Origin of the sequence: Heterorhizobium halophytocola, from assembly GCF_017873095.1 — a bacterium.
Taxonomy (GTDB): Bacteria; Pseudomonadota; Alphaproteobacteria; order Rhizobiales; family Rhizobiaceae; genus Allorhizobium; species Allorhizobium halophytocola.
In genome coordinates this window covers 1-55,164 of the sequence record NZ_JAGGJU010000019.1, presented here as the reverse complement: position 1 = coordinate 55,164, position 55,164 = coordinate 1, and the positions used below count along the sequence as shown (strand labels likewise).

The window sequence follows — 55,164 nt, the reverse complement described above, 5'->3', positions numbered from 1 at the left end:
CGATTCAACCCTTCGTTAACTCTGTTGCCTTTAACTCGGAGATGAAACGTAAGGGTGCTTTGAATGTCATTTCGAGAAAGTGTGGCCACGGCCACTGTATCGCGTTCCGTCCACTTCTTTCCGCTGCATCTGCGTCGTGATCTCGTGCGGCAGGCTGCCGAGGATCTCGACCGTTACCATGGCAAGGCCGCTGCCGATTACTGGCGTTCGACCTGCCGCGGCCTGGCTGCCGACCTGACGGCCAAAGGATGTTCCGACGACGAAATGCGTGAGCAGATCATGGACTTCCAGGCGGCCGTTCAAGTGGCGCTTCTGGAAATGCACCGCGAACAGCTGGCGCAGGGCTGACGGCGCCGCAGCGCCCGTCATTCGATCAAACCGTCCGGGATCCGGTCTCCGCTTGAGACCGGTCATGCCCCAACCGTCGCGGGACTGTTGCTGTGAGCCTCATCGAGAACGAACGCACGAAGCTTCTGGCCAATGCGCTGGACCGGGCGTCGACCGCCTGCCTGGTGGCCGGGCTGATCGCGCCGCTTGCCGCCTTCGCCAACCCCCTCGACGGCGCCTACCGCTTCGGCTTCGGCAGCGTGCTTGGAACCGTGATTTGGATTTCGGCCGCACTTGCACTACATTTGATGGCAAGACGAATTCTTGGAGAATTGCGGCCATGAATGGCATGGAAATCTTCTACTATATCGTGCTGCCGGTGACCGTCGTCGGCATCGGCTGGACGGCCGTGAAGCTGCATGAACGCCAATTGCGGCTGGAACACGCGCAGGCGAGGGCGCACAAGCGTCGCAAATAGACGACGATGTTCCATCGAGAGCTTGGTTGACTGGCGGGAGGCGCAGGCTTTCCGCTTTTTGCGTCCTGGAGTGGCATGCCCCGCTCGACCGCAGGCCAAGCCACCATGAAACAGGTTCCGCCGAGCGGTCGCCACCGTCAAGAGGCTGCGGCGGCTGACCCGACCTGCGGGCCCGCCGGCAGGGCATCGGATGGAGTGTCGGGACCGACCGCCGGATCAGCATCGGGTCGGCCCGCGCGCCTCAGGCTGACGGTCAGCACGTCCCAGCCCATCTGCTGCACCCGCTCGCGGATCTCGGTTTCATAATTCGGATTCATCACGATCAGCGTACGTACGCCGCGCTCCATGGCCGCTTCGGGGGCCAGGATCGGGATGGCACTCACCGGCATAAAGCCGCCCTGCTTGGCAGCATTGAGATCGACCGCGCAGTCGATCCCCTCCATCAGCAGCGCAAATGTGACACCTTTCGATGCTGCTCCCCAGACGGCAACGGGGCCGTCGGCGGCGCGCCGGCGAATGAAATCCTGCCAGTCGCCGAGGGTGCGGGCTATGCCTTCCTCAAAGGCGCAGGCTGCGGACATGTCGGCTGTGCGGCGGTCCGGCTCCGCTGCCATTCCGGCGGTGCCGGTGCGGGCCTCGATCCACATATACTGATCGCCATAGACGGCGGCGACCTCACAGACGAGGCCGAATTCGGCCAGCAGGTAGCGCATGGATTGGGGCGAAAACAGCGAACAATGCTCGTAGAAGAAATCCTCGAATGCGAGATTTTCGAGGATCCACGATACGTCCGGGGTTTCCAGAAAAAGGCGAAGGTCTCGCGCCCGCACCAGTTCTGCGATGTCGGTGATGAAGGCGCGGGGATCGGGAACGTGTTCGATGGTATGGCGCGAGCAGACGATGTTCATCCCCGCCGGGATTTTGGCCGCGCTGCCCGCGCTGAAATATTCGGGATGGATGGTAATATGCGGACCGAAAGCCCTCTGCCCATGAAAGGCGGGGTCGAAGCCGGTGGCCGACGTCAGGCGCCCGGTGCTGTCCAGATGTTCGATGAACTCGCCTTCGCCGCAGCCGATCTCCAGATAGTGCAGTTCCCCTGGCTGAGACAGAACGCGCCGGGCCATCGCATTCTGATGGGCGAGATAGGTCTCGGAGGCCTGAACGGAATTGTTGTAGTCGTTGCTATAGTCGATCCGAGCGGGATCGAAGGCGGCGTTCCAGACGAAACCGCATGTCCGGCAGGCCCGTATGGAGAGGCGCCCGGTGGGGAAAGCGCGGGCCTGGGATGGGGTGGGTACGAGAACGTTCTGCAGCACGGGAACCCGCGTCCGTTCCAGGAGAAGCATATGATCTGCGCCGAGGCAGACCGGGCATGGGGTCATGGGAGCGTCCTATCCATCCGACGCGCAAGCCGCCAGCATGAGCGGCAGCGCAAGATCGCGACATGGTCGGGCATCCGCATTGCGCGAGGCTTGTCGGAATGCCCTGCGTCCAGGTCGAATGGAACTTGGGATCCTTGCCGAAGGCGCCGGATGGCCCGGGCGCAACTGCATTTCACGGACGCGCAGAGGTCGGTCGTGACGTCTGCGGCAGCGCGTGGCCCTTTTTCACAGCGTGCGGTGCGCAGGTTGGATCAGCCGACCTTCTCGACAAATCCGTCCAGCACCCGTTTCTGCCCGGCGCGGTCGAATTCGATGGTGAGCTTGTTGCCCTCGATCCCGGCCACATTGCCGTTGCCGAATTTCAGGTGGAAGACGCGGTCGCCGATGGAAAATTTCGACGGGGTGCTCGAGGTCGACTTGGCCACCAGCTCGCCCTCGATGGTCTTGCCGCGCGGGCCGCTTTCGCCGTAGCCGATGCGTTCGACGGCGTGGCCGGAGCGATTGCCCCAGTTGTCGCGGGTGGCATCGGTCTTGTTGGCCTGGGCGCGCTTCCAGCCCGGCGTCGAATAGCTGTTCTGGAAGGGCTCGGCCTTGTCGAAGCGGGACTGGCCGTAGCCGCCGCGCCCATAGCCGCCATAGGAGGTGTCGCTTTCGGCGACCTCGACATGGGTATTGGGCAATTCGTCGAGGAAGCGCGAGGGCATGGTCGACTGCCAGAGGCCGTGGATGCGCCGGTTGGAGACGAACCAGATGTGGCAGAGATGCTTGGCGCGGGTAAGGCCGACATAGGCCAGCCGGCGTTCTTCCTCCAGCCCGGAGCGGCCGCCTTCATCCAGCGCGCGCTGGTGCGGAAACAGGCCTTCCTCCCAGCCCGGCAGGAAGACGGTGTCGAATTCCAGCCCCTTGGCCGAATGCAGCGTCATGATCGAGACGGCATCCATGCTCTCGTTCTGCTCGGCATCCATGACCAGCGCGATGCGTTCGAGGAAGGCGCGCATGCTCTCCTCTTCCTCCATCGAGCGGACCAGTTCCTTCAGGTTGTCGAGACGACCGGGGGCTTCCGCCGACTTGTCGTTCTTCCACATGTCGGTGTAGCCGGATTCCTCGAGCACCTGTTCGGCAAGCTCGTTGGGCGGCAGCGTTTCAAGCCGTTGGCTCCAGCGGCTGAAGTTCTGCACGACGTCCCACAGCGACTTGCGCGCCTTCGGCTTCAGTTCGTCGGTCTCGCAGATGTCGGCGGCGGCCGCCAGCATCGGAATGTCGCGGGCGCGGGCATAGTCGTGCAGCGTGCGCACCGTGGTGTCGCCGAGGCCGCGCTTGGGCGTGTTGATGATGCGCTCGAAGGCCAGGTCGTCGGCCGGCTGGCAGACGAGGCGGAAATAGGCCATGGCGTCGCGCACCTCGAGCCGCTCGTAGAAGCGCGGGCCGCCGATGACGCGGTAGTTGAGGCCGAGGGTGACGAAGCGGTCTTCGAATTCGCGCATCTGGAACGAGGCGCGCACGAGGATCGCCATGTCGTTCAGATTGTGGTTCTTGCCGTCGGCATCGCCGCGCTGCAGACGCTCGATCTCCTCGCCGACGGCGCGGGCTTCCTCCTCCGAATCCCAGGCGGCATGGACCATCACCTTCTGGTCGTCGGGATTGGTGCGCTCGGTAAACAGCGTCTTGCCGAGCCGGCCCTCGTTATGGGCGATCAGGTGGCCGGCGGCGCCGAGAATGTGTTCGGTCGAGCGGTAATTGCGCTCGAGCTTGATCACCTTGGCGCCGGGAAAATCCTTCTCGAAGCGCAGGATGTTGTCGACCTCGGCCCCACGCCAGCCATAGATCGACTGGTCGTCGTCGCCGACGCAGCAGATGTTGACGGTGGGGCGCCCCTTGCTTTCGCTCGCGGCCGTATCGCGCCTGTCGGCGCTGGCCTGCGCGGGCGCGGACGAAATGTCGTCCGGCCGGCGGTCGCTGGCTTGGGCGCCTGTCTGGTCGCGTGTCATCCGCGACGGCGCCGAGCGCTGCGCCAGCAGCCTGAGCCACATATATTGGGCGGTGTTGGTATCCTGGTACTCGTCGACGAGGATATAGCGGAAGCGGTCGTGGTAGTCGCGCAGGATGTCCGGATTGGCGCGGAACATGCGGATCGGGTGCAGCAGCAGGTCGCCGAAATCGCAGGCGTTCAGGCTTTTCAGCCGGTTCTGGTAGGCGGTGTAGAGTTCGCGGCCGCGACCATTGCCGAAGGCGCGGGCATCGCCCTCGGGGATCTGCGCCGGGTCCAGCCCCTTGTTCTTCCAGCCGTCGATCATGCCGGCGAACTGGCGGGCCGGCCAGCGCTTGTCGTCGAGGCCCTCGGCCTGGATAAGCTGCTTGATCAGCCGGATGATGTCGTCGGTGTCGAGAATGGAGAAGTCCGAGCGCAGGCCGACGAGCTCGGCATGGCGGCGCAGGATCTTCACGCCGATCGAATGGAAGGTGCCGAGCCAGGGCATGCCCTCGACGGCGCCGCCGACCAGCAGGCCGATGCGCTCCTTCATCTCGCGCGCCGCCTTATTGGTGAAGGTGACGGCCAGAATTTGCGAGGGGTAGGCGCGGCCGGTTTCCAGGATATGGGCGATGCGGGTGGTCAGGACCCGGGTCTTGCCGGTGCCGGCACCGGCGAGCACCAGGACCGGCCCCTCCGTCGTCTCGACGGCTTCGCGCTGTTCGGGATTGAGGCCGGAAAGATAGTCCGGGCTGCGCGACTGGCCACGGGCCGCCATGGCGCGGGCGGCGATGCCGAGGCCGCCTGCCGGCTCCGGACTTTCGGCTGCCGGCTTGCCGGGGGGCTGCTTGCGGGGCGCTGGTTCTTCATCGAAGAACGGAATATCATCAAAACCACTGGTCATGGGCCTCAATGTAGTGATTCGGCAGGGAAAGGCCAGTCGCGGCGTTCTCCTTTTATTCCATGCCGGTGATGGACGGTGCAAAACCTCTGCCGATCACGATGATTTGCACGAAGTTTGATCGCCGCGGTCAAAAATTTGCGGTCTCACTAATCTATTGCACGAGCTCTTGCGTGTGCGGCGCGGTAACTGAATAGTGCGTTCGCACTATCCGGCAGATTGAAGGGACGGGCGAGGCAGGCGAAAGCCCGGCCCGACGAGGGGACTGAATGAAGCTCTGGAAACAGATCCTGACCAGCGTGGTCGTCATTTTTGCCGGGCTGGCGCTCTGTGTCTGGCTGGTGCCCGGCACCGCCGGACTGCTGGCACGCGCCGGCGTGCCGCCCAAGGTCCTGGGGATCGCGCAGTCGGGCGAAAAGACCGCCGCCGACGACGCATCCGGCGGCAACCGCCGGGGCGCCGGCCGTCGCGGCGGATCGTCCGATCCGCTGGTGGTGGTGCAGCCGGTAGCGCTCGGTCTGGTCAACGACCGGCTTTCGGCGCTCGGCACCGGGGAGGCGATCCAGTCGGTCAGCGTGACGCCGCAGGTCAGCGGCCTGCTGTCGGAGGTACTGATCAAGTCCGGCGACCGGGTCGAGAAGGGGGATGTGATCGCCAGGCTCGACAACGAGGAGCAGAAGATCGCCCGCGACCAGGCCCAGGTGGCGCTCAACAGCGCGACGGAAAAATCGCAACTCTACACCAATCTGAAATCCGCCGTCTCCCGCATCGATGCCTTCGATGCCGACATCGCGCTGCAGACGGCCAAGCTGGCGCTGCGCAACGCCGAGATGGAGCTGAAGCGCCGTGACGTGGTGGCACCGATTGCCGGCATTGCCGGCATCGTCACCGTCAATGCGGGCGACTATGTCACGACGACGACCAGCATCGCCACCATCGACGACCGCTCCGAACTGCTGGTCGACTTCTGGGTGCCGGAGCGCTTTACCGCGCTGATCGATGTCGGCCAGCCGCTGAATGCGACAGCCGTGGCGCGGCCTGGCGATCTCTACGAGGGCACGGTGGCGGCGATCGACAACCGCATCGACCAGGCAAGCCGGACGCTGCGGGTCCGGGCCAAGATCCCCAATTCCGACGACGACCTGCGGGCCGGCATGGCCTTTACCGTCGGCATGAATTTTGCCGGCGAGCAGCATCCGGCGGTCGATCCGCTGGCGATCCAGTGGGACAGTTCGGGCGCCTATGTCTGGCGGATCGTCGACGGCAAGGCCGAAAAGGTCGCGGTCCGGGTCATCCAGCGCAATCCCGACAGCGTGATGGTCGAAGCCGAACTGGCCGATGGCGACAAGGTGGTGACCGAAGGCGTGCAGCGCGTGCGCGAAGGCCGCGGTGTGCGGATCGACGGCGAGCAACCGGCGGCCACCAAGGGCGATAGCGAAAAACTGGCGGCCGGCTGATGGACACCAATCCGAACGCCGCTCACCCCGAGACGAAACCCGCCGGCAAGACCGCGTCGAAGGCCGAGCATGGCAGCGGCGGGCAGGGCGGCTTCACCGCGCTGTTCATCCGCCGGCCGATCTTTGCGCTGGTCTGCAATGCACTGATGGTGGTGGCGGGACTTGCCGCCTATTACGGCATCGAGGTGCGCGAACTACCGGATGTCGACCGTCCGGTGATCACGGTGCGCACGACGTTCGACGGCGCCTCGCCGCAGACCATCGACCAGCAGGTGACCAATGTCATCGAGGGCGGTGTGGCGCGCGTTTCCGGCCTGAAATCGATCTCCTCGACCTCGTCCTTCGGCTCCAGCCGGGTGACGCTCGAATTTTCCGATGCCACCGATCTGAATGTCGCGGCAAGCGATGTGCGCGATGCGATCTCGCGGGTGACGCGCGATCTGCCTGATGATGCCGACGAGCCGCGCATCGTCAAGGCGGATTCCAATTCCGATCCGGTGATGCGCCTTGCGGTGACGTCCGACCGCCTGAATCTTGACGATCTGACGCAGCTGGTCGACGACGAGATTTCCGACCGTCTGGCTTCGGTCGACGGGGTCGCCGACGTCGATCTCTATGGCGACCAGGAAAAGATCTTCCGCGTTGATATCGACCAGTCGGCGCTGGCAAGCCGCGGGCTGACGGCGGCGTCGCTGGCAACGGCGCTTGCCAATATCGCCTTCGACGTGCCGGCCGGTTCGATCACCAGTTCGACCCAGGACCTGGTGGTGCGGGCGACCGCCGAACTGCGCACGCCCGCCGACTTCGAAAACCTGCTGATCGCCGACCATGTCAGGCTCGGCGACGTTGCGACCGTCACCTTCGGCCCAGACCTGTTTTCGACATCCTTGCGCTCCAACGGCACGTCCGGCATCGGTCTCGGCATCATCCGCCAGGCGCAGTCGAACACCTTGTCGATCTCGAACGGCATCACGGACATGGTGGCGCAGCTGCAGAAGGAGCTGCCCGAGGGCACGAAGCTGACGATCACCAGCGACGATGCCGTGTTCATCCGCGGCTCGATCGAGGAGGTGGTGCGCGCCCTGATCATCGCAGCGGTCATCGTCATCGGGGTCATCTATCTGTTCCTGCGCGACTTCAAGGCGACGATCATCCCGGCAATCACCATGCCGGTGTCGCTGATCGGCACGCTGGCCGCCGTGTATCTCGTCGGCTTTTCGATCAATATCCTGACCCTGCTCGCCATCGTGCTGGCGACGGGGCTCGTCGTCGACGACGCGATCGTGGTGCTGGAAAATATCGTGCGCCGCCGGGGGCAGGGGCTGGGGCCGCGGGCAGCGGCGATCATCGGCACGCAGGAAGTGTTCTTTGCCGTGGTGGCGACGACCGCGACGCTGGCGGCCGTGTTCATCCCGCTCTCCTTCCTGCCCGGACAGGTAGGCGGCCTGTTTCGCGAATTCGGCTTCGTGCTGGCGATTGCCGTCAGCCTGTCGTCGATCGTGGCGCTGACGCTCTGCCCGATGCTCGCCTCCCGGCTGCTGACGGCGCATGCCGTCGAGGATCATCGCGGGCCGATTGCCGCCTTCGGCCGGGGTTTTTCCGCCGTCTATCGCTTTTGCCTGCGGTCCTGCCTCAATGCGCCGCTGGTGGTGGTTGCGGTGTCTGCGGTGTTCATGCTGGCCGCCGTTCTGGTGTTTTCGCAGATCACCAACGAGTTGACGCCGCGCGAGGACCGCTCCTCGGTCTTCCTGCGCGTCTCGGCGCCGCAGGGCGTCAGCCTCGCCTATCTGCGCGACCAGATGCGCCGGGTGGAGGAGGCGGTACAGCCGCTGCGCGATGACGGAGAGATCCGCAATCTCTATTCGATTTCCGGCTTCGGCGGAAACACCAATCGCGGCTTCATGGTCGTCACGCTGGCCCCCTGGGGGGATCGCGAGCGGACGCAGGACCAGATCGTCCAGGACATCAACAAGCTGGCTTCGAACGTGCCCGGCGTCAATGCCTATGCCGGGCAGGCCAACAGTCTCGGCATTCGCGGCGGCGGCAGCGGGCTGCAATTCGCGCTGGTCGGCACGAGCCACGAGAAGCTGACGGAAGCGGCGGTGAAGCTGATCGGCGCCATGGAGCAGGACAGCACGTTTGACGGTCCGCGGCTGTCCAACGACATCAGCCAGGCGCAGCTCGGCGTCTCGATCGACCGGGAACGGGCCGCCGATCTCGGCATCGACATCAGCGGTCTTGCGCAGGCGCTGCAATCGCTGCTCGACGGGCGCTCGATCGGCGACGTCTTCGTCGACGGCGATTCCTATTCGGTCAAGCTCGCCTCGACAACGCGTCCGATCGACGACCCGACGGATCTGGAGAACCTGTTCTTGCGCACCGCCGACGGCAAGACCGTGCCGATGTCGACGATCGCCACCTTGAAGGAGGAGGCCGTCGCGCCCTCGCTGTCGCGCGAGCAGCAGCTGGCCGCCGTGCAGATCACCGCAGGGCTCGGCGACAATGTGACCCTCGGGGCGGCGCTTGACCGCGCCGAGGCACTGGCCGGACCATTCCTGCCGCCGGGCTCGCGGGTGATGCCGCTGTCGGAGGCCGCCACCCTGAGCGAGAACTCCAACAGCATGGGGCTCACCTTCGGCTTCGCCATCGTCATCATCTTCCTGGTGCTGGCCGCCCAGTTCGAAAGCGTCTGGTCGTCGCTGATCATCATGGCGACGGTGCCGCTCGGCCTCGCCTGCGCCGTCTTCGCGCTGTTGCTGACCGGCACCAGCCTCAATGTCTACAGCCAGATCGGCCTTGTCATGCTGGTCGGCATCATGGCGAAGAACGGCATCCTGATCGTCGAATTCGCCAACCAGCTGCGCGACCGCGGCCAGAGCGTGCGCGAGGCGATCGAGAATGCCGCGACGTTGCGGCTGCGCCCGGTGATGATGACGATGATCGCCACCATTCTGGGCGGCGTGCCGCTGGTTCTGGCCGAAGGGGCGGGCGCCGAAGCGCGCATCGCGCTCGGCTGGGTGATCGTCGGCGGTCTTGGTTTCGCCACCATCGTCACCCTTCTGGTGACACCGGTCGCCTATCTGGCGCTGGCCCGGTTCTCGCAGCCGCATGCCAATGAAGAGGCGCGGCTGACGCGGGAAATGCAGGCCGCAGCCGCTCTGGAGGCCGGCGAATAAGCCAACATCGCGCGGGCATCGGGCCTGCGTGCCATTTCTGCGCGGGCGTTCTGTCCGCGCCTGGATATACCCACAGGAGATTGCGATGAGCGTTCAGGATCTTTCCCTCACGACGGCCGACGGCGTGTGTCCGGCAAAGCTGTTTGCGCCCGACAGCGCCGGTGGCGCGCCGGGCAAGGGCATCATCCTCTACATGGATATCTTCGGGCCGCGTCAGGCCCTGTCGGACATGGCGGAGCGCTTCGTCGGCGAAGGCTATACCGTGCTGGTGCCGGACCTGTTCTATCGGGCCGGCGCCTATGGCCCCTTCGATCCGCGCACGGCCTTCCAGGATCCGGACAGCAAGGCGAAGATGATGGAGATGAAGTCCGGCACGACCCAGGCGATGACGATGGCCGACACGGCAACCTTCATTGCAGCGCTCGACGAGGCCGGTTGCGGCAGCAAGCTCGGCACCGTCGGTTACTGCATGGGCGGGTCGCGGGCGCTGAACGCGGCGGTCGCCTATCCCGACCGGATCGGCGCGGCTGCAAGCTTTCATGGCGGCGATCTGGCCAGCGAGGCGGAGGACAGCCCGCATCGCGGCGCCGAACAGATCAAGGCCAAGGTCTATGTCGGCACCGCCAATGCCGACAAGTCCTTCCCGCCGGAGCAGGCGGCGCGCTTTGCCAGCACCTTCATCGAGGAGGGCTGCGACTTCACCCTCGAATCCTATCCCGGCATGAACCACGGCTGGTGCGTCAAGGATCACTCCGTCTACGACGAGAAGGGTTCGGAACGCCACTGGTCGCGCGTGCTCGGCCTGTTCGGGGAATATCTCTGAAAACGGCGCGGCGCGCGGCGGACGCCCGGTCCGGAGCCCTGTCCGACGACGGGCGCCGTGCCGCGATCATCGCGCGCCTGTCGCTGGAAATCGTGCCCGGTCTTGCACCCTTGCGGCTCTACCGGGCCACGCCGACGAGCCGCCTGTCCCGTCTCGTCGGCGATGCGGCTCCTTACTGGGCCCATGCATGGGGCGGCGGACTGGCGCTGGCACGACATTTCGTCGAGCATCCGGACTGCGTTGCCGGCCGCAGCCTGATCGATCTCGGCACCGGCGGCGGCCTCGTGGCCCTGATCGCCAAACGGCTGGGCGCAAGCGATGTCCGCGGCGTCGATCTCGATCCCTGGGCCATTACGGCGGCCCGGTTGAATGCAAAGGCCAACGAGCTCGATGTCGGGTTTTCCGTGGCGCATGCGGCGCAGATCAACGTCGACGCGGAGGTGGTGACCGCCGGCGACCTGTTCTACGAGCAAGCACTCGCCGATGAAATCCTGCCGGCGCTGAAGGCCCTGGCCGCAGCCGGGGCCACGGTGCTGATCGGCGATCCGGGCCGGCGCACCCTGCCGGTGGACGCGCTGGAGGCGGTCGCCCACTATCCGGTCGGCGATTTCGCCCATGCACCGGGCGCTGCGCCTGCGACAGGCACGGTTTACCGCCTGCGCGACGGAGCTTGACCAAGCCTTTTCGAATTAACCAGAGCCCGCCAAGCGCACTGGACAAAGCGGCTGCGCTATCCCATACCTCGGCTGGCCTGTTTTCCGGATTTTCGCAGAGAAAGCAGTGCCGGTCGTTCCAAATCCCGTGTCGCGGCGGGCTTTCTCGCTGCGCCATGCTGCTGCTTTAAGAGACTGTCGCAATGTCGATCAAGGATGTCATCTCCCTGCCACGCAACGAGGACGGGATTGCCGCCGTCATCGGCATTCTCAAGCAGCAGTTCGGTGAGCGCTTCCAGACGGGCGAGGCGTTTCGCGCCCAGCATAGCCACACCACCACCTATCTGACGCCGCAGCTGCCGGACGGGGTGGCCTTTGTCGAGACGGCCGACGAGGTCAAGGCGATCGTGAAGGTCTGCGCCGAGCACAAGGTGCCGATGATCGGCTTTGGCGCGGGCACCTCGCTGGAGGCGCATGTGAACGCCCCGGCGGGTGGCATTTCGGTCGATTTTACCCGGATGAACCGGGTGCTCGAGGTCAATGCCGAGGATCTCGACTGCACGGTCGAGCCGGGCATAACGCGCGAGGATCTCAATACCTATCTGCGCGACACCGGCCTTTTCTTCCCCATCGATCCGGGCGCCAATGCCACGATCGGCGGGATGACCTCGACCCGCGCCTCGGGCACCAATGCGGTGCGCTATGGCACGATGAAGGACAATGTGCTGTCGCTCAAGGTGGTGACGGCGAACGGCGAGGAAATCCGCACTGCAAGCCGTGCGCGCAAGAGCTCGGCCGGCTACGATCTGACACGGCTGTTCGTCGGGGCGGAGGGCACGCTCGGGCTGATCACCTCGGTGACGCTGAAGCTGCAGGGCATTCCAGCCGCCATCTCCGGCGGGGTCTGCACCTTTCCGAGCCTGAAGGCGGCCTGCGACACCGTGATCATGACCATCCAGATGGGCATTCCGGTGGCGCGCATCGAGCTTTTGAACGGGCTACAGATGCGGGCGATCAATGCCTATTCCAACCTGTCCTATCCGGAAGAGCCGACGCTATTCCTCGAATTCCATGGCACCGACGAGACGGTGAAGCTGCAGGCGGACCAGTTCCGCGAGATCGCCGCCGAATTCGGCGCGGGCGCGTTCCACTATACCGCCAATACGGAGGAGCGGAACCGGCTGTGGAAGGCCCGCCACAACGCCTACTGGGCCGGCCGGGCGCTGCTGCCGGAGGTCAATGGCGGGCTTTCGACCGATGTCTGTGTGCCGATCTCCAGGCTGGCCGATTGCGTCGCCGAGACCGAGGAAGACATTGCCGAGACCGGCTTCCTGGCGCCGATCGTCGGGCATGCGGGCGACGGCAATTTCCACGTGCTGCTGCTGTTCGACGAGAAGAAGGAGGGCGAGCTTGCGCGGGCCGAAGCCTTCATGGCGCGTCTCAACGCCCGGGCGCTCGCCATGGGCGGGACCTGCACCGGCGAGCACGGCGTGGGGCAGGGCAAGATGAGCTTCGTCGAGGCGGAGCTGGGCGGCGCGCTCGACCTGATGCGGCAGATCAAGACCGGGCTCGATCCGGACAATATCTTCAACCCGGGCAAGATCTTCCGTCTGTCAAAGGTCGGGGATTAACGGCTTGTCCCCGACGCGGGAACAGGTAGTCTGACGCGATATTTTCAAGGAGTGTAGGGATTGCTCGGACGGATCCTCTTGTTTGTCGGTGGGCTTGTTGTCGTAGCGTTGTTCGCTGCGCTGCTGGCGCCGCTGTTTCTCGACTGGACGAATTTCCGCAGCAATTTCGAAATGCAGGCGAGCCGCATCCTCGGCAAGAAGGTGACGGTCAACGGCGAGGTCGAGGCCCGCATCCTGCCGTTTCCCTCGGTGACCCTGCATGACGTGGTGGTCGGGCCGGACGAGAACGGCGAGACGCTGGTGCATATCGCCCGGTTCTCTATGGATGCGGAGCTGGCGCCTTTCCTGTCGGGCGAGGCGCGCATCTTCAGCATGCATATCGACCAGCCGAAGATCCATGTGCGGCTGCTGGAAAACGGTCAGGTCAACTGGTTGCGCGGCAGCCGGCCGTCGATCCCGGCCCGGCAGGTGGTGCTGGAGAATGTCGAGATCTCCAATGGCTCGATCGCGTTCATCGACGACCAGACGGGTCGCACCCGCGAGATCACCGGGCTTGATGCCGATCTTTCGGCCAAGAGCCTTGCCGGGCCATGGTCGGCAAGCGGCCATGCGGTGCTCGACGGCGAGGCCTCGAAGTTCGGCCTGTCCACGCTCGCACCGGATCCGGCGACCGGCGACATTCCGCTGCATGTGCGGCTGTTTCCCGACGACCGGCCTTTCGATGTCGATCTCGATGGCGACCTGAAATCCGAAGAGGGCCGGCCGAGCTATGTCGGCAAGTTTGCCGGCGAGTGGCGCAGCGAGCCGGCGACCGACAAGACGGTGAAGCCGGCAACCGGCCCCAAGGTGCGCGGCGAATTCGAGCTGACCAATGACCGGGTGCGCATCCCCACCTATCAGCTGGATCTCGGCGATGCCGACAATCCTTATGCCGTCACCGGCGAGGCGACGCTCGACACCGGAGCCAAGCCGGAATTCCTGCTGACCGCCGACGGCCAGCAGATCGACGTCAACCGGATCGGCAATGGCGGCCAGCAGGGCAAGACCGGCCGAAATGGTGGCTCGTCCGCGCGGGAGCGGCTGATGCAGCTTCTGAGCCGTGCAGCGGAAATTCCGATCCCGACCGTTCCCGGCCATGCGACCCTGCGCCTGCCGGCGATCGTGGCCGGCGATACCGTGGTGCGCAACCTGCAACTGGATGTCCGGCCCGACGGCTCCGGCTGGCAGATCGACAAGGCGGTCGCGGTCCTGCCCGGCCGCACCCAGCTGGAGGCAAGCGGCAAGCTGGCGCTCGGCGCGCGCCCATCCTTCCAGGGCAATCTGCTCGTCGCCTCGCGCCAGCCGTCCGGCCTTTCGACCTGGCTTGCCGGAAACGTCGATCCGGCGATCCGGCAGCTCGCCTCGCTCGGCTTTTCGGCCAGGGTCGACCTGCGGCCGGAACTGCAGCGCCTCGACGATCTGGAGCTTGCGATCGGCGATGCGGACCTGAAGGGCCGGATGGAGCGGCAATCGCCGGCGACGGGCCAGCCCAATTTGTCCTTCGACCTGACCGGCAATGCCCTTGATCTCGATGCCCTGCAGGCGGTCTATTCGCTGGTCGCCGGCGAAAACAATGCCGACAGCTTCTTTGCCCACCAGATCGCGGCGCGGCTGAAGGTCGGCAATTTCAAGGCGCTGGGGATAGAGGCGCATGATGTCGACACCGTCTTCAGTCTGGGCGGCGACGGGCTGAACATCGACCGGCTGCAGGTCGGCGATCTCGCCGGCGCGCGGATTTCCGGCAATGGCCAGGTGACGGGCTCGCTGTTCGATTATCGCGGCCGCGGCGATCTCAGCCTGCATGCGGCGGATCCGTCCGCATTCTTCGCCATGCTGAAGGACCACCTGCCGGCGCATCCGGCGCTGACGCGGCTGGCGGAAAACGCCAGCTGGTTCGTCCATGCCGATCTCGATGCGGGGCTCAATTTCGAGGGCGGCAAGGCGGGCAGCCTGACGGTCAATCTGGGCGGTACGGTCAATGGCAGCCGGGTGACGGGACGCTACCGCGCCGACGATCTGCTGGCGCTGACCTCCGATACGCTTTCCAATCTCGACCTGACGCTGCAGAACCCCGACAGCACGGTGCTGCTGGGGCAGCTGGGGCTGCGGCCTTTGCCGCTGCCCGGCGACGGGTCGGGCCGGCTGACGCTCAAGGCGAATGCGGCGGGCAGCGACATCACCGACGGCTCGCTGGATTTCTATACCGATGGCGGCACGCGCTTCGACGTCAAGGGTGCCGTGTCGCTGGCTTCAGACAGTTTCCTGGCCGGCACCGGGGACGTGACGCTCGAAAGCCCCGATCTCGATCCCTATCTGGTGATGAACGGCATCGCCTTGCCGCCGAGCCTCGACGGCTTGCCGGTCAAGGGTCATGCGAAGCTGGCCTTGAAGGACAATGCGCTCAGCATCGACGACCTGCTGGTGACGGCCGACGGCAATTCCGTGTCGGGCAAGCTCGGTGTGGCGCTGGGCGGATTGCTGCCGACGGTGACCGGCAGCCTGAAGGCGAGCGATGTCGATCTGGAATGGCTGGTGCGCAACGCCTTCGGGACCCTGCGCGATCCGAAGAGCGGCACGTTCTCCAAGGCGGCGTTCGGCCAGCCGAGCTTTGCCGGAACGGCCGTGACGGTGCAGTTTACCTCCGACCGGTTTACCCCCGGCCTGCTGGGCGCCATCGGCAATGCCAGCGGAACGCTGACGGCCAAGGACGGGAGCCTGGCGATCGAGGATCTGTCCGGTGACTGGCTGGGCGGCAAGATGAAGGGCAGGGTGAGCCTCACCAATGTCCAGTCCAACGGCTTCCTGCAGTCGAAGATCGACCTGACGAATGGCGCGCTTGCCGATGCACTGCCCCTGCGCGACGGCCGGCCGCCGGCAAGCGGCCGGTTCGACCTGACCCTGATCGGCGAGAGTTCCGGCACCTCGGTCAACGACCTGATCTATGGCATCAACGGGTCCGGCAAGCTCAGCTTCAAGGATCTGGCGGTCAACCGCTTCAATCTCGGCCTGTTGCCCAAGCTGTTGCAGCAGACCGATGCGCGGGGCGGTACCATCAGTGCCGAGACCGTCGAGCCGGATGTCGAGCGGATGCTGGCCAGCGGCGATACCTGGCTTGGCAACGTCACCGTGCCGTTCAACCTGACCGATGGTGTCTTTCGCATGCAGGACGTGGCGGCCAAGACCAAGGGCGCCGGGATCCGGGCCGACGGGCAGCTTGCGTTGCGCGGCGCAAAGCTCGATGCGGCCGTCGATGTCTCGCTCGACCCCGGCGATGATGCGCTGCAGGGGGCCGATCCGAGCTTCCGGCTGTCGCTTGCCGGGCCGGTGACGGATCCGAAACCGACGCTCGACGTGTCCAGCCTGTCCAACTACCTGTCGCTGCGCGCCTATGAACGCGAGCGTCGGCGGGTGGAAACGCTGCAGTCGAACCTGCTCGAAAAGCAGCGGTTGCGGCGCGAGGTGGCGCTCTACAAGTTCAACGATGCGGCAAGAGCCAAGGCCGCCGAGATGCAGAAGGCGCAGGACGAGGAAGAAAAGCGCCTGCGCGCCATCGCTGAACAGCGCAATCAGCAGATGCGCGATGCGGAAAAGGCGCGTCAGATCGACATAGCGCCGCTGCTAGACCTGGAGCGGCCGAGCGGCATGCGCCGGTTCCAGAACCGGCCGAATGGCAGCGCCACGCCGCCTGCGCTGCAGTTCGACGGCCTGCCGGGACTGAACTGAGGGGTTTCGGCGGTGCCGATCGCATTCCGCATCGGCCCGTCCGCAAGGCCTCAGTGGTGATCGTTGCGGCCGTGATAGATCAGCAGGTCGTAAGCCGCCGCCGCCAGCGTGGCGACGAAGAAGATGCCGAGATCGACCCGCGGCACCCGCCAGAACAGCAGGCCCAGAAAGACCGCCAGGACGAGAAAGGCGAGCAGCGCCAGCACACGGTTCATGCTCATGGCTGACACCGCCCCCTGTCGGTGGATGTCCTTCGAACCTGGCCGCGGCTTCGGGAAAAAGACAGGCGCAGATAAGCGACGTTGGAGCGACGAAGCGGTTCTGCCAGCTCGCGACATGCACCGGCCCACCGGTAGGACGGGCCGGCCCGCTGCTGCAAACGGGGTAACGGTTCAGCGGCCATAGACGAGCTCCGGTATGGTGAAGACGGTCTCGGGGAAGAGATAGATGATCGCCATCGAGACGAAGACCATCAGCACGAAGGGCAGGACGCCGGCGAAGATCTGCGTCAGACGCACCTCCGGCGGGGCGATGCCCTTCAGGTAATAGGCCGACATCGCCATTGGCGGGGTGAGGAACGAGGTCTGCAGGTTCAGCGCGACCAGGACGCCGAAGAACAGCGGATCGATGCCGAACATCTTCAATAGCGGCAGAAAGATCGGCACGAAGATGATGATGATTTCGGACCATTCGAGCGGCCAGCCGAGCAGGAAGATGATCAGCTGGGCGAGCAGCAGGAACTGGATCGGCGAGATGTCGAGGCTCTGGACGAATTCGGCGATTACCTGTTCGCCGCCGAGATAGGAAAACACCGAGGAGAAGGTGTAGGAGCCGACGAACAGCCAGCAGACCATCGCGGTGGTGCGGATCGTCAGGTAGACGCTCTGGCGCAACCGCTCCCAGGTGAGCGCCCGGTAGGCGACGGCGAGGACAAGCCCGCCGAGCGCGCCGATGGAGGCTGCCTCCGACGGGGTGGCGAGGCCGAACAGGATCGAGCCGAGCACGGCGAGAATCAGGAAGGCGAGCGGGAAGAAGGAGGTTGCCAGCATGCGCAGCAGCGTCAGCGCCGGCAGGTCGGGCACTTCTTCCTTGGTCGGACGCGGCGCGATGCTCGGCTGCAGCATCGAGCGGCCGACGACATAGACGATATAGAGGCCGACCAGGATGAAGCCCGGGATCAGGGCCGCCGAATAGAGCCGGACGATGGAGACGCCGGAGGCCGCCGCATAGACGATCAGCATGATCGAGGGCGGGATCAGGATGCCGAGCGTGCCGCCGGCGCAGATGATGCCTGCCGCAAAGGAGTGGTCGTAGCGGGCCTTCAGCATGGCCGGCAAGGCGAGCAGGCCCATCAGCGTGACGACGGCACCGACAATGCCGGTCGCCGTGGCAAACAGTGCGCAGGTGATGAGGGCGGCAACGCCCATGGAGCCGGGGATGCGCTTGGCCGCGATGTTGAGCGTGGAAAACAGCCGCTCGACGATATTGGCGCGCTCGACGATATAGCCCATGAACAGGAACAGCGGGATCGCCGTCAGCACGTCGTTCGACATCACCGCATAGGTCTGGTTGATGAACAGGCTGAAGATGCGGTTGTTGAAGAAGCCGTCGATCCACAGCGTCATGCTGTCCCACCAGGAGGCGGTGTCGTCGAGCCGGCCATAGGCGCGCCACATCCGCGAGGGGTCGTAATAGGCGTAGTAGCCGAAACCGATGCCCATCGCCATCAGGGTGAAGGCGATCGGAAATCCGAGGAAGACGATCAGGATGAAACCGCCGAGCATGAGGAGCGCGATCTGCGGATCGGTCATGGACGGTGCTCCCCGGTGGAGACAGGTGTCTGCCCCTGCACCTGGTGCTGGCGCATCAGCAGCGTCTCGGTCTCCTCGACGTCATCCTCGGCGGTCAGCCAGCTGCCACTGCGCAGGCAGAGGAGGCAGCGACAGACCTGGGCGAGGCCCTGGACGAACAGCAGCAGGCCGGCTGCGACGATCACCGTCTTGAACTGGAAGATCGGAATGCCGGCCGGGCTGTTGGCGCTGACTTCCAGATAGCTCCACGAGCGGATGGCATATTTCCAGCCGGTGAAGACCAGCGCCGTGACGCCGGGGAAGAAGAAGATCAGGTAGAGCACCAGGTCGACGGCGGCCTGCACGCGGGCCGGCCAGAGCCTGTAGAGGAAGTCGCCACGCACATGGCCGTCGCGCGACAGGGTGTAGGCGCCGCCCATCATGAACAGCGTGCCATACATGATGAAGGACAGGTCGAGGGCCCAGGGTGTCGGGCTGCCGAGCACATAACGGACGAAGACTTCGTAGCTGGTGCCGAGCGTCATCAGCAGGATGAGCCAGGCGAAACTCTTGCCGAACCAGGCCGACAGGCTGTCGGCAAAACGGATGAATGCCATCATGGACGCGGGGGTTCCTCGAAGAAGCAGAAGGAAGCGGCGACGGGCAGGGATGCCCGCCGCCGGCCGTCATGTGCTGCTGCCGGTTCGGCTCAGAGCTTCACCTTGCCGGGGAAATAATGCTCGTAGGCGAGCGCGTAGTCCGGGGCCGCCATCAGCTCGTAATAGGTGACGCGTTCGACCCATTGCCGCTGGCTGTCGAGGACGCGCTTCATGAACTCGTCCTTTTCCAGTTCGGGGATCAGGTCGTCCCAGGCCTTGATCTCGGCGTCGAGGATATTCTTCGAGGTGCGGTGAATGTTGACCCCGTGCTCGTCCTTCAGCTTGATCAGGTCGGCCGAATAGTTGTCCATGGCCATCGCCGTGTTGGAGGTCGATGCGGCCTCGACGGCATAGCGCACGATTGCCTGCAGGTCGGGATCGAGATCCTCGTAGAAATCCCTGTTGAACAGGAATTCGAAGCATTCCGACGCCTGATGGTAGGACGACAGGTAATAGTGCTTGGCGACATCCTGGGCGCCGAAGCGCAGGTCCGACGAGGGGTTGTTGAACTCGAAGGCGTCGATGACGCTGCGCTCCATCGCCGGCACGATTTCGCCGCCCGGCAATTGGGCGACCGACATACCCATCTGCTGCATCAGGTCGGCGGCAAGGCCGACGGTGCGGTATTTCATCCCCTTGACGTCGTCGACGGTGGCGACTTCCTTCTTGAACCAGCCGAAAGGCTGGGCAAACATCGGAAAGCCGAGCATGCCGACCACGTTGAGGCCGAGAATATCCTGGGTGAGCTCGCGGTAGAATTCCTGTCCGCCGCCGGCATAGTACCAGGAGAGCATGGTCGTCGCCGATCCGCCGAACACCGGGCCGGTGCCGAACAGCGAGGCGCCCTTGTGCTTGCCGTACCAGTAGGCGCAGACGGAATGGGCGGCATCGATGACGCCGTCATGGCAGCCGTCGAGCACCTGGAAGGCGGCGACCACGGCGCCGGCCGGCAGCAGGTCGACCTTCAGCCGTCCCCCCGACATGACCTCGACCCGCTCGGTATACTGGCGGGCAAAATCCATCCAGATGTCCGAGGCCGGCCACGAGGTCTGCATCTTCATCGTCACGGGTGCCTGGGCGAGCACCGCCGGGGCGGCAAGCGCCCCGGCTGCCACAGCGCCCCCCGACGCTGCGCCCAATTTCAGAAATGAACGGCGGCTCGCCGCCTTCTTGTCAGAAACGGTCATGATTGTCCTCCCGGTTCGGGCGAGCTCTTGCTCTTCTCCCGTGTCCAAGTATTGGAACAATCAAATAGAAAATCAATTGGTTTGTGGTTCAACCATTTAATATTGCAATGCATCAAAGAAAACGGGCTTTTGTGTATCGACAATTCTTAAATCGATTAATGTATACTTTGGTCGCAAAGCGATTTACCCGCCGTTTGAACCCCGAAGACCGGATGCCGGCTGCGGGTTCTGCCGCGATTTCAAACGGATGACGCGGCTTAGCGGCGGCCCTCGGCAAGCCGAGCCGCCTGGGGCCGGCGGCGCAGCGCCAGCATGGAAAAGGCGCCGATCGCGGGACCGGGGACGAGGAATAAAAAGCACCATTGCCAGCTGCCGAGTGCATCTGCGAGCACCGGCATCAGGCTAATCGCGCCGACGGTGAGGGCAAAGCCGATGGCCATCTGCAGCGAAAGCGCGGTCCCGACATAGCGCGCATCGGAGATCTCGGTGACGGCCGCGGAGAACTGCGCCGAATCGCCGATCACCGCGATGCCCCAGAGAAAGACCAGCGGCAGAAGCAGGAACAGGGGGCCGGAAAACAGGAAGCCGACCGCGGCTGCGCAAAAGCCCGAGACGATCATCATCGCTGCCGTCGTCAGGGTGCGCCCGAACCGGTCGGACAAGATGCCGCCGAGAATGCAGCCGACAGCGCCGATGGCGATGGCGGCAAAGGTCAGGGCGGAGGTCGCCGACGGCGACAGGCCGGCCAGCGCCGGGGCGCGGCGGAGATAGACGAGGAGCCAGGCCCACAGCGCATAGAGCTCCCACATATGGCCGAAATAGCCGAGATTGACGAGGAACAGGTCACGGTCCTTCAGCACCTTGCCGATATCGCCGAAATGGAAGACGGCCCGGGAAAACGGGTAGGGGCCTTCGCGCACGAACAGCGCAAACAGCAGGGAAGCCGTCAGCGCGGCGAGGGCGGCGGCAGCCATGACGGCGGTCCAGTCGAGGCTTTCGGCAAGGCTTCTGACCAGATGCGGCATGGAAGAGCCGAGGGTCAGTGCCGCGATCACCGCGCCGAGCGCCAGGCCCCGGCCGCGCTTGAACCAGGTGGCGGTAAGCTTCATCGCCGGCGGGTAGACGCCGGCAAGGGCGAGACCCGTGAGAATGCGGCTGGCAATGCCGATCGCCGGCGAGGGGAAGACGAGCAGCAGCAGGTTGGCAAAGGCGGCGACGAGGGCGGAAATCGCCATCAGGCGGCTGAGGCGGACGATATCCGGAAGGTTGACGAGGCTGGCCGCAAGCGCGCCGGTGACGAAGCCGATCTGCACGCTGTTGGTCAGCCAGGCGGTCATCGCCGGCGACAGCTCCCAGGCGCGCGCCAGTTCCGGCGCCACGGCGGTTGCGGCAAACCACGACGCCATCGACAGGATGACGGCAAGGCAGATGACGGCAAGGGCGGCCGTCGCCCCGCGATTGTCGACGATGTCTGCTGTCATTCTGAGGCTTCCTCCCGCTTGTCCGCCTGTCCGCTTGTCCTCACGGTCCGGCGTCACTGCCACCGGAGTGCCTTTTTCGTGTCAGACTTTGGCCCTTTTCACCGCTTAAACGCCATGTTCGGCGGACGTGATCTAGACTTGGTGTATTTCATACAATGAGTGAACATGTCCCGGTATTTCTCGCCGGCGAAGCCGTGGCCAAGGCCCGCAAGACGGCTGAGCGGCTCTGTCTCGGCAAGTCGCAGCAGCAGATCCTCCAAGCGCTCGAAGACGGTCCCTACAAGGACATCATGGTTCTCGACCCGAATGCGGACGGACCGCGGCTAAGGGCCGTCCGGACTGCGGGGGGCGAGCGGGACTGCGGAGCGGCCCTGCTGCACATCTTCATCACCCACCGCCCGCAACGCCGATGGTCGCTCTGGCCGCCGCGCGTCTCGTTCTTCCTGCGCATGACCAACGGGATCTGCCGCTCGGTGATCTCGGTCAGCGAGGCTTAACCGATCGCTTCGGCCCTGGCGCGGAAGGTGTCGGCGATGTGGCGCGCGGGAAGACGCGGCGTGCCGAACAGTTTCTGCCGCAGCGGACCCTCGTCATAGGCCGTCTTGTAGAGACCGCGCTCCTGCAGCCGCGGAATGACGAGCTCGATGATGTCGTCGAAGCATTCCGGCACCACGGTGCGCGACAGGTTGAAGCCGTCGACCCCGGTCGTCTCGCACCAGTCGACCAGGGTATCGACCACCGTGTCGACGCCGGCCACGAGTGGCGGCTGGCGACTGCCGAGCACCATCTGCTCGATCAGCTTGCGCTTCGTCCATTGCGGGCCGGCGGCGCGATCCATGGCCTTGATGTTGGAGGTAATTGCCTGGCTCTTGCCGGTCTCCACCGGCTCGTCGAGGTCGAACCTGGCAAGATCGATGCCCATGGAGGCGGCGGCATGGACCAGCGCCGCCTCGGTGCTGACATAGCGCCGGTAGTCTTCGAATTTGTCCCGCGCCTCCTGATCGGTGCGGCCGGTGACGATGGTCTGGCCGAGAAACACCTTGATATCGTCCATGTGTCGGCCCTTCGCCATGGCGCGGTCGCGGATGTCGGTGACGATCTCGCGCACGCCGTCCTTCTTCTGGCCGTTGACGAAGACGCATTCGGCGTGGGTGGCGGCAAATGCGCGGCCGCGTGGCGAGGAGCCGGCCTGATAGAGCACCGGCGTGCGCTGCGGCGAGGGGGCGGACAGATGGACCGTGTCGAGATTGTATTGGCGGCCCTGGTGGCGGATGCGGTGGACCTTGGCGGGATCGGCGTAGAGATGGTTGTCGCGGTCGAAGACGACGGCATCGTCCTCCCAGGAGCCTTCCAGCAGCTTGTAGAGCACTTCCATATATTCGTCCGCCAGATCGTAGCGGTCGTCATGGGCCGTCTGGCCCGCAAGCCCGATGGCGCGCGCGGCGCTGTCGAGATAGCCGGTGACGATGTTCCAGCCGATGCGCCCGCCGGTCAGGTGGTCGAGGGTCGCCATCCGCCGGGCAAACAGGAAGGGCTGCTCGTAGGTGAGGTTGGCGGTGACGCCGAAGCCCAGATGCTGCGTCACGGCTGCCATGGCCGGCACGATCATCATCGGATCGTTGACCGGCACCTGCACCGCGCCGCGCACGGCCGGCGCATAGGATCCACCCAGCACGTCGTAGATGCCGATGACGTCCGCGAGGAAGATCCCGTCGAACAGGCCCGCCTCCAGCCGCCTGGCATAGTCCGTCCAGTAGGCGATCTGCTGGAATTCATGGCTCCGGTCGCGCGGGTGTGCCCAGAGGCCCTGCTGGATATGGCCGACGCAATTCATGTCAAAGGCATTGAAGCGGATCTTGCGGGTCACGGGTGGTCCTCCTGGGAATGGCCTGGATGCGTCGGGGCCGGACAAGCCGGGCTTTTCAAAGGCGAGTGTTTCTTATAGTCTGTCGATCGTCCACTATAGAAGACGATGCGTGACGCTTTGGCAAGAGAAGGAATTATCGACCGCATGACCGATCAACTGGAAATGCAGGAGGACCGGACCGGCCGGGCCATCGCCGAGCGGGTGCGGATTGAACGGGAGGCGCGTGGCTGGTCGCTTGCCGATCTGTCCACCCGATCAGGCGTATCGAAGGCGATGATCTCCAAGGTCGAGCGCTGCGAGGCAAGTCCGACGGCAACCGTGCTCGGCCGTCTGTCCGGCGCCTTCGGCCTGCCGCTGTCGGCGCTGCTGGCACTGGCGGAGGGCGGGCAAGGGGGGCGCCTGTCGCGGGCGGCCGACCAGGCGGTCTGGAGCGATCCGGAGACCGGCTATACGCGGCGCGCCGTCTCGCCCGCCAATGACGGGCGGCTGGAGCTGATCGAGGTGACGCTGCCGCCCGGCGTCTGGGTGCCCTATCCGGCGGCGGCCTTTGCGTTTCAGAACCAGCAGATCTGGGTGCGGACTGGGCAGCTGGACTTCTGCGAGGGCAAGACGCGCTGGGAGCTGGAGGCGGGAGACTGCCTGCAGCTCGGACCGCCGGCAGACTGCGTCTTCTTCAATGCCGGCAAGGTCCCGGTGACCTATGTGGTGACGCTCAGCCGGCGGTAATGCCCGGATCCGGCAGCGCTTGCCGGCTGTCTCCCGAGCCGGCGCCGTCATAGGCAATCCAAGATTGACATTGGCCGCGGTGCGGACCCAAGACTGGCCGACATGCGGCAGACACGACGTGATCGGAGCGATGGCATGACAGATTGGAACGTGATTCGCGGCATGATGGCCGCCGCGATCGATGCCTGCGAGCGGGTGGAGGCGACCGGGGTCCAGGAGGGTGATCGAGAGGCGGTCGTCAGGCTGCTCGGCCAGGACGTGAGCGTCTTCGACCTCCTCACCAGCGCATGGACCTATCCGGAAAATATTCGCTACGCCATCATAAGAGAGCGGCATGACCGGGGGGACAACCTCGCCCATGTGCCCGAATTCGCCCGCATCCTTGTTGCCATGGCCCAGGCCGCGGCGGAAACCATAGGGTCCTCAGAGGGGCATGCGCCAGCCGGCGCTCAGATAGACGCGATGATCGCATGGTACGGCGACCATGCCGTGCCCGGAATCGAAAAGGCCATCGACCTCAGGCGCAGCAGATCCTCCTGAAATAGTAATCTCGGTCGTCAGGACGCCTGCCCGGCATCGGCCGCCGCCGCCTTGAGGGTCGTCAGCACATGCAGGCGAAGGGCAGAGGAGAGGTTGGTCTCGGGCGGCCTCAGGTCGTCGATCTCGGCGATCAGCGCGGCAAGCGAGACGTCGCGCCCCTCGGCAATCGCTTTCAGCTCGCTCCAGAAGGCTTCCTCCAGCGACAGGCTGGTGCGGTGGCCATGCAGGGAAACCGAATGCTTGCGGATCATTGCGCTCTCGAAGGACTGGCGAAGGCTGGGATCACCAAGGGCCACTGTACGCGGGCTGGTTGACCGGGGCATCGGCATCCGGCCCGTGCAAGATCACTCGGTGCTATCGGTGCTCTGCGCGTCGTTGCGCTCGATCCGGCCCTGGTCGAGCGACTGCGCCGCCTTGTCGTTCAGGCGGCGGGTCAGGTCCTTCTCGGCCTTGGTGCGGCCATGGGTGATGCGATTCTGTTCGGCATGGCGTTCCTTGTCTGTCCGGGCTTTCGCCTTGCGGAACTGACGCAGATTGACGACATCGCCGCTCATCACCGACTCCGTTACTGTTTCTTGCGGAAGGCGTCGAGGGAGACCACCGAGCCTTCCTTCTTTTCGGCCGGTTCGGCGGGTGCCTCGCCATCGGCTTCGACGGGCTCTGCATGGGGCAGCGGATAGGCGGTCACTTCGCCGCCTTCCTCTTCTTCCTCGGCGAGCGGCACATCGAATTCCAGCTCGAAATTGACCGACGGGTCATAGAAACCGCGGATGGCATTGAACGGAATGACCAGTTTTTCCGGGGTGTCGGAGAAGGAAAGGCCGATCTCGAACAGGTTCTCGGTGACCTTCAGGTCCCAGAACTGGTGCTGGATGACGATCGTCATCTGCTCGGCATATTTCGACTTCAGGTGCTGGGACACGCGCACGCCCGGTGCGCCGGTCAGGAAGGTGATGAAGAAGTGATGATCGCCGGGCAACCGACCGGTGGCCGCAACTTCGGTCAGAACCTTGCGGATGACACCGCGCAGCGCGTCCTGAGCCAGAATGTCGTAGCGAATATGGTCCTGCGCCATGTGTCGTCTTTCCTTCTTGTGCCGCCTTGGCCTTCTCGTGCCGCCCTGGCACCGATCAGCCGAGCCGGCCGTCTTGCCGCTTGAAAGCGGCTATATGGCATGAACCAGTTCAACGGAAAAGCCCGCGGTTCAGTTCGACCATACTATCACGATTTTTTTGAAAGAAAGAGGCGTTAGGTGGAGGCTTCTGTTGCCAGGTGCCTCCGGACCCCGCCTTACGGTGCTACCCGCAAGGACTTAAGTCGGGTTTCTGGAACCGCCATTAGGCAGCTACAGCGTAACCCTGAGCGTTGTTGTCGTTTGCAACTACTCTGTTTGACCCGATAACGGTGGTATCATGCCGAGCAAAAGTTCGATCTTTACGCCCTTGTCGATCCTATTTCGCCCCCATCAAAAGCCGGTCAGGCCGAGCCGGTCGTCGAAGACCGGTTTTTGGTGGAGGCGCCGGGTACCGCCCCCGGGTCCAATAGGTTTATTACATCGGCCGTTTATTGCCATAGCCGGAGCAAGCCCCGGCACGGCTGATATAGGCATTTCGCACGCGAATGAAAAGGGGGGTGTCGCCAAGTCGCGCAACTTCCCGCTTGACGGTGCGCAGTGTGCATTCCATTGTTCTAACGCAGAAACTTCGAATTTTAGCGACCCGAGGGAGGCAGCCATGACGGACTATCTTGAGGATGTGAAGAAGTATGACGCATCCGCCGACGAGGCGGTGGTCAAGAAAATCGTCAGCTATCTCGGCATTGCGCTTCGAAACCGCGATTCCTCCCTCGTCTCGGCCTCGGACAAAACCGAGCTCGACCGGGTGGTCGAAAGATGGTGCGGCAAGAAGCTCGGCGTCACCGGCGCGCCGGCCGAAAAGGCCGTGGCCAATGTCTGCGAGATGATGAAGGGCGACCGTTCGAAGTCCCGGGTGACGTTCTACTATCTCGTCGCCAAGGATCTCGGAAAGCTCGGCGATCTCTGAGGATAATCGACCGGGATATCGGTCGACCGCTTGGTTCCCGCCACAGTCGGCACTAGGGTAGCAGCCCGGACACGACTCAAGCGCAGGGACCCATGCGGCAATATCTCGATCTCCTCCACCATGTGATGGAACACGGCACCGATCGCGGCGACCGGACGGGCACCGGCACGCGCTCGGTGTTCGGTTACCAGATGCGATTCGACCTGTCGGAGGGGTTTCCGGTCACGACGACGAAGAAGCTGCATCTGCGCTCGATCATCCACGAATTGCTGTGGTTTCTGAAGGGCGAGACCAATATCGGCTATCTGCGCGACAACGGCGTATCGATCTGGGACGAATGGGCCGACGAGAACGGCGACCTGGGTCCGGTCTACGGCTCGCAGTGGCGCTCGTGGCCGACGCCGGATGGGGGGCATATCGACCAGATCGCCAATCTGATCGAAAGCATCAGGACCAACCCGAATTCGCGCCGGCATATCGTCTCGGCCTGGAACCCGGCCGAAGTCGACGAGATGGCGCTGCCGCCCTGCCATTGCCTGTTCCAGTTCTATGTCGCCGACGGCCGGCTATCCTGCCAGCTCTACCAGCGATCGGCGGACATCTTTCTCGGCGTGCCGTTCAATATCGCCTCCTATGCGCTGCTGACCATGATGGTGGCGCAGGTGACGGGTCTGAAGCCCGGCGATTTCATCCACACGCTCGGCGATGCGCATCTCTACGCCAACCATTTCGAGCAGGCGCGGCTGCAGCTGTCGCGGACCCCGAAGCGGTTGCCGACCATGCGGCTTAGGCCTGAGGTCAATGACATCTTTTCCTTTACATTCGAAGACTTTACACTGCAAAACTACGACGCCGATTCCAGTATCAAGGCGCCGATCGCCGTCTGAGGACGGGCGGAAACACAGTGTTCACCGTATAACGCCGTCCCTCACGCGGAGTTTATCCTGAGGAACGGTGACAGGATTTTGCCGGCATGGCAGGGAGCGGTATCGCAATCCCTGCAATGAAAGCAATTACATCCATGGACCTTTCCGCCCGCCTGTCTGCCTTCGCTCCTTCGGTGCTCAGCCTCACCCGTGCCGTCAGCGGCTTGCTGTTCCTCGAGCACGGCACCCAGAAGCTGCTGCACTTTCCCGCCTCCGAGATGAACCCGCCGCTGATGTCGATCTTCGGCGCGGCCGGCATCATCGAGCTGGTGTGCGGCGTGCTGCTGACAATCGGCCTGTTCACCCGCCCGGCAGCCTTCCTGGCCTCGGGCATGTGCGCCTTTGCCTATTTCATGGTGCATGCGCCGAAGACCTTCTTCCCGGCGCTGAACGGCGGTGACGCGGCGATCCTGTTCTGCTTCCTGTTCCTCTATCTCGTGTTTGCCGGCGGCGGACGCTACAGCGTCGATGCCATGATGCGCGGCAAGGCCTGATCGATCCGGCACTCGGCCAACGCAGCGTCGTGCCGGGTGCCGCAATCCCAGGTGAAAGCCGGGGAAAAGAAGAACTGACAGAGACGGATGCTGGCGCCTGTTCAACCGATGGCCTATGCCGGGGGAAGGGCATGCCGGCAGCGCTTTCCGTCCGGGGCCCCGATCGCGAGAGGATGCGGGAAGAGGGACATGGCGGAGCAGTCGGGCAAACCAGAGATATCCATGGTGGTGGCCGTGGCCCGCAACGGCGTGATCGGGCGCGACAACGACATGCCCTGGCGGCTGTCGACGGACCTCAAGCGTTTCAAGGCGCTGACGCTCGGCAAGCCGCTGGTGATGGGGCGCAGAACCTTTCAGTCCTTCGGATCGAGGCCCTTGCCCGGTCGCCCGCACATCGTGGTGACCCGCGATGCCGCCTATGCGCCCGAGGGCGTCGAGACGGCGCCCGGCCTCGAGGCGGCGCTGGAGCGTGCAGCCGAGATCGCGGCTGCCACCGGCGTCGATGAAATCTGTGTGATCGGTGGCGGACAGATCTATGCGCAGGCCATGCCGTTCGCCGATGTCCTGCACGTGACCCATGTCGATGCCGAGATCGAGGGCGATACGGTGTTTCCGCCGGTGGACCCCGATATGTTCGAGCCTGTCGAGCAACTTGCCGTGCCGGCCGGCGAGAAGGACAATTACCCGACGAAATACGTGGTATACCGACGAAAATCAGCGCTTTAAGCCTTTTCCAGCACCCGGGGGGCAAGAACTTTGCTCCGTTGCGTTGAAAGCACTCTGAGCTATACCTATAACGGGTTACGGCCCATGGTCCGGGGCAGAGTTCCGGGTCGGGGGAGGCTACTTAACAATGAGGTTTGAATGCCCTGGAGCAATCAGAATGGCGGCGGCGGCCCTTGGGGCGGCGGCGGCGGCGGTGGTAACAACCAAGGACCCTGGGGACAGGGACCGAACCGCCCGCGCGGCGGTGGCGGCGGCAATCAGCCGCCCGATCTGGAGGACATCATCCGCCGTGGCCAGGATCGCCTGAAGAATATCGTGCCCGGCGGCTTCAATGGCGGCGCGGTGCTGCTGGTCTTCGTCATTCTGGTGATCTTCTGGCTGATCAACGCCGTCTATACCGTCCAGCCGGACGAGCGCGGCGTCGAGCTGCGCTTCGGCAAGCCCAAGCAGGAAATCTCCATGCCGGGCCTGCATTTTCACATCTGGCCGTTCGAGACCGTGGAAATCGTCAAGGTCACCGAGCAGCAGCTGAATATCGGCTCGCGCGCCGGTTCGACCTCCGGGTCCGGCCTGATGCTGTCGGGTGACCAGAACATCGTCAATGTCCAGTTCTCGGTGCTCTACACGATCAACCAGCCGGCGGATTATCTGTTCAAGCTGGAGACCCCGCCGCAGACGCTGCAGCAGGTGGCCGAAAGCGCCATGCGCGAAGTCGTCGGACGCCGTCCGGCGCAGGACATCTTCCGCGATGCGCGTCAGGGGATCGCCAACGACGTCAAGGGCATCATCCAGGGGACCATGGACAGCTACGGCGCCGGGATCTCGATCAATGCGGTCGCCATCGAAGACGCGGCACCGCCGCGCGAAGTGGCCGACGCGTTCGACGAAGTCCAGCGTGCCGAGCAGGATGAGGACCGTTTCGTCGAGGAAGCCAACAAATACGCCAACCAGAAGCTCGGTGGCGCACGCGGCCAGGCAGCCCAGATCCGCGAAGAAGCGGCCGCATACAAGGACCGTGTCGTCAAGGAGGCCGATGGTGGTGCCAAGCGCTTCATCTCGATCTACGACCAGTATAAGAACGCGCCCGAGGTCACTCGCGAGCGCATGTATCTCGAAACGATGGAGCGCGTGCTGAAGAACTCCAACAAGGTCATCCTCGACGAGAAGTCGGGCGCGTTGCCCTATCTGCCGCTCAACGAGATCACCAAGCAGCAGGCCGACAAGGCCAAGCCGACGGGAGGCAACTGATCATGAGCAACCGTCTCCCGTTTTTCCTCATCGGTCTCGCCATCCTGTTGATGGTCGCCTATTCCTCGGTCTTCGTGGTCAACGAGCGCCAGCAGGCGATCGTCGTGCGCTTCGGTCAGATCCAGGCGGTGCGCAACGAGCCCGGCCTGTATTTCAAGCTGCCGTTCGCCTTCCTCGACGCGGACCGTGTGCAATATGTGCCGGACCAGTCGCTGCGCTTCGACCTCAACGACATCCGTGTCCAGGTCTCCGGCGGCAAGTTCTATGAGGTCGACGCTTTCGTCGTCTACAAGATCGCCGATGCGCGCCGTTTCCGCCAGACCGTCTCGGGCGACCGTGACGCGGCCGAATCGCGGCTTCGCACCCGTCTCGACGCGTCGCTTCGCCGGGTTTACGGCCTGCGCGGCTTCGAATCCGCCCTGTCGGACGCCCGTGCGTCGATGATGCAGGAAGTGCGCGACGATCTCAGGCCCGATGCCGATACGCTCGGCATCCGGATCGAGGATGTGCGCATCCGCCGGACGGACCTGACGCAGGAGGTCTCGCAGCAGACCTTCGAACGGATGAAGGCCGAACGCCTGGCCGAGGCCGAACTGATCCGCGCCCGGGGTAACGAGGAAGGCCAGCGCCGCCGCGCCATCGCCGACCGTCAGGTCGTCGAGATCCAGGCGGAGGCCCGCCGGGATGCCGACATCCTGCGCGGTGAGGGCGATGCACAGCGCAACAAGATCTTCGCCGACGCCTATAGCCGCGATCCGGGCTTCTTCCAGTTCTACCGCTCGATGTCTGCCTATGACGACGCGCTGGGAACGAGTGGCAGCAGCAGCACCATGGTGCTGTCGCCGAGCACGTCGCAGTTCTTCCGCTATTTCGACGGCGGACCGGACAGCGATCGCCTGATGGACTCGGCCGACAAGGGCGCCGAGGGCAATAGCGGCGGGGCGTCCGACATGACGATCCCGCAGGCGACCCCTTCGACCTCGACACCGGCCACCACCGAACCGTCGGCGACGACGGCTCCGGCGGCATCCGGGGCTCCGGCCACGCCGGCGCCGGCGTCGAACTGACGGCATGGCGATGACCGGCTTTCTGACGGGCATCGCCTTTTTCCTGATTATCGAGGGGCTGGTCTATGCACTGGCCCCTCGACTGCTTCAGGACCTGGCCCGGATTCTGCCCCTGCTGCCCGAGCACCAGCTGCGGCTGGCGGGGCTGATGGCGGTGACCGCCGGCGTCGGGCTGGTCTATCTGTTGCGCGGATGAGTCCGCGACGCTTGCGGCCTGCGTGCTTGAGGCGGGGATGAAACCAACCTACAAAGGTCCAATTCTTCGTCGATAGTTTTGGTGCCCGTTCCGGGACGAACGCGCCGCGAGCTTAAAGACCAATCCGGGGGAAACCTGATGCGCTTGACGACCAGCCGGTTCAACATGCCATTGCCGATGATCACCGCTGTTTCGATCGCGCTTGCACCGATCGGCAGCACCGCGGCCCATGCCCAGGCGCCGGTCGTCAGCCCGCAACCGGGCCATGCCGCGACCGGACCGGCACCGGTGGCCGATCTTGCCGAAAAGCTGCTCGATGCCGTGGTCAACATTTCCACCTCGCAGAACGTCAAGAGCGGCAACGACGAGGGCCCCGGTCCCTTGCCGCAGATCGAGGAGGGTTCGCCCTTCCAGGACCTGTTCGAGGACTTCTTCAAGAACGGCGAGCGCGGCGAGCAGAACCGGCGGGTCAATTCGCTCGGCTCCGGCTTCGTCATCGATCCCAGCGGCTATATCGTCACCAACAATCACGTGATCGAGGACGCCGACGATATCGAGGCGGTCTTCGCCGACGGCACCAAGCTCAAGGCCCGGCTGATCGGCACCGATACCAAGACCGACCTTTCGGTGCTGAAGGTGGAGCCGAAAAATCCGCTGCCCGCCGTCAAGCTCGGCGATTCGCGCAAGATGCGGATCGGCGACTGGGTGATGGCGATCGGCAATCCCTTCGGTCTCGGCGGCACCGTGACGCTCGGGATCATCTCGGCCAGGGGCCGCAATATCAATGCCGGTCCCTATGACAATTTCATCCAGACGGATGCGGCGATCAACAAGGGCAATTCCGGCGGTCCGCTGTTCAACATGGACGGTGACGTGATCGGTATCAATACCGCGATCATCTCGCCGAGCGGCGGCTCGATCGGTATCGGCTTTTCCGTGCCGACCGAACTGGCCTCGACCGTCATCGACCAGCTGATCGAATATGGCGAGACGCGGCGCGGCTGGCTCGGTGTGCGCATCCAGCCGGTGGACGAGGACATCGCCAAGGATGTCGGGCTCGACAAGCCCCGCGGCGCGCTGGTGAGCGGCGTGATCAAGGGCGGTCCGGTGGAGAACGGCCCGATCGTCGTCGGCGACGTGATCCTCACCTTCGACGGCAAAGCGGTGACGGATGCGCATGATCTCGTGCGCGTCGTTGCCGAAAGCCCGATCGAGAGGGCGGTGGACGTCGTCGTGTTGCGCGACAAGAAGGAGCAGACCGTCAAGGTCAAGCTCGGGCGGCTCGAAGAGAGCGCCAAGGCTTCGGAAGCCGTGGACAAGGCGGACGACGAGGACGCAGGCCCCGAGCCGTCAATGCCGGACGAACCGCAGACCGACGAACCGCAGATGGAGGAGCCGCAGACCGACGGGCCCGACGGTACCGCACCGGACGGCGCCGTGCCCGACCAGCCGATGCCGGAGCCGGCTCCCGGCGACAGCGACCAGCAACAGTCGCCCGGCGAGACGGACCCGGGCTCCAATCTCGCCGCAACGCTCGGCCTGTCGATCGCCGCGCTCGACGACTCGCAGCGCGAAATCTATGGCATTTCCGAAAGCGTCGAGGGCGTGGTGATCACCGATGTGGCCCAGGGCTCGACGGCGGCCGAGCGGGGATTGGCGCCCGGCGACGTGATCGTCGAGGTGTCGCAGGACTTCATGCAGTCGCCGGACGCGGTCGACCGCGCACTTGCCAAGCTGAAGGATGACGGCCGGCGCAGCGCCCATATGATGGTGGCAAAGCCCGAGGGCGACCTGCGCTTCGTGGCACTTCCGCTGGAATAGGGGCGGGGCTCGGATCGGGGCAGGGCTCAGCCCCGCCTATCTCCGGCGATCGCGTTTCGGGTGCCGGCCCCGGCGCCGCAGGGCTCCTGGCGCATCTTCCGGCGCTGTGGCGCTCGTCTTCCGTCAGGTTGTGGCGCTGTTGCGCCAGTCTTCGGCCGAGAGCCGGTAGAGCACATGCTCCTGCAGATGTGGATGGGTATCGGGAACCCGCGGATGGTTGAAGGTGACGCCGCCTGCATGGCGCATGCCGATCCGCTCCATCACCGCGCGCGAGCGGGTATTGCCGGTGACGGCGAAGGAGACGATTTCCGGCAGGTTGCGGTCTTCGAAGCCGTGCCGCAGGCATTCGCGTGCGCCCTCCGTCACATAGCCATGGCCCCAGAAGCGGGTCGCCAGCCGCCAGCCGACCTCGATCGCCTGAGGCGGCAGGAAGGGCTCGATATTGGCGATGCTCAGGCCGCAAAAGCCCATGGCCTCACCGGTGTCCTTCAGCTCCAGTGCGTAGAACCCGAAGCCCGTCTCGCGCATCAGTTCGTTGACCTTGTCCATCATCACATCCGCTTCCGCATGCGAGCGACGGAAGGCGAAGAATTCCATGACTTTCGGATCGCGGTTGATCTCGCGAAACAGGTCACGGTCCTCCGCACGCCATTCGCGCAGGATGAGTCGGGGTGTCTCTAGCGTCAGCATGATATCTTCAACCTGAATGCCTTACGCTGCCGCAGGGGTGACGAAGTCCGACTTGCGATAGCCCTGCAGGTAGAGAAGGCCGGTCAGATCCGCATGGTCGAGACGAATCTTCGCCTGGGCGGCGACGGAGGGTTTGGCATGCAGCGCAACCCCCGAGCCGGCAAGCTCGAGCATGCCGAGATCGTTGGCGCCATCACCGACGGCAATCACCTCGGCGGGGCTGATGCCGAGGCGCGCTGTAATCTCCAGCAGGGCATCGACCTTGGCCTGCTTTCCGAGAATCGGTTCGGCCACCTCGCCGGCAAGCAGCCCGCCGTCTTCGATCAGCAGATTGGCCCGGTTCTCGTGGAAGCCCAGCCGCTCCGCAATGCGCGCGGTGAAGACGGTAAAGCCGCCGGAGACGAGGGCCGTGTAATGGCCCTTCGCGCGCATCGTGGCGATCAGTTCCGGGCCGCCGGGTGTCAGGGTGATCCGCCCGGCGATGACGTCGTCGACGACCGTGACCGGCAGGCCCTTCAGCAGGCCGACGCGTTCGCGCAGTGCCGGTTCGAATTCGATCTCGCCGTTCATCGCGCGGGCCGTGATGGCCGCGACCTTGTCCTTCAACCCGACCTCGGCTGCGAGTTCGTCGATGCATTCCTGGCCGATCATGGTCGAATCCATGTCGGCGATGAGGAACTGCTTGCGGCGCGTTTCGGCCTGCTGAACCGCGATATCGATGGGCAGGCCACCGAGGATGGCGCGCAAGGTGGCATCCGCCAGGGCGGCGTCGGTGCCGTCCTTCAGCGCCAGATCGCAGGCAATCCCGTCGGCCAACCAGTAGAGACCGGAGGCACCGAGCGCCTCGGCCGCCTTTTCGCCGACAGCCGGGACGAGGACAGGATTTGACGGATTGGCGATAAGCGTGGCAACGAGGGCCATGGCGACGCACCTTGAGACGAGAACAGATGCCGTTCTGATAACCGGCCCGACCGCGAGCGGCAAGTCCGCGCTGGCGCTTGATATCGCCCGGCGCCATGACGGCGTGGTGATCAATGCCGACAGCATGCAGGTTTACGATGTGCTGCGGGTGCTGAGCGCGCGGCCTTCGGCCGACGAGATGGCGGGCGTGCCGCATCATCTCTACGGTCATGTCGATCCGCGCAGGCCTTATTCGACCGGCGACTGGCTGCGCGAGATCGAGGCATTGCTCCAGGGCCTGCGCGCCGATGGCCGGCTGCCGGTGATCGTCGGCGGCACGGGGCTGTATTTCAGGGCGCTGACCGGTGGACTGTCGGCCATGCCGCCGGTGCCGGCGGAGATCCGGACCCACTGGCGCAACCGGCTGGCGCAGGAGGGGCCGGAGGCGCTGCATGCGGTGCTGGCGGCCGAAGACCCCGCCACGGCGGCGCGTCTCGGGATACAGGACGGCCAGCGGATCGTGCGCGCGCTCGAGATGTTTGCCGCAACCGGCCAGGCGATCGGCGCCTTTCATACGGGCACGGGGCCGATGATCGTCGACCCCGACCGGGCACGGAAATATATCGTGCTGCCGGACCGCGCGGTGCTCGCCGAGCGGATCAACCGCCGATTTGCCGGCATGCTCGACGACGGCGCGGTGGAGGAGGTCGAGCGGCTTCTGTCGTTGGATGTCGCGCCTGAAATGCCGGTGATGAAGGCGATCGGCGTGTCGCAGATCGCAGCCATGCTGAAGGGCGAGATGACGCGGCAACAGGTGATCGAGAAGGCGGCAGCCGCCACACGGCAATATGCCAAGCGGCAGATGACCTGGTTTCGCAACCAGATGGACGACACGTGGCACCGCATGGATCCCACAGGGCCGGAGCGTGCCGCAGCCGTCGATCAGTCCTTGTCGTAAAGGCTCGACAGCGGCCGTTTCAGGATGCTTTCCCGCAGCGATGGCCTCGGCGTTTCGCGCTTGGGGGTGTCGGCCATGGCATCGCGCTCGAACCGGGCCGGCTGGATGTCGCGGGACAGGGGCTGGCCGAAGCCTGCCGGTTCCCGTTCGCGGGCCGGTGCATAGGACGACGGTGCTGGGGCTGCCGGTCGTGCCGCGGGTCTTGGGGATGCCGATGCGCCTGTTCCGGGCAACATGTCGGGGCGGTAGGATTCCAGCGCCGGCTCGCTGTTGTTGGCAGCCAGCGGCGGAGCATCGGCAAATTCGCGCAGATCGGCATCATCGGCCATCGATGACGCGCCCTGGAAGCTCTGCTGGAAAGCCGAAATGTCGGGGCCGGACAGCGAGCGCATGCGGTTGACGACCTTGCCGAGATCGACCACGCCGTCGGACGGATCGGCGATGCCGCTGTCGGGATTGACGCCATTGGCCTTGGGCAGCGTGCGGTCGTCGACGCGGGCAAACCGCATGCGCATCGGCACGGCAATCGCCTCGCCGAAGGCAATCGCCTCGCCATTGCCGATCGAGGAGATGAAACTGGTCGTCGAAATCGACGAATCGGGAATGGCCGAGCGGATGATTTCCTGGTCGCGGTCGTTGGCAAGCCGCATGGCAAACACCGTCGAGCACTGCGACAGGATGGTCTGGTCGAGCTCGCCGGGGCGCTGGGTGATGATGCCGAGCGAGACGCCGTATTTACGGCCTTCCTTGGCGATACGGGCAATGGCCTGCCGGGTCGGGAAGAAGCCGAGCGACTGGTCTGCCGGCACGTAGCGGTGGGCTTCTTCGCAGACGACGAGGATGCGCACCGCACCGTTCGACCAGAGCGCGATCTCGAACGCCATGCGGCAGAGCACCGAGGCAACCGAGTTGACCACTTCGGAGGGAATGCCCGCCAGCTGGAAGGTGGCGATCGGCTTGCCGTCGCCGGGAATGCGGAAGATGTGGCTGATGGTCTCCAGGATCGTGTCGTTGATCGTGTTGTTGGAGAACATGAAATGGTAGCGCTGGTCGTTGATCGCCGAGGTGACGCGCATCTTCAGCGACCGCAGATAGGGCTTTTCCTCGCGTCCCTCCAGCTTGCCGATACGCTCGTCGATCAGCGCCAGCAGGTCGGCGATCCGGTAGGGCACCGGCGTGTCGGCGGTGATCGAGGATCGCTGCTCGGACGAGCGGCGCATATAGGCCGATTCCGAACCGCGGAAGGCGCGCTTGGCCTCGGGCAGCAGGTCGCGCAGGATGTCGAGCTCTTCCGGCACGGCCGGGCGGCCGCGGAACAGGACCTCGGCAAATTCCTCGAGCTTCATCAGCCAGAAGGGCAGGTCCAGCGTGTCGGTGTCGATGCAGACGGCGTGTTCCGGGAAGGCGGCGGCGAATTCGTTGTGCGGATCGAGAATCAGCACGCGCAGCTTCGGGTCGCTCTCGATCGCCTTGCGGATCAGCAGCGATACGGCCGTCGACTTGCCGACGCCGGTCGAGCCGACGACCGCGAAGTGCTTGGACAGCATCGAGGGAATGTGGATCGTCGCATCGATCGACTCGTCCTGCGTCAGCTTGCCGATGATCTGCGTGTCGAGCGTGCCGCTGTCGTAGATGCGCAGAAGGTCGGCCGCGCGGATGCGGTGGGCGATGGCGCCGAGATAGGGATAGGCGGAGATGCCGGTGGAGAATTCCTCGCCGCCATGCGGGCCCTTGTGGACTTCGCCGAGCAGTTCGACTTCGACCAGGAAGCAGTTGTCGACGTTCTCGGCCCAGTTCTTGTCTGCGGTCTGCATGGAGTAGACGAGGGCGACGACGCGGTTTTCGCCGACGCTGATCGAGATCAGACGTCCGACCGACCAGAGTTCGGTCAGGTCCGTGCCGCCGTCTTCGGCATAGGCTGCAATCGTGGCGCGGGCGCCGCTGCACGCGACGATACGGCCCAGGAAACGGTTGCCGGGATGATATTCGTCGCGGCGGTCGAGTTCACCGGCCTGTACGGATGAGTGAAGGTCCTGATTGCGCAATATAAAATGTCTCCCTAATGCGGGAGATCATACGCGTGCGGCCTTAACAAGAGGTGTATTAGAGGGTTGGCGGAGGGGCTTCGAAAGAAAATTGCGTCGGAGGCCGCGTTGACTATCCTAGAATTTCTGTCTATCACAACGGTCATGACAAATTCGATGGTTCTTATTGTGGTGGGACGGCGCATGGGCAGGATGGTGTAACCATCCGGCGATAGCCTCCCATGCGCACACCGACAGGCTCCCTCCAGGGGCCTTTTTTTATGGCTTGAACCGGGGCACACACCCCTTCGGACAAAACTTCAAAATACGAATGAGACGGGAAGAGGCATGACGGGTACAGACAACCAGATGACGGGCGCAGAGATCGTCCTGAGGGCGCTGAAGGACAACGGCGTCGAGCATATCTTCGGCTATCCCGGCGGCGCGGTGCTGCCGATCTTCGACGAGATCTTCCAGCAGGACGACGTGCAGCACATTCTGGTGCGCCACGAACAGGGCGCCGGCCATGCGGCCGAGGGCTATGCGCGCTCGACCGGCAAGGTCGGGGTCATGCTGGTGACCTCGGGGCCGGGGGCGACCAATGCGGTGACGCCGCTGCAGGACGCGCTGATGGACAGCATTCCGCTGGTCTGCATCTCCGGCCAGGTGCCGACTTCGCTGATCGGCTCGGATGCCTTCCAGGAATGCGACACGGTCGGGATTACCCGGCCCTGCACCAAGCACAACTGGCTGGTCAAGGACGTCAACGAACTGGCCCGCGTCATCCACGAGGCCTTCCGCATCGCCCAGTCCGGCCGTCCGGGTCCGGTCGTCGTCGATGTACCCAAGGACATCCAGTTTGCCACCGGCACCTATGTTCCGCCGGAAAACCATGCGATCCAGAAGAGCTACCAGCCGAAGCTGCAGGGCGACGCGCAGGCGATTCATGCTGCCATCGAGCTGATGGCCGGCGCCAAGCGGCCGATCATCTATTCCGGCGGCGGCGTGATCAATTCCGGTCCGGAAGCCTCCAAGCTGCTGCGCGAACTGGTGTCGCTCACCAATTTCCCGATCACCTCGACGCTGATGGGCCTGGGCGCCTATCCGGCATCGGGCGACAACTGGCTCGGCATGCTCGGCATGCACGGTTCGTATGAAGCCAATATGGCGATGCATGACTGCGACGTGATGGTCTGTGTCGGGGCGCGCTTCGATGACCGCATCACCGGCCGTCTCGATGCCTTCTCGCCGCATTCCAAGAAGATCCACATCGACATCGATCCTTCGTCGATCAACAAGAATGTGCGTGTCGATATCCCGATCCGCGGCGATGTCGGCCATGTGCTGGAGGACATGGTGCGCCTGTGGCGGGCCCTGCCGAAGAAGCCCGAGGCGGCGCAGACGCAGGAGTGGTGGCAGAGCGTCCAAAAGTGGCGGGCGCGCAAATCCTTCGCCTATACGCCGTCGAAGGACGTCATCATGCCGCAATACGCCATCGAGCGGCTGGCGGCACTGACCAAGGATCGGGATACCTATATCACCACCGAGGTCGGCCAGCACCAGATGTGGGCCGCCCAGTTCTTCGGTTTCGAGGAGCCGAACCGGTGGATGACGTCGGGCGGTCTCGGCACCATGGGCTACGGTTTCCCGGCGGCGATCGGCGTGCAGATCGCCCATCCGGACAGTCTGGTCATCGATATCGCCGGCGACGCGTCGATCCAGATGTGCATTCAGGAAATGTCCTGCGCGGTCCAGTACAATGCCGCCGTCAAGATCTTCATCCTGAACAACCAGTATATGGGCATGGTGCGTCAGTGGCAGCAGCTGCTGCACGGCAACCGGCTGTCGCATTCCTACACCGAGGCAATGCCCGACTTCGTCAAGCTGGCGGAGGCCTATGGCGGCGTCGGCCTGCGCTGTGAGAAGCCCGGCGATCTGGACGCCATGATCCTGGAGATGATCAACGTCAACAAGCCGGTGATCTTCGATTGCCGCGTGGCCAATCTGGCCAATTGCTTCCCGATGATCCCCTCGGGCAAGGCGCATAACGAAATGCTGTTGCCGGACGAGGCGAGCGACGAGGCGGTGGCGAATGCGATCGACGCCAAGGGCCGTCAGCTGGTCTGATCAGGGAAGGAAGCAAGAGACATGAACGCACATCAACAGCCTACCGGGTCGGCCTATTTCATCGCCAAGGAAATGGCCGCGCCCGAAAACCACACGCTTTCGGTCCTGGTCGACAACGAGCCGGGCGTGCTGGCCCGGGTCATCGGTCTGTTTTCCGGCCGGGGCTACAATATCGAAAGCCTGACCGTGTCGGAGACGGAGCACGAGGCGCATCTGTCGCGGATCACCATCGTGACGCGCGGCACGCCCTCCGTGCTGGAGCAGATCAAGGCGCAGCTCGAGCGCATCGTGCCGGTGCACCGGGTCGTCGACCTGACGGTGCGGGCGCGCGATCTCGGCCAGGAGCGGCCGATCGAGCGGGAAGTGGCCCTGGTCAAGGTGAGCGGCGACGGGGAGGCGAGGGCCGAGGCGCTGAGGCTTGCCGATGCCTTCCAGGCCAAGGTGGTCGACGCCACCACCAGCCACTTCATCTTCGAGATCACCGGAAAGTCATCGAAGATCGACCAGTTCGTCTCGGTGATGAAGCCGCTCGGCCTGAACGAGGTCTGCCGCACCGGCATCGCAGCGATGAACCGCGGCCCGCAGGGCATGTAGGGCAAGGCTCTCGCTGAACCCCGGAAAATCGTCGCCCGGTGCCGCAAGGCACCGGGCGTTTTCGTCAGTAGAACAGGGTTAATGCATGGTGAACACGGTGTTGTGTTCTGGTGCAGCGCAAGTCGAACAGAACAAATCTGGCGGTGGTGCGTTGTAGTCCCAGCAAAAGGATACGACCATGAACAAGCCGATCATTCTTTCCGCACTGACATCGTTCTTTGTAGTTGCTGCCATACTCTTCATGGCGGAAGGTTCGAACGAGGCGCGGGCCAGCCTGCCGCCCGCACCGGACCTGACGGTCGTCAAGGGTGGACGCGTCGCCGTCACCGACGCCTATATGTTCAACGACGACCAGGATGACGAGTCGGCGGAGTGGACACTCGACTGCCTCGACCAGTTCGGTCCGAATGGCGGTGCTCCCAATGCCCGTGACTTCAATTCCTGCATGAACCAGCCGGGCTGATCGCAACGATCGGCCCCGCCTGCCGCGCCAGTTTGGCGCAGCATTATCGCGCTTTCTCGCGACCCTTCTCACACATTTCATGTCCTGCGCCGACCCGTGGCCTGCCCTACAGCATGTCGAGCGGCATCTTCGTAATCGGCGGCGGAAACAGGGCGTCCAGCACCCTCCGGTCCGCTTCCGTCAGTTCCAGCTCGGCCGCCGCACGGTTTTCCGCCACGCGCTCGACATTCGCGGTCTTCGGGATCGGCATAACGCCGTCCTGTTTCAGCAGGAACGCAAGGGCGATCTGCGCCGGCGTTGCCTGGTGGGCCTTGGCCATGTCGATCAGGCCGGGATGCTGGAGCAACCGGCCCTGCTCGATCGGAGAATAGGCCATGACGGCGACGTCGTGGTCGCGGCACCATGGCAGGAGGTCGTATTCGATGCCTCTTCGAGACAGGTTGTAGAGCAGCTGATTGACGAGGCATTTGTCGCCATCCGGAACGGTGTACAGCTCTTCCATATCGTCCGTGTCGAAATTGGAGACACCCCAGCCGCCGATCTTGCCGTCCGTGTTCAGCTGCTCGAAGGCGGCGACCGTGTCTGCCAGCAATTCCGGCCCGCGCCAGTGCAGCAGGTAGAGATCCAGCCTGTCGGTGCCCAGTCGCCGGAGGCTCGCCTCGCAGGCCGCGATGGTCCCGCCGAAGCTCGCATTCCACGGGTAGATCTTGCTGACCAGGAAGACGTCGTCCCGCCGGTCCGCAATGGCCTTTGCCACCATCATTTCCGATCGGCCCTCGCCATACATCTCCGCGGTGTCGATGACGGTCATGCCAAGGTCGATGGCGCGCCGCAGGCTTTCGATTTCCTCTCTTTCAGCCTCCTGCCTTTCGCCCATCTGCCATGTGCCCAGGCCCATGGCCGGTATCCGGCGGCCGTTCTTCAACGGGATGGTCGGGAGAGATATGGTCATGGGCGGTGATCCCCTGGGCTGCGGTCTTCCTGTTTGAACCTAGGGTATCCGGGGGAAATTGACACCACGACAATTGACGGTCTGGCATGGGGCATGACGGCTTGCATAATGGGCGCCCCATCGTCGGAGATATGCCTCGTGACAACTGCCACATTCGCTGCCTTGCTGCTCTTTGCCTTCAGCACCTCGATCACCCCGGGACCCAACAACATGATGGTCTTCGCCTCCGGCGTCAATTTCGGCTTTCGCCGGACGGTGCCGCATATGCTGGGCATCGCCATCGGTTTCATGAGCCTGCTGATCGCGGTCGGATTCGGGCTCGGTGCGATGCTGAAGACGATGCCGACGCTCTACCTGGTGCTGAAGATCTGCGGCGCGCTCTACCTGCTCTACATCGCCTACAAGATCGCGACGTCCCGCAGCCTTTCGGCCGGCGAGGCGGGCAGCCATCCCATGGGTTTTCTCGCCGCCGCCGCCTTCCAGTGGGTCAACCCCAAGGCCTGGGTCATGGCGGTCACGGCCATGGCGACCTATGGCGATCCGGTGCCTGGGCGCTACTGGCTGAGCGTGCTGATCATCGGCCTGACCTTCGGCGCCATGACGATTCCGACGGTCTCGACCTGGGCCGGGTTCGGCACCGTGCTGCGCGAATGGCTGTCGGATCCCCGCCGCCTCAAGGCGTTCAATCTCCTGATGGCGACGCTGCTGGTGATCAGCCTCTGGCCGCTTTTGACCTGAGCGGCGCATAGGTCTTGCAAGAGCCGCATGCCGGCTTTCCTTTGCTGGCAGAAGCTCATAGAAATCAGAGAGCAGGACAAGACGAGAGGCGTTGCGTGAGCGAGCAGGACCATCACCATGATCACGGCCATGCCCATGATCACGAGCACCACCACGATAACCGGTATTCCGACATGCAGGCGCGGGTGCGGGCGCTCGAAACCGTGCTCGTCGAGAAGGGTCTGATCGACCCGGCAGCCATCGATGCCATCGTCGAGACCTATGAGACCAAGGTCGGCCCGCGCAACGGAGCAAAGGTGGTGGCCAAGGCCTGGACCGATCCGCGCTTTGCCGAACGGCTGAAGACCGATGCGACGGCGGCGATCGCAAGCCTCGGCTTTACCGGCCGCCAGGGCGAGCATATGCGCGCCGTGTTCAATACGCCGGAGACCCACAATCTCGTCGTCTGCACCCTTTGCTCCTGCTATCCCTGGGCCGTGCTTGGCCTGCCGCCCGTCTGGTACAAGGCGCCTGCCTATCGCTCGCGCGCCGTGATCGATCCTCGCGGGGTACTGGAGGAATTCGGCGTAAGCCTCGATTCGCAGAGCGAGATCCGGGTCTGGGATTCGACTGCGGAACTGCGCTATCTCGTGGTGCCGATGCGCCCGGAGGGGACCGAGGGCATGGACGAGGACATGCTGGCCGATCTCGTCAGCCGCGATTCGATGATCGGCTGCGGGCTCGCAGGCAAGCCAGGGGCGGCGCCATGAACGGGCCGCACGACCTTGGCGGGCAGATGGGCTTCGGCCCGGTCGCGCCGGAACCGGGCGAGCCCTATTTTCACGCCGAATGGGAAAAGCGGGCGCTCGGACTGACGCTTTCCAGTGGTGCCTTCGGGGCCTGGACCATCGACGAAAGCCGGCATGCGCGCGAATGCATTCCTCCGGCCGCCTATCTTTCCGCGAGCTATTACGAGATCTGGATCCGGGCGCTGGAGACGCTGCTGGAGCGGCACGGCTTTGCGACGAAAGCCGAGATTGACGGGGGGACGGCGACGATGGCGCCTGCCACGCCGAAAAAGGTGCTGAAGGCCGATATGGTGGCGGAGGTTCTGGCCAAGGGCGGCCCTTGCGACCGGCCGGTGCAGACCGAGCCGCTGTTTGTCGCGGGCGATGTCGTGCGCACCCGCAATTTCAATCCGCCGACCCATACCCGGCTGCCGCGCTATGCCCGCGGCAAGGTCGGCGTGGTCGAGGCGGTGCAGGGCAGTTTCGTCTTTCCCGACGACAATGCGCATGGCAAGGGCGAGAACCCGCAATGGGTCTACACCGTGGTGTTTCCGGCAACCGAAATCTGGGGCGAGGATGCCGATCCGACGCTCACCGTCTCGATCGATGCCTGGGAGAGCTATCTTGAACCCCTGTGAGACAAGACCGGAACTGGCCGTGTCTCCCGGACTGCCACAATCGCCGGAGGGCGCTCCGGTCTTTGCCGAGCCCTGGCACGCGCAGGCTTTTGCGCTCACCGTGCATCTCTACGAGCGCGGCCTGTTTGCCTGGAGCGAATGGGCCGAGGCCCTGTCTGCCGAGGTCCACCGGCCGGGCCGCGCAGCCGACGGTTCGGACTATTTCGATGCCTGGGTGGAGGCGCTGAGCACGCTGCTGGCGACCAAGGGTATCGCAGACGCCGATGCAATCCTGGCCTTGCAGAAAAGCTGGCAGCGGGCGGCGGAAGCAACCCCGCACGGTGTCGCGATCATGCTTGACAACGATCCGCTTGGGGCCGGGCGGAACGCTCAGAAACCCTTGGAGTAAATCAAGGCTTGAATAATTGACGAATATTTAATTTAGCCTTTTCGCCTTAAGGTGGTATTAGGACTTCTTGGAAAGGTTGTGCCCAATGAGATGATGTATCTTGAGGGGGCGCAATGAACATCGACAGTCTGGTCGGCGACAGGCTAGCGAAGAACGACAGGACGCATAGTCGTGCCATTCTGAGCGCGGTTCGAAATCCTCTGTTTCTGATATTTCTTTCCTACATTTTTGCAGCCGTGTTCTTCTACAAGGACACATTCGTGAATTTTGCGGCGCTGAATCTCCGCTTCTTTCTGTTCACCTTGCCAGTCGGCGGCGTGGCGCTCGGTGCCATCGGCATCGTCCACAAACCCGCTTCTCCGTTGTCGCATGCGAAGATATTGTTTCGTCAATACGGCCTGCGTGCCGTGGCGGCGCTCGGACTGCTCGTTCTCGGCCTGTCGGCATTTTCGACGTTCAAGGTCCACATTCCGGAAACCGTCACCTTTTACGCCGACGGCTATCTCGCCAGCATAGATCGGGCTGTGTTCGGGATGCAGGCTTGGCGTGCAGCCCATTCAATATTTCCGGACGCCTGGGCCGGCTTCATGGATGTTGTGTATTCGCGGATCTGGTTCGTTGTCGTCATTGGCAGCTTCGCTGCGATGGCGTTTGCATCCGAGGGGACCAGGTTCGTGCGTTACCTGGCCGCAATGGTTTTCGTCTATGCGGGACTCGGCTCCGTGGGCGCGCTTGCAGGATCGAGCGTTGGACCGATCTTCTACGATGCGATCTATGGTGGCGAGCGGTTCGAAGGCTTGACCCGGGCGCTCACCGCCAATCCTGATATCGTATTTGTCAAGGAATACGCCGAACTCCTGCTCGGTGCCTATGAACATGGTGCGCTGCGCTTTGCCACCGGTATCTCGGCCATGCCGAGCATTCACGTGGCCATGGCGGTCTTGATTGCCTGGTTGCTCACCAGTTTCGGACGTCGCTGGGCGGTGCTCGGCTGGGCCTATGCTGCCTTCATCCTCTTCGGGTCGGTGTATACCGGTTGGCACTACGCCTGCGATGGCGTGGTATCTCTGGTGTCCGTCAGCCTGTTCTGGCTCTGGGTCAGTCGCTATCTCGGCCTGCCACTGGCAAGGCCGAGGCGGTCGAGGACGTCGACATGCAGGCGGTTGGGGCCATTTAGATCCGTGGCTTGGGGTCTAGCGGGAAATAGCCGAAATAGGGCTCGGCCTCGCGCAGCGTGCGTGCGACGGAGGGGCGGGCCTTGAGGCGGTCGAGATAGGCCGTCAGCCGCGGATGGCCGTCGCCGAGCGGGACGATCGTGTCCGACCAGAAGAGGGCCGGCACGGCGGCGCAGTCGGCGAGCGTGAAGCCCTGCGACACCATGAAGCCATCCTCCGGCACCCGCGTCTCGATGAAGTCATAGGCAGCCGCGATGTCGGACCGGGCCTGCGCGACCCCGAAAGCGTCCTGCTGCCCGGCCGGCCGGAGAGCGTCGGCGACGATCCGCTGCATGGGCGCCTGCAGCATGTTGTCAAACAGCCGGTCCCACATGCGTGCCTGCCATGCGAGATCCGGATCGGTCGGCGTCATGGGCCGCGGGCCTTTACCGAAGCTGTCGAGATAGTCGATCACCGTCGTCGATTCCGCGATGGTCCGGCCATGCACGTGATCGACGAGCACCGGGAATTTCAGCGGCGGCCAGATCCGGGCGAAGGCATCACGCGACGCGGCATCGCCGAGATTGACCTCGACGCGGTCGAAGGCGAGCTCCGTGTCGTAGAGCGCGATCAGCGGCTTCCAGCAGAAGGAGGCGAGCGGATGGTAATGCAGCGTCAATGTCATCGAACGGCCTCGCGGGGCTGGAGGGGAAGGCTCAGTGATCGCCCAGATAGGCGGTGAGATTGTCGATCAGGGCTTCGGTGCCGCGCCTGCGGCTGCCATCGTCGGCGACACCGTCGAGGAAGACCGCCTGCTCGGTGAAGACGAGCCGTGTGCCGCTGCCCTCCGGCTGGAACTCGACGGTCGCGAGCGACACCGAAATGCGGGTTTCGTTGAGGTGCATGTCATAGGCGTAGATGATCCGCTCGCCGGGCAGGATCTCGCGGTAGACGGCGTCGAAATGGTGCACGATGCCGTCGCCGAAATCGGTCGATAGCTGCTCTCGGCCCCCGACGCGGAAATCGAAGCTGCGTTTCAGCGTCTGGCGCGGTGGCGGGGCGGCAAACCAGGCAGACTTCTTGTCTTCCGTCGCCCAGGCGGCAAAGACGCGCGCCTGAGACTGGCGATAGCTGCGGGTCACGGTGAATGTGGCGTGGCTGGCATTGCGCATGGTCATTCCCGTGGTTCTCCCGTCCGGTCTTCTTCATCGAGCATGGCGGCAAGCCGGTCGAAGCGGTTCACCCAGCCAAGGCGGCGCGCATTGAGCCAGGCTTCCGCCTGCGACAGGGCCTCCGGTCTCAGGCTGCAGGTGCGTATCCGGCCCTGTTTCTGGCTGGCAACCAGACCGGCTTTCTCCAGCACCGACAGATGCTGCATGACGGCCGGCAGCGACATGGCAAGCGGTTCTGCCAGCGCTTTCACCGATGCCGGCCCCTTTGCCAGCCGGTCCACCATGGCCCGTCGGCCGGGGTCGGCGAGCGCATGGAATAGCTGGTCGAGCGGTGTGTTATAGTTAGGCATGTGGTTAACTATCATTCCGGCCAGGCCGAAAGTCAAGTTGTTGCTTAACTGTGTAGTCGATCAAAGGAACCGTGATTTGGCAGGGGATCCGATCCCCTTTCGTTCTTTTTCGGTTGCAGCGGGTGGCAGAATCCTGCCAAGTCGCGGGCATGGAATTCGCACCGCAGCAAGACGAGGCCCTGAAGGCTGTTGCCAAATGGCTGAAGGACGGCAAGCAGCCGGTCTTTCGCCTGTTCGGCTATGCCGGGACGGGCAAGACGACGCTTGCCAAGCATTTCGCCGAGCATGTCGACGGCGAGGTGCTGTTTGCCGCCTTTACCGGCAAGGCGGCGCAGGTGCTGCGCTCGCGCGGCGCCTCGAATGCCAAGACCATCCATTCGCTGATCTATCGCCCGCGCGGCGAGGAGCATGTCGAGGACGAGGAGACGGGCAAGACCTCCGTGTCGCCGATGTTTGCGATCAACCGGCAGAGCCCGCTTGCCAAGGCGGCGCTGATCGTCATCGACGAATGCTCGATGGTCGACGAGGCCCTCGGCCGCGATTTGATGAGTTTCGGCACGCCGATCCTGGTGCTCGGCGATCCCGGCCAGTTGCCGCCGGTGTCGGGCGGCGGTTTCTTTACCGAGCAGGAGCCGGACTATCTGCTGACCGATATCCATCGCCAGGCGCGTGACAATCCGATCATCCATCTCGCCATGCAGGTGCGCGAAGGCAAGGAGATCATGCGCGGCGACTACGGCACCGCCAAGGTGATTTCGAAGAGCGAGGTGACGCAGGATCTGGTGCTCGACGCCGACCAGGTGCTGGTCGGCACCAACCGCACGCGGCGGCGCTACAACAAGCGGCTGCGCGAGTTGAAGGGCTTCGTTCAGGACTACCCGCAGGCCGGCGACAAGCTGGTCTGCCTCAGGAACGACCAGCTGAAGGGGCTGCTCAACGGATCGCTCTGGACGGTGATGAGTTCGTCGCGCGAGACGGTGAAGCCGGGGATCAACCTGTTGATCAAGCCGGAGGACGAAGACGAGTCCGATCGCGGTGCGGCCAAGATCAAGCTGCTGAAGGCCGCCTTCGAGGATATCGAAACCGAGATCCCGTGGAATACCCGCAAGCGCTACGATGAATTCGATTTCGGCTACGCCCTGACGGTACACAAGGCGCAGGGTTCGCAGTGGAACAATGTCGTGCTGTTCGACGAAAGCTATGCGTTTCGCGACAGCCGCGAGCGCTGGCTCTATACGGCCGTGACACGCGCCGCCGAAACCCTGACCATCGTGCGATAGGCCAAGCCAAGGTGCCGTGGTCCGGGGAGGGACCTCCCCGGCGCAAGGTCAGCGCGTCTTGCCCATGCCGGCGATAACGCTCATCAGGTCGTTGGATGGCTTGCCGGAGTCTGCGGCGATCTCTGCCAGCTTCTTGTCCGAGGCGGCTGCGGTGAAGCCGGCTGCCTTCAGGCCGGTGATCACCTCGTCTTCCGTCTTGTCGATGATCGGCGCCAGCTGGGCCGGGGTCGCAGCGGTGACGATGCCGGCCATGGCAAAGGCCGGATTGCCGCCGCGGCCGCCGGTCGTGGTGCCGGTGAGCGACGGCCAGGCAAAGGCGACCGCCGCAACGATCGAGACGGCGAGGGCGGCTGCCATCGGAAGACGCTTGAAATAGTTGCAGAACGGGCGCCAGTTCCGCCAGATATGCAGCACGAAGGGCAGGATCAGCACCATGCTCAGCCATTCATGCATGCCGTGGAAGGCGGCGTTGCCGACATGGAAGAACAGGAATATTCCGGAGATCAGGGAGACGAGAAAAAGGCCGGTGATGAACGGCGTGGCGTAGCGGCTGAACAATTGTGACATGGGTTTCCGTCGGTTGGTTCGGTTCGTGCCTATGCTAGCCTGCACACCGACGACCCGTCTCCTTAAAAATTAGCCATATATGATGTTTGTCAAATCGGCGGGCGGGCTGGCCGTGGCCCGGCCTCAGCTGTTCCAGATCTGCCGCCGGCGGGCCGCATCCTGCGCCCGGCCATCCGTGCCGCCCTCATGGGTGCTGACATAGCCCAGCAACACGGCCTTTGCCACGGCCTGGAACCGGTTATGGGCCTTGAACTTGCGGATCAGCGTGCGCTCGAGCGTTTCGACATCCGGTTTTGTCAATTCCAGCACATGGGCGAGGCGCACCGTCGTATAGCCTTCGGCCATCAGCTCCAGGCAATGGCGTTCCTGCCGCGACAGGTCGATTGCGGGGGGAGGCGCCTGGGGGGCGGGCGGTATGTCAAGGTCGAGAAGCGATTCGATCTGTTCGGCCTGCCGCTGGAGGGTGGTGAGGCTGACGACCAGCCCGTCCAAATGGCGGCGCAAGGCCAGCTGGAAGATCGCATTGGCCTGCGCATAGCTGCCCGCGCTCAGCAATTCGTCGAACAGGTCCTGGATGGCGGCGACCGGCATGCCGACATCGCGGCAAAGGCTGATCAGGGCCATTCGGGCCACATCGCCGTCGCTGTAGACGCGGCGCGCACCGTCTCGCCCGCAGGTCAGCAGACCCTTCTGCTCGTAGAAATGCAATGTCCGATGGGTGACGCCGAAAAGCTCGGCCATTTCGGCGATGGCGATCGGCGCCGCCGGCGTTTGCGACGGCAGGGCGATCTGCGGCAGGTATTGCAGGGCGCAGAAAAGCGGCGCATGCGCGCCATTCATCCCGGTAGGCGTACCCTCTCCAACCATATTCCCGCCTCCTTGACGCAGATCCAGGATGGGCGAACCACGCTACGCCCACGCCGGACTGCCGTCCTTCGCGTGCGGTTCGTCTCTTTGTGTTGCTGTGTGCCGCTTCCCCCCGGCATGCGACGTCTATCGAAAAAATTTTAGGCGTGTCCGACAGAGCTTGTAAACTGCGAATATGGCCGAATGCCCCATGCTGCAAAGGATTTTGCATGAAAAGCGCCATAGTGTCTCACCGCTACCACATGCGTGCGGAGGAGGGCCGGATTCGCGCCCGCAGGGGCGGGCGGCGCTGCCCGGTCCGGCCCGCACCGATCACGCCGGCCGATGGCACCGATGACGCAAAGGCGCTGGTGCGAATTGGCCATTTGTCCTAAAGGGAAGAATGTCCTCTACCTGAAATGGGAATGCCATGCCCGCCAAGCTTTCCGTCAATCTCAACGCCATCGCCATGCTCCGCAACCGGCGCGATCTTCCCTGGCCGGATGTGGCGGGGATCGGGCGGATCGCGCTCGAGGCCGGCGCTTCCGGACTGACGGTCCATCCGCGGCCCGATCAGCGGCATATCCGCTTTTCCGACCTGCCATTGCTGCGGGCCCTGATCGATGACGAATTCCCCAAGGCCGAATTCAATATCGAGGGTTACCCGACGGAGGATTTTCTGGCGCTCTGCGAGAAGACCGAGCCGGAACAGGTGACGCTGGTGCCCGACGATCCGTCGCAGGCCACCTCGGACCATGGCTGGGACTTTGCCCGGCACGAGGCCTTTCTGACGACGGTGGTGGCCCGGCTGAAGAACAGGGGCATGCGCGTCTCGCTGTTTGCCGATGGCGACGGCAAGGCCGAGCCGGTCGCGATCGCCCGGCGGATCGGCGCCGACCGGATCGAGCTTTATACCGGTCCCTATGGCGGCTGCTATGACGACGGCGACCGGGCCGATGCCGAGATCGAACGGCTCGGTGACACGGCGGATGCCGCCGCCGCCGCCGGCCTCGCCGTCAATGCCGGTCATGACCTCACGGTTGCCAACCTGCCGCCGCTGGTGTCGCGTATACCGACGCTTGCCGAAGTCTCGATCGGCCATGGCCTGACCGCCGATGCGCTGGTGCACGGCATGGCCGATAGCGTGAGACGCTTCCGGCGGGCCTGCGGCCAGGACATGTGAACGACCAAACAGTCGCGGGGATAGACATTTGCGACGGTGAGGACCGCGGCCGGACATGCCGGTCGCAGTGTCGTGGCTTTCCGGCGGCAGAGGTCAGGCGAGCGCCGACCGATTGTCGCTGAGGAAGCTTTCGATATCCGTCGGCGGCTTGCCGCTCAACGATTCGACGTCGCCGGTGATAATGTCGAACCCGCCGGCGCGGGTGTTCTGCTCGAACGACATCAGCATGGGGATGATCGCTTCCGGGACACCGGCCTGCTGCATGCCGCCTGCCAGTTGCGTGTCGTCGAGCTGCACGACCTTGACCGGCTTGCCGACGACCTTCGCGGCGGCGGCGGCGACGTCGTCGACGGACAGAGCCCTGGCGCCGGTCAGGGTGTAGATCACGCTTTCGGCTGGCGGATGGGCAAGGCCGCCGGCGATCGCCAAGGCCTGGTCGGCGCGCGAGACATAGCCGTTCCGCCCATCGGCGCTTGCGGTGTACCAGACGCCGTCCTTCAGCACCTGCGGCAGGGTCATCAAAAGGTTTTCCATGTACCAGCCATTGCGGAAGATCGTGTAGGCAAGGCCGCTGTCTTCAATGGCCTGCTCCGTGCCCAGATGGTCGGGCGCAAAGATCACCTGGCTGTCCTTCGGCTTCGGCATGGAGGTGTAGAAGATGCGGCCAATGCCGGCCGTCTTTGCCGCGGCGATGGCCGTGCGGTGCTGGGTCAGGCGGCGGCCGGGTTCGCCGATGCTGTCGGTGGAGATCACCAGCAGACGGTCCACCCCGGCAAATGCCGCCTGAAGCCCGGTCTCGTCGTCGAAATCCACCTTGCGGGTTTCGATCCCTCTGCCGGCAAAATCGCCGAGCCTCGCAGGGTCGCGGCTGCCGGCGATGATGTCGGTGGCCGGTGTACCGTTTGCCAGCAGGGCGTCGATGACGAGGGAGCCGAGTTTACCGGCAGCGCCGGTGACGAGAATCTTGGGCATGAGGCGTTCCTTTGGGGATCTGGAGGTCCCTGTCGCGGGTCAGAGTTAGTGGTCTCAATATGAGACTTGCTCTTATTTAGAGATTGACGCGATGCTGTAAAGGAGGCAGTTTTGCGGGACAAGGTTACGTGAAGGGAACCGGCTGATGACCGCCGCGCAGAATTTCTCCAGCAAGATGCAGTGCTATCTGGCCGACAATCCGTTCGAGCAATGTCCGGTGCGCACTGTGATCGACCAGATCGGCGGAAAGTGGTCGACGCTGCTGCTGCAGGCGCTGCATGACCAGCCCTACCGGTTCAATGAGCTGAAACGGCTGGTGCCGGATATCTCGCAGCGAATGCTGACCCAGACGCTGCGCGACCTGCAGCGCGACGGCTATGTGGCGCGCGCCGTATTTCCGACCAAGCCGCCGAGCGTCGAATACAGCCTGACGGATCTGGGGCGATCCCTGCATGCGGCGCTGGAAAGCCTGCTCACCTGGGCCAATGACAACCACCTGAAGGTCAAGGCGGCACGTCAGCGTTTCGACGCGGCAAGCGGCTGATCCCTTGTCCTAGAGATCGAGCACCCAGGTCTGGCCCATGCATGGCGGGCCGAACAGGGCGTGGGCCTCCTGCTTGACCAGCCGGAACCCTGCCGTCTGGTAGATGCGAAGGGCAGCCGTCAGCACATCATTGGTCCAGAGCGTCAGGGTGCTGTAGCCCGCCTGCCGCGCGAAGCGAATGCACTCCTCGACCAGACGGCGCCCGAGCTTCTGGCCACGGGCGGCCGGTTCGAGATAGAGCAGGCGCAATCTGGCCTCCGCGCCACCGCCGTCCGCGACCATGACGCAGCCAAGTCGCGCACCGTTTTGCTCGGCAATCCAGCAGTGTTCGCGGGCGGGGTTGAAGCTGGCCAGGAATTGTCCGGCGACTTCGGCGATCAACGCCTCGAATTTCGCGTTCCAGCCATATTCGCGGGCATAGGCGGCCGCCTGTGCCTCGACGAGCCAGCCGATATCGCCCACCCGGTGCGGGCGCAAAAGGATCAGCGGGGCAGGCGAGGCCGGTGCAAGCAATGTCTCTATGTCCCGCATGGCCTGCAGCAGATGCAGGCGCGCGTCGCTGCCGAGATGTTCGATCTCGCCCTCGATCTGCCGGCGGGCGCGGCGGGCAAGGTCCGTGTGGACATGCCGGCCGGCCTCGGTCAGCTGCAGGATCTGGCTGCGCTTGTCGGCCGGGTCCGGCCGGGTTTCGACCAGACCGTCATTGCGGAACTTGCGCAGGATGCGGCTGAGATAGGCGGCATCCACACCGAGTTCGCCGATCAGGGTGGAGGCCGAGAGTTGCGGGCGCGCACCGAGTTCGTAGAGCACCCGCGCTTCCGTCAGGCTGTAGGGCGTTTCCAGATAGTCGCGGGCCAGAACGCCGAGCCTGTTGGTGTAGAACCGGTTGAAGGCCCGTACGGCCTCCAGCATGGCGCGCTCGGGCATGACAGATTCGGCCATCGCAGTGACCTCCGTTGGAGGACTCTGTCCTATGGATAGTTGACGGAGTCAATTATTATCCGACGTCTACCGCCTGTTTTTCCGTTACCGCTTCGGCCGCCATGGAAAAGCGGGCCGCCGCGGCGCAGTGCAGGGCCGTGGAATCAAATCCGGGCAGCGGCAGGTCGTTCGGGTCCAGCAGAAGGCAGATCTCGGTACAGCCGAGGATGACGCAGTCGGCGCCGGCGGCCTTGGCCTTTTCGATGATCGCGAGATAGGCGGCGCGCGAGGATCCGTTCACCCTGCCGGCGCAGAGCTCGTCGAAGATCACATCATGGACGCAAATGCGGTCCTGCTCCTCGGGGACGATGGGGTCGAGCCCGAGGGCCTTCATCCGGTCGGTATAAAAGCCGTGCTCCATGGTGTAGCGGGTGGCGAGCAGCAAGGGGCGCTGCAGGCCGGCCGCCTTGATGGCATGGGCGGTCTCGTCGACGATATGCAGCAGCGGCACGCCGGCGCGGCGTTCCACCGCTTCGGCGACCAGATGCATGGTGTTGGTGCAGATCAGGATGCAGTCGGCACCGGCCCGTACCAGGCCCTCGGCGGCACGGGCCAGCCGGTCGGCGGCGAGATCCCAGCGGCCACTTTTCTGCAGTGCGACGATGTCGGCGAAATTGACGGAATGCAGCACGAGTTCGGCCGAGGCGATGCCGCCGAGGCGATCGCGCACCATCTCGTTGACCATGCGGTAATAGACCGCCGTGCTTTCGAAACTCATGCCGCCGATCAGGCCTATGGTCTTCATGTCGATTCCTTTGCTGCTGTCGGGATGCATGATCGCGCAAAGAGGGCGGGAAATGTTTGCAAAATTTTGGCGGATCCTGCATCTGGACGGCGCGCGCCAGGCGTCCGCCGCTATTCCGGCGCAACAGATCGGCGTCGCTTTCTGTCGGGTAAAAGGAGATTGTCATGCTGGATGATCGCGACCGCATCCTGTTGCAGTTGTTGCAGACGGATGCACAAATGCCGGTTCAGGCGCTGGCCGAGCGGGTATCTCTGTCGCCGTCGGCCTGTTCGCGGCGGGTTCAGCGGCTGGAGGAGGCAGGCTATATCGCAAGGCGCGTCGCCGTGCTCGACCGCGACAAGGTCGGCGTGCCGACCACGGTCTTTGCCCTGGTCAAGACCGCCCACCACCAGGACGAATGGATCGAGCGCTTTCGTCGCGCGATCAGCGATCTCGGCGAGATCGTCGAGGCGCATCGGCTGACGGGCAATTATGATTATCTGCTGAAGATCGTGCTGCCGCGGGTCGAGCATTATGACGTCGTCTACCGACGGCTGGTGAAGCGCGTCGAACTGTTCGACGTTTCGGCCTTCATCTCGATGGAGACGCTGAAAAGCGGGGCGGCGGTGCCGGTGGATTATGCCGAATAGGGCAGGGCCAACCGATAATCACACTCATTATATATAGGGGCTGACAAAGAAAGGCCCCGGCGCATTTGCGCGCCGGGACCCTCCGAGACGCCCCGGGGGGCAGGAAGCTGGGGCGGTGGGGTGTCCTGGAGGCGGTGCCGGCTGTCGCGCGGGAGGTGGGCGGCGGGTGCCGG

57 protein-coding genes and 1 other RNA gene are annotated in these 55,164 nt (G+C 64.2%); 34 read left to right on the top strand and 24 right to left on the bottom strand.

Annotation, left to right across the window (positions count from 1 at the left end; translation table 11 throughout):
- Positions 1-63: 63 nt before the first annotated feature.
- The 3 genes from J2Z17_RS24705 (at position 64) to J2Z17_RS24695 (ending at position 805) form a co-directional block, all read left to right on the top strand.
- Positions 64-348, top strand: a complete 285-nt coding sequence (locus J2Z17_RS24705) for a DUF6074 family protein (RefSeq protein WP_245224338.1) — start codon at positions 64-66, stop codon at positions 346-348.
- Between the two features lie 92 nt (positions 349-440).
- Entirely contained in the window at positions 441-671 is a 231-nt protein-coding gene (locus tag J2Z17_RS24700; protein ID WP_209949430.1) for a hypothetical protein, read from the top strand.
- On the top strand, positions 668-805 hold the full coding sequence (locus J2Z17_RS24695; RefSeq protein WP_209949428.1) for a hypothetical protein: 138 nt from the start codon (positions 668-670) through the stop codon (positions 803-805). The genes J2Z17_RS24700 and J2Z17_RS24695 overlap by 4 nt, the downstream gene beginning before the upstream one ends.
- 137 nt (positions 806-942) lie before the next feature.
- Here the strand turns inward: J2Z17_RS24695 and J2Z17_RS24690 are convergent, their stop codons facing one another.
- Together J2Z17_RS24690 and J2Z17_RS24685 are read right to left on the bottom strand one after the other, a co-directional pair.
- Positions 943-2,121: a class I SAM-dependent methyltransferase gene (locus J2Z17_RS24690; RefSeq protein WP_209949426.1), complete on the bottom strand. Its 1,179-nt coding sequence runs from the start codon at positions 2,119-2,121 to the stop codon at positions 943-945.
- A gap of 317 nt (positions 2,122-2,438) precedes the next feature.
- The gene (locus J2Z17_RS24685; RefSeq protein ID WP_209949424.1) at positions 2,439-5,060 is read right to left on the bottom strand and encodes an ATP-dependent helicase; all 2,622 of its coding nucleotides are present in this window, start codon (positions 5,058-5,060) and stop codon (positions 2,439-2,441) included.
- 266 nt (positions 5,061-5,326) lie between these two features.
- Here J2Z17_RS24685 and J2Z17_RS24680 point away from each other — a divergent pair, with 266 nt between their 5' ends.
- From J2Z17_RS24680 to J2Z17_RS24655, 6 genes are all read left to right on the top strand, one after another.
- Positions 5,327-6,514 carry an efflux RND transporter periplasmic adaptor subunit gene (locus J2Z17_RS24680; RefSeq protein WP_209949422.1) on the top strand — a complete coding sequence of 396 codons (1,188 nt, stop codon included), beginning with the start codon at positions 5,327-5,329 and terminating at the stop codon, positions 6,512-6,514.
- The gene (locus J2Z17_RS24675; RefSeq protein ID WP_209949420.1) at positions 6,514-9,690 is read left to right on the top strand and encodes an efflux RND transporter permease subunit; all 3,177 of its coding nucleotides are present in this window, start codon (positions 6,514-6,516) and stop codon (positions 9,688-9,690) included. Before J2Z17_RS24680 ends, J2Z17_RS24675 begins: the two co-directional genes overlap by 1 nt.
- Before the next feature lie 85 nt (positions 9,691-9,775).
- Positions 9,776-10,513 carry a dienelactone hydrolase family protein gene (locus J2Z17_RS24670; protein WP_209949418.1) on the top strand — a complete coding sequence of 246 codons (738 nt, stop codon included), beginning with the start codon at positions 9,776-9,778 and terminating at the stop codon, positions 10,511-10,513.
- A 92-nt stretch (positions 10,514-10,605) separates the two neighbouring features.
- On the top strand, positions 10,606-11,187 hold the full coding sequence (locus J2Z17_RS24665; RefSeq protein ID WP_209949416.1) for a class I SAM-dependent methyltransferase: 582 nt from the start codon (positions 10,606-10,608) through the stop codon (positions 11,185-11,187).
- Positions 11,188-11,369: 182 nt separating this feature from the next.
- Positions 11,370-12,797 (top strand): FAD-binding oxidoreductase, encoded by a 1,428-nt coding sequence (locus J2Z17_RS24660; RefSeq protein ID WP_209949414.1) that lies wholly within the window; start codon positions 11,370-11,372, stop codon positions 12,795-12,797.
- Between the two features lie 60 nt (positions 12,798-12,857).
- Positions 12,858-16,559 carry an AsmA family protein gene (locus J2Z17_RS24655; protein ID WP_209949412.1) on the top strand — a complete coding sequence of 1,234 codons (3,702 nt, stop codon included), beginning with the start codon at positions 12,858-12,860 and terminating at the stop codon, positions 16,557-16,559.
- A 50-nt stretch (positions 16,560-16,609) separates the two neighbouring features.
- Here the strand turns inward: J2Z17_RS24655 and J2Z17_RS24650 are convergent, their stop codons facing one another.
- The 5 genes from J2Z17_RS24650 to J2Z17_RS24630 form a co-directional block, all read right to left on the bottom strand.
- Positions 16,610-16,780, bottom strand: coding sequence for a hypothetical protein (locus J2Z17_RS24650; protein ID WP_209949410.1), 171 nt, complete (start codon positions 16,778-16,780; stop codon positions 16,610-16,612).
- A 171-nt stretch (positions 16,781-16,951) separates the two neighbouring features.
- A complete protein-coding gene (locus J2Z17_RS24645) occupies positions 16,952-18,370 on the bottom strand; it encodes a TRAP transporter large permease (protein ID WP_209949408.1) in 1,419 nt (472 codons plus the stop codon).
- Positions 18,367-18,969: a TRAP transporter small permease subunit gene (locus tag J2Z17_RS24640; RefSeq protein ID WP_209949406.1), complete on the bottom strand. Its 603-nt coding sequence runs from the start codon at positions 18,967-18,969 to the stop codon at positions 18,367-18,369. The genes J2Z17_RS24645 and J2Z17_RS24640 overlap by 4 nt, the downstream gene beginning before the upstream one ends.
- Positions 18,970-19,058: 89 nt before the next feature.
- On the bottom strand, positions 19,059-20,195 hold the full coding sequence (locus J2Z17_RS24635; RefSeq protein ID WP_209949404.1) for a TRAP transporter substrate-binding protein: 1,137 nt from the start codon (positions 20,193-20,195) through the stop codon (positions 19,059-19,061).
- A gap of 257 nt (positions 20,196-20,452) precedes the next feature.
- Positions 20,453-21,676 (bottom strand): MFS transporter, encoded by a 1,224-nt coding sequence (locus J2Z17_RS24630; RefSeq protein ID WP_209949402.1) that lies wholly within the window; start codon positions 21,674-21,676, stop codon positions 20,453-20,455.
- A gap of 155 nt (positions 21,677-21,831) precedes the next feature.
- Here J2Z17_RS24630 and J2Z17_RS24625 point away from each other — a divergent pair, with 155 nt between their 5' ends.
- Positions 21,832-22,173, top strand: coding sequence for a hypothetical protein (locus tag J2Z17_RS24625; RefSeq protein ID WP_209949400.1), 342 nt, complete (start codon positions 21,832-21,834; stop codon positions 22,171-22,173).
- On the opposite strand, the gene J2Z17_RS24620 is transcribed toward J2Z17_RS24625, so the two are convergent.
- The gene (locus J2Z17_RS24620) at positions 22,170-23,543 is read right to left on the bottom strand and encodes an LLM class flavin-dependent oxidoreductase (protein WP_209949398.1); all 1,374 of its coding nucleotides are present in this window, start codon (positions 23,541-23,543) and stop codon (positions 22,170-22,172) included. The genes J2Z17_RS24625 and J2Z17_RS24620 overlap by 4 nt on opposite strands.
- A 144-nt stretch (positions 23,544-23,687) precedes the next feature.
- Between J2Z17_RS24620 and J2Z17_RS24615 the strand changes: the two genes are divergently transcribed.
- Together J2Z17_RS24615 and J2Z17_RS24610 are read left to right on the top strand one after the other, a co-directional pair.
- Positions 23,688-24,269, top strand: coding sequence for a helix-turn-helix domain-containing protein (locus J2Z17_RS24615; RefSeq protein ID WP_245224337.1), 582 nt, complete (start codon positions 23,688-23,690; stop codon positions 24,267-24,269).
- A 135-nt stretch (positions 24,270-24,404) separates the two neighbouring features.
- Positions 24,405-24,809, top strand: coding sequence for a hypothetical protein (locus tag J2Z17_RS24610; RefSeq protein ID WP_209949396.1), 405 nt, complete (start codon positions 24,405-24,407; stop codon positions 24,807-24,809).
- Positions 24,810-24,826: 17 nt separating this feature from the next.
- Here J2Z17_RS24610 and J2Z17_RS24605 read toward each other — a convergent pair whose 3' ends face one another.
- The 4 genes from J2Z17_RS24605 to ssrA all read right to left on the bottom strand — a co-directional run bounded on the left by J2Z17_RS24605 (position 24,827) and on the right by ssrA (position 26,440).
- Complete coding sequence (locus tag J2Z17_RS24605) at positions 24,827-25,060, bottom strand: ribbon-helix-helix domain-containing protein (RefSeq protein WP_209949394.1); 234 nt, start codon at positions 25,058-25,060, stop codon at positions 24,827-24,829.
- A gap of 93 nt (positions 25,061-25,153) precedes the next feature.
- The gene (locus J2Z17_RS24600) at positions 25,154-25,363 is read right to left on the bottom strand and encodes a DUF4169 family protein (protein ID WP_209949392.1); all 210 of its coding nucleotides are present in this window, start codon (positions 25,361-25,363) and stop codon (positions 25,154-25,156) included.
- An 11-nt stretch (positions 25,364-25,374) separates the two neighbouring features.
- A complete protein-coding gene (locus J2Z17_RS24595; RefSeq protein WP_209949390.1) occupies positions 25,375-25,884 on the bottom strand; it encodes an SspB family protein in 510 nt (169 codons plus the stop codon).
- Between the two features lie 176 nt (positions 25,885-26,060).
- Positions 26,061-26,440: a transfer-messenger RNA gene (gene ssrA / locus J2Z17_RS24590) on the bottom strand.
- Positions 26,441-26,542: 102 nt separating this feature from the next.
- On the opposite strand from ssrA, the gene J2Z17_RS24585 reads away from it, so the two are divergent.
- The 8 genes from J2Z17_RS24585 to J2Z17_RS24550 all read left to right on the top strand — a co-directional run bounded on the left by J2Z17_RS24585 (position 26,543) and on the right by J2Z17_RS24550 (position 33,329).
- Complete coding sequence (locus J2Z17_RS24585; protein ID WP_209949388.1) at positions 26,543-26,851, top strand: DUF2853 family protein; 309 nt, start codon at positions 26,543-26,545, stop codon at positions 26,849-26,851.
- A 92-nt stretch (positions 26,852-26,943) separates the two neighbouring features.
- Entirely contained in the window at positions 26,944-27,738 is a 795-nt protein-coding gene (locus J2Z17_RS24580; RefSeq protein WP_209949386.1) for a thymidylate synthase, read from the top strand.
- A gap of 134 nt (positions 27,739-27,872) precedes the next feature.
- The gene (locus J2Z17_RS24575) at positions 27,873-28,271 is read left to right on the top strand and encodes a DoxX family protein (protein WP_209949384.1); all 399 of its coding nucleotides are present in this window, start codon (positions 27,873-27,875) and stop codon (positions 28,269-28,271) included.
- A gap of 189 nt (positions 28,272-28,460) precedes the next feature.
- Positions 28,461-28,997 (top strand): dihydrofolate reductase, encoded by a 537-nt coding sequence (locus J2Z17_RS24570; protein ID WP_209949382.1) that lies wholly within the window; start codon positions 28,461-28,463, stop codon positions 28,995-28,997.
- A gap of 138 nt (positions 28,998-29,135) precedes the next feature.
- Complete coding sequence (gene hflK / locus J2Z17_RS24565; RefSeq protein WP_209949380.1) at positions 29,136-30,245, top strand: FtsH protease activity modulator HflK; 1,110 nt, start codon at positions 29,136-29,138, stop codon at positions 30,243-30,245.
- A gap of 2 nt (positions 30,246-30,247) precedes the next feature.
- Positions 30,248-31,312 carry a protease modulator HflC gene (hflC, locus tag J2Z17_RS24560; RefSeq protein ID WP_245224336.1) on the top strand — a complete coding sequence of 355 codons (1,065 nt, stop codon included), beginning with the start codon at positions 30,248-30,250 and terminating at the stop codon, positions 31,310-31,312.
- Between the two features lie 10 nt (positions 31,313-31,322).
- Positions 31,323-31,508: a DUF2065 domain-containing protein gene (locus J2Z17_RS24555; protein WP_209949454.1), complete on the top strand. Its 186-nt coding sequence runs from the start codon at positions 31,323-31,325 to the stop codon at positions 31,506-31,508.
- A 138-nt stretch (positions 31,509-31,646) separates the two neighbouring features.
- A complete protein-coding gene (locus J2Z17_RS24550) occupies positions 31,647-33,329 on the top strand; it encodes a Do family serine endopeptidase (protein WP_377300297.1) in 1,683 nt (560 codons plus the stop codon).
- Positions 33,330-33,452: 123 nt separating this feature from the next.
- Here J2Z17_RS24550 and J2Z17_RS24545 read toward each other — a convergent pair whose 3' ends face one another.
- Both J2Z17_RS24545 and serB read right to left on the bottom strand, forming a co-directional pair.
- Positions 33,453-34,019 (bottom strand): GNAT family N-acetyltransferase, encoded by a 567-nt coding sequence (locus tag J2Z17_RS24545; RefSeq protein WP_209949378.1) that lies wholly within the window; start codon positions 34,017-34,019, stop codon positions 33,453-33,455.
- 21 nt (positions 34,020-34,040) lie between these two features.
- Positions 34,041-34,940: a phosphoserine phosphatase SerB gene (gene serB / locus J2Z17_RS24540; RefSeq protein ID WP_209949376.1), complete on the bottom strand. Its 900-nt coding sequence runs from the start codon at positions 34,938-34,940 to the stop codon at positions 34,041-34,043.
- Between serB and miaA the strand changes: the two genes are divergently transcribed.
- On the top strand, positions 34,939-35,877 hold the full coding sequence (gene miaA, locus J2Z17_RS24535; RefSeq protein WP_209949374.1) for a tRNA (adenosine(37)-N6)-dimethylallyltransferase MiaA: 939 nt from the start codon (positions 34,939-34,941) through the stop codon (positions 35,875-35,877). The two genes, serB and miaA, sit on opposite strands and share 2 nt — an antisense overlap.
- Here the strand turns inward: miaA and J2Z17_RS24530 are convergent.
- Complete coding sequence (locus J2Z17_RS24530) at positions 35,862-37,922, bottom strand: ATP-binding protein (protein ID WP_209949372.1); 2,061 nt, start codon at positions 37,920-37,922, stop codon at positions 35,862-35,864. The genes miaA and J2Z17_RS24530 overlap by 16 nt on opposite strands.
- 327 nt (positions 37,923-38,249) lie before the next feature.
- On the opposite strand from J2Z17_RS24530, the gene J2Z17_RS24525 reads away from it, so the two are divergent.
- From J2Z17_RS24525 to J2Z17_RS24515, 3 genes are all read left to right on the top strand, one after another.
- Positions 38,250-40,028 (top strand): acetolactate synthase 3 large subunit, encoded by a 1,779-nt coding sequence (locus tag J2Z17_RS24525; RefSeq protein ID WP_209949370.1) that lies wholly within the window; start codon positions 38,250-38,252, stop codon positions 40,026-40,028.
- A gap of 21 nt (positions 40,029-40,049) precedes the next feature.
- On the top strand, positions 40,050-40,622 hold the full coding sequence (ilvN, locus tag J2Z17_RS24520) for an acetolactate synthase small subunit (protein ID WP_209949368.1): 573 nt from the start codon (positions 40,050-40,052) through the stop codon (positions 40,620-40,622).
- A 178-nt stretch (positions 40,623-40,800) separates the two neighbouring features.
- Positions 40,801-41,085: a hypothetical protein gene (locus J2Z17_RS24515; RefSeq protein WP_209949366.1), complete on the top strand. Its 285-nt coding sequence runs from the start codon at positions 40,801-40,803 to the stop codon at positions 41,083-41,085.
- 106 nt (positions 41,086-41,191) lie between these two features.
- On the opposite strand, the gene J2Z17_RS24510 is transcribed toward J2Z17_RS24515, so the two are convergent.
- Positions 41,192-42,037, bottom strand: a complete 846-nt coding sequence (locus J2Z17_RS24510; protein WP_209949364.1) for an aldo/keto reductase — start codon at positions 42,035-42,037, stop codon at positions 41,192-41,194.
- 138 nt (positions 42,038-42,175) lie between these two features.
- On the opposite strand from J2Z17_RS24510, the gene J2Z17_RS24505 reads away from it, so the two are divergent.
- From J2Z17_RS24505 to J2Z17_RS24485, 5 genes are all read left to right on the top strand, one after another.
- Positions 42,176-42,775, top strand: a complete 600-nt coding sequence (locus J2Z17_RS24505) for a LysE family translocator (RefSeq protein WP_209949362.1) — start codon at positions 42,176-42,178, stop codon at positions 42,773-42,775.
- A 173-nt stretch (positions 42,776-42,948) separates the two neighbouring features.
- Positions 42,949-43,524 (top strand): nitrile hydratase subunit alpha, encoded by a 576-nt coding sequence (nthA, locus tag J2Z17_RS24500; RefSeq protein WP_209949451.1) that lies wholly within the window; start codon positions 42,949-42,951, stop codon positions 43,522-43,524.
- Entirely contained in the window at positions 43,521-44,180 is a 660-nt protein-coding gene (nthB, locus tag J2Z17_RS24495) for a nitrile hydratase subunit beta (RefSeq protein WP_209949360.1), read from the top strand. The genes nthA and nthB overlap by 4 nt, the downstream gene beginning before the upstream one ends.
- On the top strand, positions 44,167-44,568 hold the full coding sequence (locus J2Z17_RS24490) for a nitrile hydratase accessory protein (protein ID WP_209949359.1): 402 nt from the start codon (positions 44,167-44,169) through the stop codon (positions 44,566-44,568). Before nthB ends, J2Z17_RS24490 begins: the two co-directional genes overlap by 14 nt.
- Before the next feature lie 113 nt (positions 44,569-44,681).
- Positions 44,682-45,830: a phosphatase PAP2 family protein gene (locus J2Z17_RS24485; protein ID WP_209949356.1), complete on the top strand. Its 1,149-nt coding sequence runs from the start codon at positions 44,682-44,684 to the stop codon at positions 45,828-45,830.
- Here J2Z17_RS24485 and J2Z17_RS24480 read toward each other — a convergent pair.
- The 3 genes from J2Z17_RS24480 to J2Z17_RS24470 are packed head-to-tail and all read right to left on the bottom strand — an operon-like array spanning position 45,742 to position 47,244.
- The gene (locus J2Z17_RS24480) at positions 45,742-46,407 is read right to left on the bottom strand and encodes a glutathione S-transferase family protein (RefSeq protein ID WP_209949354.1); all 666 of its coding nucleotides are present in this window, start codon (positions 46,405-46,407) and stop codon (positions 45,742-45,744) included. The two genes, J2Z17_RS24485 and J2Z17_RS24480, sit on opposite strands and share 89 nt — an antisense overlap.
- A gap of 31 nt (positions 46,408-46,438) precedes the next feature.
- On the bottom strand, positions 46,439-46,900 hold the full coding sequence (locus tag J2Z17_RS24475; protein ID WP_209949351.1) for an SRPBCC family protein: 462 nt from the start codon (positions 46,898-46,900) through the stop codon (positions 46,439-46,441).
- A complete protein-coding gene (locus J2Z17_RS24470) occupies positions 46,897-47,244 on the bottom strand; it encodes an ArsR/SmtB family transcription factor (RefSeq protein ID WP_209949349.1) in 348 nt (115 codons plus the stop codon). The genes J2Z17_RS24475 and J2Z17_RS24470 overlap by 4 nt, the downstream gene beginning before the upstream one ends.
- Positions 47,245-47,393: 149 nt before the next feature.
- On the opposite strand from J2Z17_RS24470, the gene J2Z17_RS24465 reads away from it, so the two are divergent.
- Positions 47,394-48,524, top strand: a complete 1,131-nt coding sequence (locus J2Z17_RS24465; protein ID WP_209949348.1) for an ATP-dependent DNA helicase — start codon at positions 47,394-47,396, stop codon at positions 48,522-48,524.
- 48 nt (positions 48,525-48,572) lie between these two features.
- Here J2Z17_RS24465 and J2Z17_RS24460 read toward each other — a convergent pair whose 3' ends face one another.
- Positions 48,573-49,091: a DUF4405 domain-containing protein gene (locus tag J2Z17_RS24460; protein ID WP_209949347.1), complete on the bottom strand. Its 519-nt coding sequence runs from the start codon at positions 49,089-49,091 to the stop codon at positions 48,573-48,575.
- A gap of 123 nt (positions 49,092-49,214) precedes the next feature.
- Positions 49,215-49,958: a MerR family transcriptional regulator gene (locus J2Z17_RS24455; protein WP_245224335.1), complete on the bottom strand. Its 744-nt coding sequence runs from the start codon at positions 49,956-49,958 to the stop codon at positions 49,215-49,217.
- A gap of 409 nt (positions 49,959-50,367) precedes the next feature.
- Here J2Z17_RS24455 and J2Z17_RS24450 point away from each other — a divergent pair, with 409 nt between their 5' ends.
- A complete protein-coding gene (locus J2Z17_RS24450) occupies positions 50,368-51,120 on the top strand; it encodes a pyridoxine 5'-phosphate synthase (protein WP_209949346.1) in 753 nt (250 codons plus the stop codon).
- 93 nt (positions 51,121-51,213) lie between these two features.
- Here J2Z17_RS24450 and J2Z17_RS24445 read toward each other — a convergent pair whose 3' ends face one another.
- Positions 51,214-52,092 carry an SDR family oxidoreductase gene (locus J2Z17_RS24445; protein WP_209949345.1) on the bottom strand — a complete coding sequence of 293 codons (879 nt, stop codon included), beginning with the start codon at positions 52,090-52,092 and terminating at the stop codon, positions 51,214-51,216.
- Between the two features lie 145 nt (positions 52,093-52,237).
- On the opposite strand from J2Z17_RS24445, the gene J2Z17_RS24440 reads away from it, so the two are divergent.
- Positions 52,238-52,636: a winged helix-turn-helix transcriptional regulator gene (locus tag J2Z17_RS24440; RefSeq protein WP_209949344.1), complete on the top strand. Its 399-nt coding sequence runs from the start codon at positions 52,238-52,240 to the stop codon at positions 52,634-52,636.
- Between the two features lie 9 nt (positions 52,637-52,645).
- On the opposite strand, the gene J2Z17_RS24435 is transcribed toward J2Z17_RS24440, so the two are convergent.
- Complete coding sequence (locus J2Z17_RS24435; RefSeq protein WP_209949447.1) at positions 52,646-53,563, bottom strand: bifunctional helix-turn-helix transcriptional regulator/GNAT family N-acetyltransferase; 918 nt, start codon at positions 53,561-53,563, stop codon at positions 52,646-52,648.
- Positions 53,564-53,633: 70 nt separating this feature from the next.
- Positions 53,634-54,362, bottom strand: a complete 729-nt coding sequence (locus J2Z17_RS24430; RefSeq protein ID WP_209949343.1) for an aspartate/glutamate racemase family protein — start codon at positions 54,360-54,362, stop codon at positions 53,634-53,636.
- Here J2Z17_RS24430 and J2Z17_RS24425 point away from each other — a divergent pair.
- Both J2Z17_RS24425 and J2Z17_RS24420 read left to right on the top strand, forming a co-directional pair.
- On the top strand, positions 54,361-54,537 hold the full coding sequence (locus tag J2Z17_RS24425) for a hypothetical protein (RefSeq protein ID WP_209949342.1): 177 nt from the start codon (positions 54,361-54,363) through the stop codon (positions 54,535-54,537). The two genes, J2Z17_RS24430 and J2Z17_RS24425, sit on opposite strands and share 2 nt — an antisense overlap.
- Entirely contained in the window at positions 54,527-54,991 is a 465-nt protein-coding gene (locus tag J2Z17_RS24420; protein WP_209949341.1) for an Lrp/AsnC family transcriptional regulator, read from the top strand. The genes J2Z17_RS24425 and J2Z17_RS24420 overlap by 11 nt, the downstream gene beginning before the upstream one ends.
- Positions 54,992-55,164 lie beyond the last annotated feature (173 nt).

Bases quoted from the DNA above. Each gene is read 5' to 3' on its own strand.
- nthB (WP_209949360.1), top strand. From the start codon at position 43,521: ATGAACGGGCCGCACGACCTTGGCGGGCAGATGGGCTTCGGCCCGGTC.
- J2Z17_RS24430 (WP_209949343.1), bottom strand. From the start codon at position 54,362: ATGAAGACCATAGGCCTGATCGGCGGCATGAGTTTCGAAAGCACGGCG.
- J2Z17_RS24525 (WP_209949370.1), top strand. From the start codon at position 38,250: ATGACGGGTACAGACAACCAGATGACGGGCGCAGAGATCGTCCTGAGG.
- hflC (WP_245224336.1), top strand. From the start codon at position 30,248: ATGAGCAACCGTCTCCCGTTTTTCCTCATCGGTCTCGCCATCCTGTTG.
- J2Z17_RS24660 (WP_209949414.1), top strand. From the start codon at position 11,370: ATGTCGATCAAGGATGTCATCTCCCTGCCACGCAACGAGGACGGGATT.
- J2Z17_RS24475 (WP_209949351.1), bottom strand. From the start codon at position 46,900: ATGACCATGCGCAATGCCAGCCACGCCACATTCACCGTGACCCGCAGC.
- J2Z17_RS24460 (WP_209949347.1), bottom strand. From the start codon at position 49,091: ATGTCACAATTGTTCAGCCGCTACGCCACGCCGTTCATCACCGGCCTT.
- J2Z17_RS24570 (WP_209949382.1), top strand. From the start codon at position 28,461: ATGGCGGAGCAGTCGGGCAAACCAGAGATATCCATGGTGGTGGCCGTG.
- nthA (WP_209949451.1), top strand. From the start codon at position 42,949: ATGCAGGCGCGGGTGCGGGCGCTCGAAACCGTGCTCGTCGAGAAGGGT.
- J2Z17_RS24630 (WP_209949402.1), bottom strand. From the start codon at position 21,676: ATGACAGCAGACATCGTCGACAATCGCGGGGCGACGGCCGCCCTTGCC.
- J2Z17_RS24470 (WP_209949349.1), bottom strand. From the start codon at position 47,244: ATGCCTAACTATAACACACCGCTCGACCAGCTATTCCATGCGCTCGCC.
- J2Z17_RS24575 (WP_209949384.1), top strand. From the start codon at position 27,873: ATGGACCTTTCCGCCCGCCTGTCTGCCTTCGCTCCTTCGGTGCTCAGC.
- J2Z17_RS24435 (WP_209949447.1), bottom strand. From the start codon at position 53,563: ATGCCCGAGCGCGCCATGCTGGAGGCCGTACGGGCCTTCAACCGGTTC.
- J2Z17_RS24425 (WP_209949342.1), top strand. From the start codon at position 54,361: ATGTCGATTCCTTTGCTGCTGTCGGGATGCATGATCGCGCAAAGAGGG.
- J2Z17_RS24605 (WP_209949394.1), bottom strand. From the start codon at position 25,060: ATGATCCGCAAGCATTCGGTTTCCCTGCATGGCCACCGCACCAGCCTG.
- J2Z17_RS24595 (WP_209949390.1), bottom strand. From the start codon at position 25,884: ATGGCGCAGGACCATATTCGCTACGACATTCTGGCTCAGGACGCGCTG.
- J2Z17_RS24465 (WP_209949348.1), top strand. From the start codon at position 47,394: ATGGAATTCGCACCGCAGCAAGACGAGGCCCTGAAGGCTGTTGCCAAA.
- J2Z17_RS24580 (WP_209949386.1), top strand. From the start codon at position 26,944: ATGCGGCAATATCTCGATCTCCTCCACCATGTGATGGAACACGGCACC.
- J2Z17_RS24640 (WP_209949406.1), bottom strand. From the start codon at position 18,969: ATGATGGCATTCATCCGTTTTGCCGACAGCCTGTCGGCCTGGTTCGGC.
- J2Z17_RS24585 (WP_209949388.1), top strand. From the start codon at position 26,543: ATGACGGACTATCTTGAGGATGTGAAGAAGTATGACGCATCCGCCGAC.
- J2Z17_RS24510 (WP_209949364.1), bottom strand. From the start codon at position 42,037: ATGACCATATCTCTCCCGACCATCCCGTTGAAGAACGGCCGCCGGATA.
- J2Z17_RS24420 (WP_209949341.1), top strand. From the start codon at position 54,527: ATGCTGGATGATCGCGACCGCATCCTGTTGCAGTTGTTGCAGACGGAT.
- J2Z17_RS24625 (WP_209949400.1), top strand. From the start codon at position 21,832: ATGAGTGAACATGTCCCGGTATTTCTCGCCGGCGAAGCCGTGGCCAAG.
- J2Z17_RS24555 (WP_209949454.1), top strand. From the start codon at position 31,323: ATGACCGGCTTTCTGACGGGCATCGCCTTTTTCCTGATTATCGAGGGG.
- J2Z17_RS24705 (WP_245224338.1), top strand. From the start codon at position 64: ATGTCATTTCGAGAAAGTGTGGCCACGGCCACTGTATCGCGTTCCGTC.
- J2Z17_RS24445 (WP_209949345.1), bottom strand. From the start codon at position 52,092: ATGCCCAAGATTCTCGTCACCGGCGCTGCCGGTAAACTCGGCTCCCTC.
- J2Z17_RS24680 (WP_209949422.1), top strand. From the start codon at position 5,327: ATGAAGCTCTGGAAACAGATCCTGACCAGCGTGGTCGTCATTTTTGCC.
- J2Z17_RS24545 (WP_209949378.1), bottom strand. From the start codon at position 34,019: ATGCTGACGCTAGAGACACCCCGACTCATCCTGCGCGAATGGCGTGCG.
- ilvN (WP_209949368.1), top strand. From the start codon at position 40,050: ATGAACGCACATCAACAGCCTACCGGGTCGGCCTATTTCATCGCCAAG.
- J2Z17_RS24480 (WP_209949354.1), bottom strand. From the start codon at position 46,407: ATGACATTGACGCTGCATTACCATCCGCTCGCCTCCTTCTGCTGGAAG.
- J2Z17_RS24695 (WP_209949428.1), top strand. From the start codon at position 668: ATGAATGGCATGGAAATCTTCTACTATATCGTGCTGCCGGTGACCGTC.
- J2Z17_RS24645 (WP_209949408.1), bottom strand. From the start codon at position 18,370: ATGACCGATCCGCAGATCGCGCTCCTCATGCTCGGCGGTTTCATCCTG.
- J2Z17_RS24450 (WP_209949346.1), top strand. From the start codon at position 50,368: ATGCCCGCCAAGCTTTCCGTCAATCTCAACGCCATCGCCATGCTCCGC.
- hflK (WP_209949380.1), top strand. From the start codon at position 29,136: ATGCCCTGGAGCAATCAGAATGGCGGCGGCGGCCCTTGGGGCGGCGGC.
- J2Z17_RS24670 (WP_209949418.1), top strand. From the start codon at position 9,776: ATGAGCGTTCAGGATCTTTCCCTCACGACGGCCGACGGCGTGTGTCCG.
- J2Z17_RS24550 (WP_377300297.1), top strand. From the start codon at position 31,647: ATGCGCTTGACGACCAGCCGGTTCAACATGCCATTGCCGATGATCACC.
- J2Z17_RS24600 (WP_209949392.1), bottom strand. From the start codon at position 25,363: ATGAGCGGCGATGTCGTCAATCTGCGTCAGTTCCGCAAGGCGAAAGCC.
- J2Z17_RS24675 (WP_209949420.1), top strand. From the start codon at position 6,514: ATGGACACCAATCCGAACGCCGCTCACCCCGAGACGAAACCCGCCGGC.
- J2Z17_RS24455 (WP_245224335.1), bottom strand. From the start codon at position 49,958: ATGGTTGGAGAGGGTACGCCTACCGGGATGAATGGCGCGCATGCGCCG.
- J2Z17_RS24685 (WP_209949424.1), bottom strand. From the start codon at position 5,060: ATGACCAGTGGTTTTGATGATATTCCGTTCTTCGATGAAGAACCAGCG.
- miaA (WP_209949374.1), top strand. From the start codon at position 34,939: ATGGCGACGCACCTTGAGACGAGAACAGATGCCGTTCTGATAACCGGC.
- J2Z17_RS24635 (WP_209949404.1), bottom strand. From the start codon at position 20,195: ATGACCGTTTCTGACAAGAAGGCGGCGAGCCGCCGTTCATTTCTGAAA.
- J2Z17_RS24515 (WP_209949366.1), top strand. From the start codon at position 40,801: ATGAACAAGCCGATCATTCTTTCCGCACTGACATCGTTCTTTGTAGTT.
- J2Z17_RS24440 (WP_209949344.1), top strand. From the start codon at position 52,238: ATGACCGCCGCGCAGAATTTCTCCAGCAAGATGCAGTGCTATCTGGCC.
- J2Z17_RS24485 (WP_209949356.1), top strand. From the start codon at position 44,682: ATGAACATCGACAGTCTGGTCGGCGACAGGCTAGCGAAGAACGACAGG.
- J2Z17_RS24615 (WP_245224337.1), top strand. From the start codon at position 23,688: ATGACCGATCAACTGGAAATGCAGGAGGACCGGACCGGCCGGGCCATC.
- J2Z17_RS24610 (WP_209949396.1), top strand. From the start codon at position 24,405: ATGACAGATTGGAACGTGATTCGCGGCATGATGGCCGCCGCGATCGAT.
- serB (WP_209949376.1), bottom strand. From the start codon at position 34,940: ATGGCCCTCGTTGCCACGCTTATCGCCAATCCGTCAAATCCTGTCCTC.
- J2Z17_RS24650 (WP_209949410.1), bottom strand. From the start codon at position 16,780: ATGAGCATGAACCGTGTGCTGGCGCTGCTCGCCTTTCTCGTCCTGGCG.